General features: G+C 29.0%; 43 protein-coding genes, 4 pseudogenes, 3 riboswitches and 1 other annotated feature (1 of these 51 running past the window's edge). Of the genes and pseudogenes, 3 read left to right on the plus strand and 44 right to left on the minus strand.

Annotation, left to right across the window (positions count from 1 at the left end; all coding sequences use genetic code 11):
- Nucleotides 1–179 precede the first annotated feature (179 nt).
- Genes NG901_RS05445 through NG901_RS05460 form a run of 4 tightly spaced genes read right to left on the minus strand, consistent with a single transcriptional unit; the run spans nt 180 to nt 3,599 of the window.
- Nucleotides 180–830 carry a Dph6-related ATP pyrophosphatase gene (locus tag NG901_RS05445; protein WP_252212739.1) on the minus strand — a complete coding sequence of 217 codons (651 nt, stop codon included), beginning with the start codon at nt 828–830 and terminating at the stop codon, nt 180–182.
- A gap of 56 nt (nt 831–886) precedes the next feature.
- A complete protein-coding gene (locus NG901_RS05450; RefSeq protein ID WP_252212740.1) occupies nt 887–1,648 on the minus strand; it encodes an ABC transporter ATP-binding protein in 762 nt (253 codons plus the stop codon).
- A gap of 15 nt (nt 1,649–1,663) precedes the next feature.
- Nucleotides 1,664–2,689: a FecCD family ABC transporter permease gene (locus tag NG901_RS05455; RefSeq protein ID WP_252212741.1), complete on the minus strand. Its 1,026-nt coding sequence runs from the start codon at nt 2,687–2,689 to the stop codon at nt 1,664–1,666.
- Nucleotides 2,670–3,599 (minus strand): ABC transporter substrate-binding protein, encoded by a 930-nt coding sequence (locus tag NG901_RS05460; RefSeq protein WP_252212742.1) that lies wholly within the window; start codon nt 3,597–3,599, stop codon nt 2,670–2,672. Before NG901_RS05460 ends, NG901_RS05455 begins: the two co-directional genes overlap by 20 nt.
- Before the next feature lie 198 nt (nt 3,600–3,797).
- A riboswitch (cobalamin riboswitch) is annotated at nt 3,798–3,975 on the minus strand.
- Between the two features lie 205 nt (nt 3,976–4,180).
- Here NG901_RS05460 and NG901_RS05465 point away from each other — a divergent pair.
- Complete coding sequence (locus NG901_RS05465; RefSeq protein ID WP_252212743.1) at nt 4,181–5,023, plus strand: choline kinase family protein; 843 nt, start codon at nt 4,181–4,183, stop codon at nt 5,021–5,023.
- Nucleotides 5,024–5,069: 46 nt separating this feature from the next.
- Here the strand turns inward: NG901_RS05465 and NG901_RS05470 are convergent, their stop codons facing one another.
- The 3 genes from NG901_RS05470 to NG901_RS05480 form a co-directional block, all read right to left on the minus strand.
- A complete protein-coding gene (locus NG901_RS05470; RefSeq protein WP_252212744.1) occupies nt 5,070–6,452 on the minus strand; it encodes an amino acid permease in 1,383 nt (460 codons plus the stop codon).
- Between the two features lie 141 nt (nt 6,453–6,593).
- Nucleotides 6,594–6,848, minus strand: coding sequence for an alanine:cation symporter family protein (locus tag NG901_RS05475; protein ID WP_252212745.1), 255 nt, complete (start codon nt 6,846–6,848; stop codon nt 6,594–6,596).
- A gap of 141 nt (nt 6,849–6,989) precedes the next feature.
- Nucleotides 6,990–7,077: riboswitch (glycine riboswitch) on the minus strand.
- A gap of 475 nt (nt 7,078–7,552) precedes the next feature.
- Complete coding sequence (locus NG901_RS05480; protein WP_252212746.1) at nt 7,553–8,818, minus strand: cation:dicarboxylate symporter family transporter; 1,266 nt, start codon at nt 8,816–8,818, stop codon at nt 7,553–7,555.
- Between the two features lie 370 nt (nt 8,819–9,188).
- Nucleotides 9,189–9,448, plus strand: a binding site (T-box leader).
- A gap of 96 nt (nt 9,449–9,544) precedes the next feature.
- Between NG901_RS05480 and asnB the strand changes: the two genes are divergently transcribed.
- Complete coding sequence (asnB, locus tag NG901_RS05485) at nt 9,545–11,134, plus strand: asparagine synthase B (protein ID WP_252212747.1); 1,590 nt, start codon at nt 9,545–9,547, stop codon at nt 11,132–11,134.
- A 253-nt stretch (nt 11,135–11,387) separates the two neighbouring features.
- Here the strand turns inward: asnB and ade are convergent, their stop codons facing one another.
- The 11 genes from ade to NG901_RS05540 all read right to left on the minus strand — a co-directional run bounded on the left by ade (nt 11,388) and on the right by NG901_RS05540 (nt 25,645).
- Entirely contained in the window at nt 11,388–13,133 is a 1,746-nt protein-coding gene (ade, locus tag NG901_RS05490) for an adenine deaminase (RefSeq protein WP_252212748.1), read from the minus strand.
- A 67-nt stretch (nt 13,134–13,200) separates the two neighbouring features.
- A riboswitch (purine riboswitch) is annotated at nt 13,201–13,300 on the minus strand.
- A gap of 87 nt (nt 13,301–13,387) precedes the next feature.
- Nucleotides 13,388–15,349 carry a YeeR family protein gene (locus tag NG901_RS05495; RefSeq protein WP_252212749.1) on the minus strand — a complete coding sequence of 654 codons (1,962 nt, stop codon included), beginning with the start codon at nt 15,347–15,349 and terminating at the stop codon, nt 13,388–13,390.
- A 30-nt stretch (nt 15,350–15,379) separates the two neighbouring features.
- The gene (locus NG901_RS05500; protein WP_252212750.1) at nt 15,380–16,408 is read right to left on the minus strand and encodes a helix-turn-helix transcriptional regulator; all 1,029 of its coding nucleotides are present in this window, start codon (nt 16,406–16,408) and stop codon (nt 15,380–15,382) included.
- Nucleotides 16,409–16,555: 147 nt separating this feature from the next.
- The gene (locus NG901_RS05505) at nt 16,556–16,798 is read right to left on the minus strand and encodes a hypothetical protein (RefSeq protein ID WP_252212751.1); all 243 of its coding nucleotides are present in this window, start codon (nt 16,796–16,798) and stop codon (nt 16,556–16,558) included.
- A gap of 310 nt (nt 16,799–17,108) precedes the next feature.
- Nucleotides 17,109–20,468, minus strand: coding sequence for a HEAT repeat domain-containing protein (locus NG901_RS05510; protein ID WP_252212752.1), 3,360 nt, complete (start codon nt 20,466–20,468; stop codon nt 17,109–17,111).
- 150 nt (nt 20,469–20,618) lie between these two features.
- The gene (locus tag NG901_RS05515; protein ID WP_252212753.1) at nt 20,619–20,993 is read right to left on the minus strand and encodes a DUF956 family protein; all 375 of its coding nucleotides are present in this window, start codon (nt 20,991–20,993) and stop codon (nt 20,619–20,621) included.
- Between the two features lie 212 nt (nt 20,994–21,205).
- Nucleotides 21,206–22,117: a PTS system mannose/fructose/sorbose family transporter subunit IID gene (locus NG901_RS05520; RefSeq protein ID WP_252212754.1), complete on the minus strand. Its 912-nt coding sequence runs from the start codon at nt 22,115–22,117 to the stop codon at nt 21,206–21,208.
- Nucleotides 22,118–22,136: 19 nt separating this feature from the next.
- A complete protein-coding gene (locus tag NG901_RS05525; RefSeq protein ID WP_252212755.1) occupies nt 22,137–22,946 on the minus strand; it encodes a PTS mannose/fructose/sorbose transporter subunit IIC in 810 nt (269 codons plus the stop codon).
- A 32-nt stretch (nt 22,947–22,978) separates the two neighbouring features.
- Nucleotides 22,979–23,956 (minus strand): mannose/fructose/sorbose PTS transporter subunit IIA, encoded by a 978-nt coding sequence (locus NG901_RS05530; protein ID WP_252212756.1) that lies wholly within the window; start codon nt 23,954–23,956, stop codon nt 22,979–22,981.
- 676 nt (nt 23,957–24,632) lie between these two features.
- Nucleotides 24,633–25,421: a hypothetical protein gene (locus NG901_RS05535; RefSeq protein ID WP_252212757.1), complete on the minus strand. Its 789-nt coding sequence runs from the start codon at nt 25,419–25,421 to the stop codon at nt 24,633–24,635.
- A gap of 11 nt (nt 25,422–25,432) precedes the next feature.
- Nucleotides 25,433–25,645, minus strand: coding sequence for an F-box protein (locus NG901_RS05540; RefSeq protein WP_252212758.1), 213 nt, complete (start codon nt 25,643–25,645; stop codon nt 25,433–25,435).
- A gap of 235 nt (nt 25,646–25,880) precedes the next feature.
- Here NG901_RS05540 and NG901_RS05545 point away from each other — a divergent pair, with 235 nt between their 5' ends.
- Complete coding sequence (locus tag NG901_RS05545; RefSeq protein ID WP_252212759.1) at nt 25,881–27,629, plus strand: ABC-F family ATP-binding cassette domain-containing protein; 1,749 nt, start codon at nt 25,881–25,883, stop codon at nt 27,627–27,629.
- Between the two features lie 601 nt (nt 27,630–28,230).
- Here NG901_RS05545 and NG901_RS05550 read toward each other — a convergent pair.
- The 26 genes and pseudogenes from NG901_RS05550 to NG901_RS05675 form a co-directional block, all read right to left on the minus strand.
- Nucleotides 28,231–28,809 (minus strand): annotated as a pseudogene (locus NG901_RS05550) (DUF4351 domain-containing protein); the annotation flags it as partial.
- 24 nt (nt 28,810–28,833) lie between these two features.
- Nucleotides 28,834–30,159 (minus strand): MATE family efflux transporter, encoded by a 1,326-nt coding sequence (locus tag NG901_RS05555; RefSeq protein WP_252212760.1) that lies wholly within the window; start codon nt 30,157–30,159, stop codon nt 28,834–28,836.
- A 147-nt stretch (nt 30,160–30,306) separates the two neighbouring features.
- Complete coding sequence (locus NG901_RS05560) at nt 30,307–30,882, minus strand: TetR/AcrR family transcriptional regulator (protein ID WP_252212761.1); 576 nt, start codon at nt 30,880–30,882, stop codon at nt 30,307–30,309.
- 104 nt (nt 30,883–30,986) lie between these two features.
- Nucleotides 30,987–31,388 (minus strand): annotated as a pseudogene (locus tag NG901_RS05565) (DUF6064 family protein); the annotation flags it as partial.
- A gap of 36 nt (nt 31,389–31,424) precedes the next feature.
- A complete protein-coding gene (locus tag NG901_RS05570) occupies nt 31,425–32,591 on the minus strand; it encodes an alpha/beta fold hydrolase (RefSeq protein ID WP_252212763.1) in 1,167 nt (388 codons plus the stop codon).
- A 72-nt stretch (nt 32,592–32,663) separates the two neighbouring features.
- Nucleotides 32,664–33,245, minus strand: coding sequence for a TetR/AcrR family transcriptional regulator (locus tag NG901_RS05575; RefSeq protein ID WP_252212764.1), 582 nt, complete (start codon nt 33,243–33,245; stop codon nt 32,664–32,666).
- A 547-nt stretch (nt 33,246–33,792) separates the two neighbouring features.
- The gene (locus NG901_RS05580) at nt 33,793–35,790 is read right to left on the minus strand and encodes an oxidoreductase (RefSeq protein ID WP_252213055.1); all 1,998 of its coding nucleotides are present in this window, start codon (nt 35,788–35,790) and stop codon (nt 33,793–33,795) included.
- 121 nt (nt 35,791–35,911) lie between these two features.
- On the minus strand, nt 35,912–36,709 hold the full coding sequence (locus NG901_RS05585) for a MerR family transcriptional regulator (RefSeq protein ID WP_252212765.1): 798 nt from the start codon (nt 36,707–36,709) through the stop codon (nt 35,912–35,914).
- Between the two features lie 262 nt (nt 36,710–36,971).
- A pseudogene (locus tag NG901_RS05590) lies at nt 36,972–37,115 on the minus strand (catalase-peroxidase 2); the annotation flags it as partial.
- Between the two features lie 13 nt (nt 37,116–37,128).
- Nucleotides 37,129–37,236, minus strand: a pseudogene (locus NG901_RS05595) (DbpA RNA binding domain-containing protein); the annotation flags it as partial.
- A gap of 157 nt (nt 37,237–37,393) precedes the next feature.
- Nucleotides 37,394–38,533, minus strand: a complete 1,140-nt coding sequence (locus NG901_RS05600) for an acyl-CoA dehydrogenase (RefSeq protein ID WP_252212766.1) — start codon at nt 38,531–38,533, stop codon at nt 37,394–37,396.
- A 172-nt stretch (nt 38,534–38,705) separates the two neighbouring features.
- A complete protein-coding gene (locus tag NG901_RS05605; protein WP_252212767.1) occupies nt 38,706–40,142 on the minus strand; it encodes a D-lactate dehydrogenase in 1,437 nt (478 codons plus the stop codon).
- Between the two features lie 147 nt (nt 40,143–40,289).
- Nucleotides 40,290–41,834, minus strand: a complete 1,545-nt coding sequence (locus tag NG901_RS05610) for an L-lactate permease (protein WP_252212768.1) — start codon at nt 41,832–41,834, stop codon at nt 40,290–40,292.
- 287 nt (nt 41,835–42,121) lie between these two features.
- Nucleotides 42,122–43,060 (minus strand): electron transfer flavoprotein subunit alpha/FixB family protein, encoded by a 939-nt coding sequence (locus NG901_RS05615; protein ID WP_252212769.1) that lies wholly within the window; start codon nt 43,058–43,060, stop codon nt 42,122–42,124.
- 21 nt (nt 43,061–43,081) lie between these two features.
- Complete coding sequence (locus NG901_RS05620; protein WP_012423182.1) at nt 43,082–43,867, minus strand: electron transfer flavoprotein subunit beta/FixA family protein; 786 nt, start codon at nt 43,865–43,867, stop codon at nt 43,082–43,084.
- 689 nt (nt 43,868–44,556) lie between these two features.
- Nucleotides 44,557–44,694 carry a hypothetical protein gene (locus NG901_RS05625; protein WP_003374230.1) on the minus strand — a complete coding sequence of 46 codons (138 nt, stop codon included), beginning with the start codon at nt 44,692–44,694 and terminating at the stop codon, nt 44,557–44,559.
- A complete protein-coding gene (locus tag NG901_RS05630) occupies nt 44,691–45,086 on the minus strand; it encodes a hypothetical protein (RefSeq protein ID WP_252212770.1) in 396 nt (131 codons plus the stop codon). Before NG901_RS05630 ends, NG901_RS05625 begins: the two co-directional genes overlap by 4 nt.
- A gap of 138 nt (nt 45,087–45,224) precedes the next feature.
- Entirely contained in the window at nt 45,225–45,533 is a 309-nt protein-coding gene (locus NG901_RS05635) for a pepsin/retropepsin-like aspartic protease family protein (RefSeq protein WP_252212771.1), read from the minus strand.
- Complete coding sequence (locus tag NG901_RS05640) at nt 45,526–45,786, minus strand: hypothetical protein (RefSeq protein WP_252212772.1); 261 nt, start codon at nt 45,784–45,786, stop codon at nt 45,526–45,528. Before NG901_RS05640 ends, NG901_RS05635 begins: the two co-directional genes overlap by 8 nt.
- Before the next feature lie 347 nt (nt 45,787–46,133).
- Entirely contained in the window at nt 46,134–48,182 is a 2,049-nt protein-coding gene (locus tag NG901_RS05645; protein ID WP_252212773.1) for a trypsin-like peptidase domain-containing protein, read from the minus strand.
- A gap of 2 nt (nt 48,183–48,184) precedes the next feature.
- The gene (locus NG901_RS05650) at nt 48,185–49,279 is read right to left on the minus strand and encodes a phosphomethylpyrimidine synthase ThiC (RefSeq protein WP_252212774.1); all 1,095 of its coding nucleotides are present in this window, start codon (nt 49,277–49,279) and stop codon (nt 48,185–48,187) included.
- A 10-nt stretch (nt 49,280–49,289) separates the two neighbouring features.
- Entirely contained in the window at nt 49,290–49,904 is a 615-nt protein-coding gene (locus NG901_RS05655) for a hypothetical protein (protein WP_252212775.1), read from the minus strand.
- 472 nt (nt 49,905–50,376) lie between these two features.
- Complete coding sequence (locus NG901_RS05660; RefSeq protein WP_252212776.1) at nt 50,377–54,930, minus strand: hypothetical protein; 4,554 nt, start codon at nt 54,928–54,930, stop codon at nt 50,377–50,379.
- 319 nt (nt 54,931–55,249) lie between these two features.
- Nucleotides 55,250–55,387: a hypothetical protein gene (locus tag NG901_RS05665; protein WP_003374026.1), complete on the minus strand. Its 138-nt coding sequence runs from the start codon at nt 55,385–55,387 to the stop codon at nt 55,250–55,252.
- A 282-nt stretch (nt 55,388–55,669) separates the two neighbouring features.
- Nucleotides 55,670–56,539 carry a methionyl aminopeptidase gene (locus NG901_RS05670; RefSeq protein ID WP_252212777.1) on the minus strand — a complete coding sequence of 290 codons (870 nt, stop codon included), beginning with the start codon at nt 56,537–56,539 and terminating at the stop codon, nt 55,670–55,672.
- A 257-nt stretch (nt 56,540–56,796) separates the two neighbouring features.
- Nucleotides 56,797–57,671, minus strand: the 3' portion of a protein-coding gene (locus NG901_RS05675; protein WP_252212778.1) for a DEAD/DEAH box helicase. It continues 568 nt past the right edge of the window; the window shows 875 of its 1,443 coding nt (coding positions 569–1,443); its start codon lies off the right edge, out of view; its stop codon occupies nt 56,797–56,799.

The following is a 57,671-nucleotide window of genomic DNA, read 5'->3' on the forward strand; positions in this document are numbered from 1 at the left end:
CACATTTACTGCTTGTCTCAATTTTATATTGGGAGCAAGCTAAAATGGGACTATACTCATTTTAGCATTCCTAAGTTCAATTACTCAGCCCACTTTGCTTATGCATATATCAACACTCTGCTAAAACATAGCCTAAAATTATTTTATCAATATTATGTATTTTTCTTTTATTCTTTATTCTAAATATCTAAATATCCATACTCTTGAGTTTTTATTATTCCTTTTTTAGAAAAATTTATTGGATACTTAAATAATGGACCATCATATACAAATGTATGATATTCCCCATTTTCACCACAAGCATCAGAACCTGTAGCTTTTATTTGTTCTACAACATCTGTAGTTAATACTTTTCCTAAAAAGTCTTCAGACATACACTTAAGCTTTACATTCTTGATTACTGTTTTAAATCCTGAATCAATAAATTCATAAACTAAATCTTCCCTATTTTCTTGCCAAAGAGGAAATACAGCTTCAATGCTTGCTTCATTACATCTATCCGTGCACCATGCTCTATGTGGTTCTAAATCAATATCCCCAAATACACAAGAATCTATCCCATATTTTTCTCTAGCACAAATTAATGCTTTTGTAAAAGTCGCTTCATAATCATTTCCACCCTCTGAATCAACTAATAATAAAGATATATTCAGAGAATCTGCCATTTCTCTAATTAAATTTTCAGGCACCCCATGAAACCAAGATCTACAATTTTTTCTATCAACAGTAACAAGTAAAACTTCTGGCTTATGCCCTGCTTTTATCATTCTATATAAAGCTAAAGTACTATCTTTGCCACAACTATAAGACATAATAAACTTTTTAACCATAATTAACTTCCTTTCATACTTATGTATTAAAAATAGATATAATATATGTGTATAATTTAATTATCCTTCCACTTTTCCAGTGCATTAATCATAAATTCTTTAATATCTATTCCATAAACCTCTTTCAACTCTTCGCCACTAAAGACTTCCTTTGGTGTACCTTCCTTGATGATTTGCCCTTCATTTAATAACAGCACTTTTTCACCAAAGGTTTGAACTAGGTTTAAATCATGTAATACCGCTATTACTATTCTATTATTTTCTTTTGTCCAGCTTTTTAAATATTTTAGTATTTGAATCTGACATCTTAAATCCAGATGATTTGTTGGTTCATCTAAAAGTATTACTTCTGGATCTTGTGCAAACGCTCTTGCCAAGTAAACTCTTTGAAGCTGTCCTCCTGACAATTCAGTTATTAGCTTATCCTTTAAATTCGATATCCCAACATTATCTAGACACCTTAAGACCATGTCCTTATCTTCATTACTTGGCTTTCCAAATACTCCATTTATATGAGCATATCTACCCAATAATACTGTTTCAAAAACAGTATAAGGAAAATATATATTACTTGATTGACTCATAAGAGCTATCTTTGTTGCTAACTTTTTTCTATTCAACTTACGTATTTCTTTTGAATCAAGAGTAATATTGCCTTTATAATCTATCAAATTTGCTATAGATTTTAATAATGTACTTTTCCCACAACCATTAGGTCCAACTATACAAAAGTTATTTCCTCTTTCAATATTAAAGGTTATATTTTTAACTACGTCTAAATTATCATATCCACAACTTAGCCCCTCTATCTTTAACATGCTTTTCACCTACTTTTATTTTTTAAAGTATATATAAGCAAAAAATGGTGCTCCAATTAATGCAGTTATGGCGCCAACTGGCAACTCTGATGGTACAATTATTGTTCTTGAAACTAAATCTGTTATTACCATCAAACATCCTCCAAATACTGCTGACATTGATATTACATATGAATGGTTTGATCCAAATATCTTTCTAACAACATGAGGTGCTATTAAATCAACAAAACCAATTACTCCACTTAATGCAACTGCACTACCCGTAAGAAACGCTACAAATAAAAATAAATTTCTTTTAACCTTATTTGTCTCAACACCTAATGCCTTTGCCTCATCTTCTCCAAATGTTAATACATCCATTTCCCTACAATAAATCATTACGCCAACTAATCCAATAATATAAAAAGGTATTGAAGCCTTAACGTAACTCCATCCTCTCATTGCGAATGAACCCATTTGCCACATTACAATACTTTGCATTTTATCACTAAACAATGCTGAAATTGTAGTTAATATTGCATTACAAAATAGTGAAAATACCATACCAACAAGAATTATTCTACTACTCGATATAGCGCTATCTGCTTTTTCACAAAGTTTAAGAACTACAATCATTGTAACCAAACTACAAACAAATCCAACTATTGGCATTGTTAAGTTGCCTAAAAATGGAATATAAGCACCACTTACAATTAATATTCCTACACCTAAAGAGGCTCCAGAAGACAGACCTAAAGTATATGGTGATGCTAATGTATTTTTAAGAACTGACTGAGTTACAGCACCACTTACACCTAATGATCCCCCAACAATAAAGGCTAATAATACCCGTGGTAATCTTACATTCCAAATTATTACTACCTGGCTTGAATCAATTCCATCACTTAATGGAACACTAAAAATTTTATGGCCTAGAATTGAAATAATATCTAAAATACCAATATTGGAACTCCCAATGGAAGTTCCAATGCATAAAATTAAAAATACTAGCGGAATTGATAGCATTAATAATATTCTATTTTTATAAGTCTTTGTATTCATCTGGATAAATAACCTTTGCCATTTTCTTTAATGCTTTAATTATATTTTGTGATGGTCTTGAAGAAGCATTATTATCAATCATATATACATCACCATTCTTAACAGCTGTGATTGTGTTCCATCCTTCACGGCTAGTTATATCCTCTATTGCAGTTTTTTCATTTCCGCTAAGCCCTAAATTATTTGTTAAAATAACATCGGGATTTGCTGCAATTACTGACTCTTCTGAAGTTGTTATCCAAGAATTTTGGTCTCCAAAAATATTTTTAGCTCCAACTACTTCTATCATTTCATTTAAAAAAGTATCTTTACCAAAAGTAAATAAACCTGAACCTGAGCCTATTTCAAAATAAACACTTTTCTTTTCTGTAATAGTATCAGAAATAGTTTTTATTGCATTAACTTCTTTTTTCATATTTTCTACTATTTCTTTACCTTTCAATTCAGTATCTGTTATTTGTGCCATAAACTCTATATCGCCATAAATACCATCAATACTGTAACTGCTTGGTATATATACAACTGCTATTCCTGCTTGTTTTATTAAAGCAAATGGATCTTCATCCCCTACTTTATTATGCCCAGAGGCTATTATCATGTCTGGCTTTAACGAAATGATAGCTTCAACATCTGGATTTCTAAAATCTAATTGTGGCAATTCAGGATTAACACCTTCGATATCTGTTGAGTAATTATCTATTGCAATTAATTTATCACCTAAGCCTAATCCCATTAATACCTCTGTATTTGATGGTGCCGTTGAAATTATTTTATTAATTTCCTTAGGTGCTACAAATTCATTACCTTCTCTATCACGCATCGCAGTTATTTTTTCAGTACAACCTACTAAAACTGACATAAACATTGCTAAAATCATTAATAATGATATGAGTTTTCTTTTGTGTTTCATTTCCATTCCTCCTAAAAAATATTATCAGTGCAACTTAATAATTATCAGTTAAAAATCATATTAACTCAAAAAAGAGCCACTCTTTTTGAGAGTAGCTCTAAAAATACATACTAAGAATTTTATATTAGTTATAGTTTATATCTTTATTAAGCATAACAATAAATTAATAAATATTTATTATCTCACCCTCAGAAGATAATATGAATTCTATATATGGCAGGTCTCCCGACTTCACTTCATCCTACTTTTCTCACCTTCCCGAATTTTACAGTGGTGTATTTAAGAATTTCGTCAGTTTCACGGTTACTGGGATAGTTTGGGGTTTTCACCCAATTCCCTATTAAGTCAATAAAACACCTTATACAGTTTAATTTTCATACTGATTATATCCTTCAATATATTACTTGTCAAACAAAATCTTTTCTTCATGAAACCATCTTAGTTTAAACAATTACATTAATTACTAATTAACTATAATCAATTCTTTATTAAACTTTGTATAAATTTTTTATTCCCTTTTCTAATGTTTTTTGTTATAATTCTTTATTATTTTATATAAATGAATTAGGAGAATATTTAAAATGAATGAAGAGTTATTGTTTTTATTAAAACAAAATACTAATTGGAATACTAACCTTGTTACCTCTGTAGAAAGAATAGGTGGACTTAATAATAATAACTATAAAGTTTCATATAATGGTGATGATTTTTTTATTAGAATTTGCACCAATCTATATTTAGATAATGATAGAAAAACTGAATTTCAAATCATAAATAAAGCTTCTAATATTGATTTAACTCCTAAACCTTATTATTTTTCTAGCAAAAGTGGTAATATGATTCTTCCTTGGATAAATGGTAAAATGCCTACTGAAGATGAATTCTCCTCTATTAATTTTATTATCAGATTAACTAAAAGATTAAAAGAACTTCATAATTTAAATTGTGAAAAGCTCTTTAAACCTTTTAATCATATAAAAACTAGAATTGATTTATGTAAAAAATTAAATATCTCTTTACCTAATTATATTGATAAACTCTTTAAAAAATTAAATTATCTAGAATTTATTCTAAATAATAATCCAACTATAGGCTTATGTCACAATGATCTTAATTGTTCAAATATACTTCTTTCAAAGAACAACTTATATTTTATTGATTATGAATATTCAGCCATGGGCGATGTTTTTTGGGATCTTGCTACAATATCATGGTTCCTTAATGATAATTGTAGAAAGAATTTATTAATACAATATTTTGGTTATTATAAAGAAGAAGATTATAAAAAACTATTAGATTTTTTATATGTAGTTAAATTTTATAATGCAACATGGTCATTATTAAAAACTAAAGATCCAAACAATGATTATGATTATCTTAACGGGGCTAATATTATTTTTGAAGATTTAAGACAAAACTCTTAAATAATTAATCTATTGTCGTACAAATGTCTAACGTAAGTGAGTTAACCTATACTAAATTTCTTTTTGCATTTTCTTCATTTTTCTTTTTTGATTTAAGTATCTTGTAAATCATACCAAGCATTATAAACCATACAGGTGTTACAAATAGGGCTACACGAGTTTCATTATTAAGTGCCAATACGACTATAACAAAAGCAAAAAATGCTAGAATTATATAGTTTACCATTGGATAAAATGGCATTTTGAATTTACTCTTAGTAGCAAGCTCAGGATTAGTTTTGCGATATCTTAGATGGCAGATAACTATAATTGCCCAAATGAAGATAAAGCAGAATGTTGATATACTTGTAATAAGTACAAACACTCCTTCTGGTATAATATAGTTCAGAATAACTGAAATCAATATGACAGTTGCAGAAAACATTGTAGCATTAGAAGGTACTTGATGAGAAGTTAATTTTTTCATTGACTCAGGTGCATTATTTTCTTTAGCAAGAGAGTAAACCATACGACTTGTGCTGAAGATACCGCTGTTACAAGCAGATGCAGCTGATGTTAGTACAACGAAATTTACAATACTTGCTGCTGCTGCGATTCCCACTGCAGCAAATACCTGTACAAATGGGCTTTTATCTGGATTAATTGAATTCCATGGGTATATACTCATAATAACAGTAAGTGCTCCGATATAGAAAATAATAATTCTAATTGGAATATTATTAATAGCCTTTGGAATAACATGTTCTGGATTTTCAGTTTCACCAGCTGTTAAACCAACTAATTCGATTCCAGTAAAAGCAAATACAACCATTTGGAAAGAAAGGATAAAACCTCTTAACCCATTTGGAAACCAGCCACCATGACTCCAAAGGTTTGTAAAGCTAGATATACCAGCATCTGTAGAAAATCCTTTAATAATCATAAATGTACCAATTATAATTAGTGATAAAATTGCAACAACTTTAATTAAGGCAAACCAGAATTCCATTTCACCAAATAACTTTACTGTGGTAAGATTCATAATTAGTAAAATTACAAGAACTATAAGGCTTGGAACCCATTGAGCTATATTCGGGAACCAATATTGTATGTAAAGTCCAGCAGCAGTTAAGTCAGCCATAGCAAGTGAAATCCAACAAAACCAGTAGGTCCATCCAGTAATAAATGCTGCTCTATCTCCTAGATAATCATATACAAAGTCTACAAAAGAATGGTAGTTCAAATTAGAAAGCAATAATTCCCCAAGGGCACGCATAATAAAAAAACAAATTATCCCTGTTATCATATACGCAAATAAAATAGATGGACCTGCCAAGTGAATTGACCTGCCTGCACCAAGGAATAATCCCGTACCAATTGCACCTCCAATTGCAAGTAATTGAACATGACGATTTTTTAGTCCTCTCGATAAATTTTGATTTTCTGACATATGTATTCCGCCTTTCTAAATGTTACTGTTTTTAAATCTGTGTTACTGAGATCACAATTTTCTAGAATTATTATTGGGCCATTGAAATATAGCTTTCTATTTCTATAATGCCCCAAAAAAGTATTATTGATGTTAGTACTGTTATAAAGCATAACTACAAGATATAGTAGCTGCTAATACAGTACATAATGTTGCAAAACTAGTAACATCACCTTCTACATTGTGCTCTTTTTCACTTTTCTCAAAAAGAAATTTTAGAGAAAGAGACAATTTGAGTAATTGAATTAATCCTAGACGTACAGTAAGACAGATTCTAGTTTCCATTAGTAAGACTAAAAGTGGAACCCCCAATACTATAAAATCGATTTGAGTAAGTACTTTTGTTAATTGATCCATTTTATCCCTCCATGTTAGTCAAAAAGCATGTACTAAAAAATACTTTTTCCTAATATAAGTATTTTGTTATTGGAGATACAAATGGGAATAGATAAAATCTAAATGAAGTAATATATAATGTATTACTTTTATAAGATATGCTACCTTTCCCCTGTCCTTTTACCTGAGAGTTTCGTCTTACGACTTTCTCCTTCGGTGCTCTATTTCGAGTCTCTCCAAGGGTTCATCCAATAGCGGTCATCTCTAATTAAATAGGTACCTGAAAGATTTACTTCTTCGGTGCATGACCATAGTCACAACTCTCCCACTATCTTCGTCTGAACTGTTAAAATATATACTAGTCTATTTTTAATAAAGTTGCAACAATTTCTTCATTTTTTTATTAAAATAAAAATGTTATTTCATAATAATTGCTAAAAACATCTATTATAAGATAATAACATGTTCCATTTATAGTAAATAATTTAAATAATAAAACTACTTCTATAAATGTGATATTTTAATATCAAAAAAACTAAATGTTCTATGGTTGAGAAATTTAAAAAGATCTGACTCCAATTAAATATCGAAGTCAGATCTTAACTTTATAATTTTTGTGCTAATTCTTTTGCGCTGATTTTTGTATAATTATTGTTAAAAGACTTGTATTCAATATTTTCTTAATTATACGTATCAATCCAGTTTAATTTATTAATTTTATTTAATTATGCTGCATTTTTAATGGATTCAAAATATTTTTTTCCTTCTTCATCATTATATTTTCCTTCCCATTTAGATATAACAACAACAGCCAATGAGTTTCCAATTACATTAACAGTAGTTCTTGCCATATCAACAATACGATCGATTCCAGCAATAAAAGCTACTCCCTCTACAGGAATACCTACAGAACCTACAGTAGCTAATAAAACAACAAAAGATGCACCAGGCACTCCTGCCATACCTTTTGAAGTAATCATTAATACAAATACTAAATTAATTTGAGTAGCAAGTGGTAAATGAATTCCATATATTTGTGCAATAAAAAGTGCTCCAATAGCTTGATATAATGTAGATCCATCTAAGTTAAATGAGTATCCTGTTGGAATAACAAATGATGTAATTGACTTTGGACATCCGAACTTCTCCATTTTTTCCATAAGTTTTGGTAAAACTGCTTCAGAGCTTGCTGTAGTATATGCAAGAATAATTTCATCTTTTAAAATTTTTATAAGTGCCATAATACTTATTCCAAATATTTTTCCCACAAAGCCAAGCACTACAAGTACAAAGAAAATCATAGCACCATAAACAGTAATAACTAATTTTCCTAATGGAATTAAGGAAGCTAGTCCAAATTTAGAAACTGTTACACCTATTAAACCAAATACCCCTAGCGGAGCAAGTTTCATAATTTGATTCGTTACCCAAAACATTGCATCAGCCACGCCTTGACAAACAGCAAGAACTGGTTTCCCTTTATCACCAATTGCAGCAACACCTAAACCAAACATAACTGAAAAGAATATAACAGCAAGTAAATCACCTTTAGCAAATGATTCAAAAATATTAGTTGGAACAATATTTATAAATGTGTCCATAAAACCATGATTAGATGCTGCTTCTACGGTACTCATATATTTATCAATACTAACTGCTGAAAGCTCCTGAATATTTACACCAGTTCCTGGATGAACTAAATTTGCTACTAATAAACCTAATATAATAGCACCTGTAGTTACTACTTCAAAATAAAGTATTGTTTTTCCACCAATTTTACCTACTTGTTTAATATCACCTACACCGGCAACACCAACAACAAGTGATGTAAATACAATAGGAACAACTATCATTTTGATTAATCGGATAAAAATATCCCCAAACGGTTGTAGATATGACTCGACAACTGGATTACCATAGAAAACTGCTCCTATTATAATACCTAGTGTAAGTCCAATAAGAATTTGAATTGCTAGTCCTAATTTTTTCATTTAAAGTCCCTCTCAATTGTCTATAATTTTTATCATTAGATTTATTATACTGGAATATATTCAACAAAATTCCATATAAAATTCCAATTCACAGCATATAGTATAACATAAATAAAAATATTTATCCCTATGTTTTAAAATTCCAAATGTACAACCATTATAATTGCATATTTTTTTAATTCTCTTTAAAACTTGATATGCAAAACATGATCATTGAAACCCACTATTTTTAAATTTCAATAAGGATTTATACTTGTCCAATATCTTAGAAACTTAATTTTATTTAAAAAATATTTTATAAATCTCTTGACTGATTATAAAATTCCAAGTAAAATGAAATAAATTTAAATTTACATTTCAAACAATCAATATAAAAGCCTTGATGGGAAGAGTAGTTATTATGAGGTAGTCAAAGCGAATCAGTAATGGTGAGAGACTGATACGAAACTAATAATGAAGAACATCCCGGAGCTTCCAAACGAAATTTATTAAGAGTAGTCTTGGACGGAACCAAACCGTTATAGCTTGGACAGTATCGAATTTATTTAGTTAATTCCGTACTGATTAAAGTGAGCTTTTTTTAAGCTAATTTAGGTGGTACCACGGAAGTTTAAGTCTTTCGTCCTATGTTTATAGGATGAAGGGCTTTTTTTATTACAAAAAAGTTTAATAGAGATAAATATTTGAACAATTACATTTTTTATTTAACTGAGGAGGAATATTAATATGTGTACAATTATGTGTTATACAGGAACAGACATGAAACATGAAAAATTTGCTGGGGCATTACAAAGAACTGAGTCTAGAGGACCAGATATGACTGAAATTCTAACTTTACCATCTGGTATTTTAGGTTTTCAAAGACTTGCTATTATGGATTTAAGTTTTGGTGGAATGCAACCATTCACAAGAAAAAAAGATGCATCTATCTGTAATGGTGAAATTTATGGATTCCGTAAATTAAAAGAGGAACTAATGGCAAAAGGGCATAAATTTATTTCTGACAGTGATTGCGAAATATTACTTCCAATGTACTTAGAGTACGGGCTAGATATGTTCTCAAAATTAGATGCAGAATTCGCAGCCGTTATCTATGATGGAGAAAAGGATACTTTCATTGCAGCAAGAGATCCAATTGGAATTCGTCCTCTATTCTATGGCTATTCTGAATGTGGTAAAATCATGTTTGCCAGTGAAGCTAAAAATTTAGTTGGTCTTACAGAAAAGATTATGTCATTTCCACCAGGACATTATTATGCTGATGGTAAATTTACATGCTACTGTGATATCGCATCAGTAAAGGGCGATTACTGCAAAGATGACTTAGACGTTATTTGTAGTAACATTCATGACAAATTAGTAACTGCTATAGAAAAACGTATGGATGCTGATGCTTCAGTAGGATTCTTATTAAGTGGTGGCTTAGACAGCTCATTAGTATGTTCAATTGCTCAAAAAATGTATCCTGACAAACCAATAAAAACTTTTGCTATAGGTATGACAGAAGATGCAATTGACTTAAAATACGCAAAAGAAGTTGCAGATTACATTCATAGTGATCATACTGTTGTTTACATGACCAAAGAAGAAGTTCTTGACTCACTAGAAGAGGTTATTAAACTTCTTGGAACATTTGATATTACAACAATAAGAGCTAGTATTGGTATGTATTTAATTTGTAAAAAAATACATGAGATTTCTGATGTGAGAGTACTTCTAACTGGTGAAATTTCTGATGAATTATTTGGATATAAATATACTGATTTTGCTCCAAATGCAGAAGAATTCCAAAAAGAATCACAAAAGAGAATTAAAGAACTCTTTATGTATGATGTACTTAGAGCGGACCGTTGTATCGCATCTAATTCTTTAGAAGCAAGAGTGCCATTTGGTGATTTAGATTTTGTAAAATATGTTATGTCTATTGACCCTGAAAAGAAATTAAACAAATACAATATGGGGAAATACCTTTTAAGGCATTCTTTTGAAGGTGATTATCTTCCACATAATATTTTATATCGTGAAAAAGCAGCCTTTAGCGATGCTGTAGGACATTCTATGGTAGATTATTTAAAGGAGTATGCAGAAACAGTCTATAGTGGTGAAGATTTTGATAAAACAAGTGAAAAGTATAACTACCATGCTCAACCATTTACAAAAGAATCATTGCTATATAGAGAAATTTTTGAAAAATACTATCCAGGCCAAGCAAAAATGATAGTTGATTTTTGGATGCCAAACAAAGAGTGGGAAGGCTGTGCTGTAGACGATCCTAGTGCCCGAGTATTATCAAATTATGGTGATAGCGGACTATAATTAAAAAATAAATTTAATTTATTTTTTATGGTTATTTTTTAGCTTCATTATTATTTAAAGCAACTTCATCATATGTGATGAAGTTGCTTATATACTTTGTTATTTCCCAAGAAATAACATCAATAAAAAATCATAACTATTTCACATGTTCTAATTTTAAGTTTAAAAATCAGTTGCTAAAATCTGTTTTCTTCTCTAACTTCAAAATAATAAACATTTTCATTAAAATGTACTTTTTTCAAACATAAATTTTTTAAGCTTGAACTTTTATATGAGAAAATGTTTTAAATTCAAACAATCCCATATCTGTTAACTTAATTTCTGGAATAACTGGAAGAGTTAAGAACGATAAAGTTAAAAAAGGATTAAAATCTGCATTAACTCCTATTATACTTAAAGCTTGATTTAAAATTTTAAGTTGTTGTTGAACCTCTAAATAGCCATTCTCAGATATTAATCCTCCTATAGCAAGAGGTAATGATGCTATAATTTCTTTACCTGAAGCAATTGCAATTCCTCCATTCATCTTTTTAAGATGATTAACTGCTAAAAACATTTCTTCATCAGAAGTTCCAACAACTACAATGTTATGGGAATCATGAGCGACCGTTGTTGCAATTGCTCCATTTTTTATACCAAATCCTTTAACAATTCCCAATCCAATATTTCCTGTTGCGTGATGTCTTTCTATTACAGCCATCTTTAATTGGTCATTAGAGATTGATGTACTAAAATTGCCTTTATCTATATCAACTTTTTCAACTCTATGATGTGTTATTAAACTATTAGGAACTATTTCTATTACATTGCATAAATCAGAAGATAAAGGTATTTCAAAAGCATTTTTTTCTAACTCTTTCATATTTATCTTAGGTAACTTCAGAGCTAATTCTTTACTGTTATCATTTGTTTTAAATTCTTCTTTCTTTATTTTCCCATTATCTACAACACATATCCCCTTCTTTAAAACTTTATCTATTGAAATATTCTGTAATTCATCTAATATTAATAAATCAGCTTGATACCCTGGTGCTATTGCTCCAAAACTACGAAGACCAAAAAATTCTGCTGCATTAATTGTTACCATTTGAATCGCTGTAACTGGATCTAGTCCTTCTTTTATTGCAAGCCTAACATTATGATCTACGCTACCTTCAACAATTAAATCATCAGGTAACTTATCATCTGTAACCAACATACATCTTCTTGAATTTGTTGGAGTTACAACTTTTATTAGTTTTTTTAATTCTTTAGCTGCTGTACCTTCCCTAATCATTAAGTACATACCTAATTCTAAACGTTCCTTTGCTTCCTTAACATTAGCACATTCATGATCTGCATAAATCCCTGTAGATATATATACGTTTAGCTCTTCTTTGCTAAGTCCCGGAGCATGTCCATCTACAATACCTCCATTTAAATGAGCATTAATAATTTTCTGTAACATCTCTTCATTTAAATTCACTATAGACGAAAAATCCATAAATTCTGCGAGTCCTAAAACCCTTGTGTGTGTGTAAAAAGGTTGTAAATCTTCTGCATCAAGTTTTGCTCCACTATTTTCAAATGAAGTTGCTGGAACGCATGAAGGAAGCATAATAAATACATCTATCGGCAATTCTTCTGATGCATTTAACATAAAGCTGAGCCCATCTATACCTGCAACATTTGCAATTTCATGGGGATCAGCCATTACTGTAGTAACCCCATGTTGAATGAGAACTTTTGATAATTCATGTGGTGTCAACATTGTACTTTCTATATGCATATGGCCATCAATAAATCCAGGGACTATAACTTTATCCTGTACATCTATAATTTTTTCGCCTTCATACTGACCAATGCCTGCTATAATTCCATCTGCAATAGCTATATCGCCTTTCATAATATCTCCAGTAAAAACATTTAGTATTTTTCCATTTTTCACAACTGTATCTGCCTTTACCTCCTTATTAGCTACTTTAATTCTTCTCTTCAATAAATTCATATCAATTTTCATAAGACACTACCTTCCTAAAATTACTAATTAAATTTTTTAAAATAAAAAATCCTGATTACAAAGAAAAAAGACGTATCCTTTTCTTTGTAATCAGGATTTTACGGTTCCTGGTAGATACCCTCAAACCATATTCTTGAGGTTATACAAATAATTTTTTCGTTAATTTTTAAATTATTATAACTTATAATAAATACATTGTCAATTAATAGAAATATATTCTGATGTGATTAACATTATACCTATAATCAAAGCACTTAACTAGCTTGGTCTGATAATTCTTCTAGTACAACACGTAATCCATTTAACATATCAGCATCTGAAGGAATTTTTATCACCTCTCTCTTTTTAACTTCTTCTTCAACTAATGGCTCTAATACATTTTTAGCAAATAACTCTCTATTTGAACTTGCAAACATATCTTTAAGGAATTTTCCAGTTAATTTATCTTTTAATCTATCAATTATATTTTCAGCTTCTTTTTTATTAATCAAGTAGTCTTCAGCTAACTGTGTAAATACTTTTTCTACTATCTTCACCATTTTATTAGCATCATCTTCAATAAACTCATCTAATACAGCTCCTGATACTTTTCCGGCTGCGGCTCCACCTGCAAAAGAACCAAGTATTCCACCAACAAATCCACCAATAGCAGTTCCAACTATAGGTATTGCTGACCCAATTGCTGCACCTGCTGTAGCACCGCCTACCCATCCAGCAGTTCCACCTGCAACAGTAGATGCTGTATTAGCAACATTTTTAAATAGCTGACTTCCTGAAATTCTTCCTCTAAAAATATTTGCTACATCCAAACTAGATAATACGACAACTGAAACTGCACCAGTTATTGCATTTCCTCTTAGCATTTTAGCAGCACTCTTCATTGCAGCTGCACCATATATATTTCCTCCACTTCTAAATGCATTAACTAACATTGCTGATGCTTTGGGTCCCATTATACTTACAATCGCTTCCGAACTTCCTACTAATGCACTATTTAAACCAGCTTTTGATAATTGACTTGCTAATACTGCAGTTGCAAATGTAGTTCCACCAACTTTTAAACCAGAATAAGCCGCATTTTTTATAGCGACATCAAAGTCTTCTCCATTCCAAATAGAAGTTGCAAATGTTAACACTGAACTTATTCCCATTGCACCTGTTGCTATAATTGCACCATTAACAGCATCAAATGTAATAGATTCAACAGTTCCAAATTTTGCTATATTTTTAGCTTGTTCATATGTAAAATGTCCTCTTCTAACTATATCTTTAGCTTTTGATGGATCACTCACTCCTGAAACTTCACCATTTTTTATTCTATTTTCCATAGCTTTTACTGCTGAATCATACTTATCTGACGGAACTTCTATTTGCATTGGCGTTCCATCTGTATTTATATATCTTAGTTTGCCATTTTCAAAGCATTCAGAAATACACTTTGATCCACTTGCACAATATTTTGTCTGTATATTAACACCATTAACTACTCTGTCAGCTCCATCTTTAATTATACGCCCTGTATTAGGATCAATATCATCTCCTACTAAATTAACTTTTCCTTTTCCAAAAAAATCACCATTATTAATCTTATCATATAAATGATTAGCTTGTTCTGCTGCGAATCCATGACCTCTAGGTGTATTAAACTTATCCATCCCATAGATCGTACTTGCATTACTAACATTTCCATAAGTTATTCCTGCTACCACTCCCCCTATGTTATCTTTCATTTCTAGTTCTATATGTTCTATTCTTTCTCTATCCTCATCATCTAAATCCATAATTCCAGATGCTATTTCAAGAAAAATTTTTATATTTCTTTTACTCCATATCGTCGTAGTAACATAATATGTATAACGGTCAGTGGTAGTAATGCTAAGTTCTACAGACTGTGGGTTATATTTTAACTCACATATATCTTCATACTTTACACTAAATTTTTTGGTTGAATTTTTAGGTGAATTTATATACATAGCTTTATCAGTAAAATAAATCCCTTCTGCAACATCACTCCAATCACCTAATATACAAATTACATCACTTCTTTTTTCACTAATAATACCAGATTTCATTAAAACATCCATAGCTTTTGTGTTTCTAGACTTGTCATATGAAAAACCATATATAGGTGCAGACCATTTTGGGGCACATAAAAAGAATTGATTTTTTTTATTAATTTCATAAATTACTTTTTCTAAATATTCTTTATTTTCCATTATTACTCCTCCAAATATAAAAATAATTAATTAGTTATTTTTATATAACTCATACATTTTTTGTATTGTTCCTTTTATTTCATCAACATAGTCTTTAGGCCATGTGACCTTTAGAAATTCTTTTTGTGAAAGAATCCATCTCTTTACGCCTTCACCATAAATCTCTGCTTTAACTTTATATCCTTTATCAGTTTTTCCAATAATCTTTGCTGTTGGTAATCTATCGAGTACTGCTTCTATGGAATCTCCAAAAAACTCAAATTCAATAGTCTTAAATTCACCAGTATACATAAACTGAACTTTCTTTCTATATTTATCCTCTTCAAACCTACCATAAGGATAAGTGGAGTTAATCTCTGTTTCTTTATAATTTTCAATTCTATCAACTCTAAATGGTATTTCAAATTTACTGCTTTCTTTATCAATTTCAGACACAAGATAGAAATAATATTCATTAAAAACTATTGCAATTGGATTTACTATATGATGCTTTTCTATTCCATCAGCTCGCTTATAATCAAACTCAACCTTTTTGCCTTTTTCAATACTTTTACGCATACTCCAAAGTTGATCAATTATATCTTTCTTATGATGAGGCTCAACATAATAAAGTTCTTCTTTTGCAATTATATTTTTCATAACTGATATATCTTCAATTTGAAATTCTAGTATATTTAACATTCTTCTTATTTCTTTTTTTGTAAATGCTCTTGATTGTATAATAACCCTAACAAAAGCATAAATATCGCTTTCACTAAAATCAATATCACTTTTTATATTTACCTTATGTATATTATCTTTTGGACAATATTCTATTTTTCTGCATTCCCCAACACTGCCCTTCTTTTCATACTCATTCTCAAAATAGCCATTCAAACATTCAATATCTCTTCTGATAGTTCTTTCATTAACCTCAGAATCCCTTGCAAATTTCAACTTGTTAAATTGTTTTTCTTTATTAATTAAATTGTAAAGATTAAGAATTCTATATATAGTTCTTCTCTCTTTTATGGACTCTTCTTTTTCTTTAATATCTATTTTTTCTTCCATAACTTCCATTTTTATTATTCCTCCAACAATATTTTACTTAAAGTAATGTTTTTTGTATACTATTTTAAGTTAATTTATGATAATGCTTAGTAATATTTTCATGTTATTATCTTCTTTAAACTTTGTTTTTTCATTATTATTCGCCTCCATTTATTTTTATGCTTTTTTCTCTTTTCCTTCAAATATCTTAACTAATATCCATATAATTACACCTATTATAACTAACCATTTTGCTGCCATTCCTAAAAGCAACATCGCTATGTATCCAGCACTCCAACAACCTACAAATGTTGAAGTAACACCTGTGCATCCGAAATAGTAAACATTAAACATCTCATTTAGTAATAGAAATAATATTATTCCTATTACTAATCCAATAATCATTGCTATTACTTGCATAACCTACATCCTTTCTTTATTGATTAACTTTATTATAAATCGAGTGGTTGGACACATACTGACCATTTATTAATATTCTTCTGCAAAAATCATTGTACTGTAATAAACACTATCAATTACATATATATCTTTCAAATAATCACACATCTTAATAATTACTGCTTATAACTTCAATTGCTCCTTTTCTATTTTTGAGCAAAGAAAAAAACACATTGAATGTAACTTCAATGTGGTCTTTAAACACTACTACTTCTTTTAATCAAATAGCCTTCTTCTCATCAACTTTTTCTTGATTTCTTTCTTAAATAAATTATTCAATGGAAGTCCAAATATGTAATGCCTTTGAACAAATTTCAATATTTTTGTGATTTCTAAAAGTTCTTAATTTTTCGCAGCAATCTTCTCTCCACAATAAATCATTTCCTGCTGTTTCTAAAAGTGAAAGTGATATATACATCGCTTCAGTTATATCTTGTAAAATTATCTCATCTATTGATTTCATTAAATTTTCTGGATTATAATATCCCTTTAAGTTTTGTAATACTTTCGAAATTTCATTATATGAAAACTCCATAATATATGGTCTTTCTTTAAGTATTTGTGCAATATTATTTATATATTTTATAGTTTTTATTGAATTATCAAAATCTATACATGCTGTATAAAGTTTAATACTCATCTTTTTCAATGTTTCATCAGATTTTATAACTTCAATTATTTCTTCAAATAAAGGTATTAGCTTTTGTCTTGTCATTTTATTTAAAGATACAATTTTATTTACAAGAAAATTTAATCTTTGTATATGAGGCATATCTCTTTGAGATTTCCCATTAATGTCTTCTGTTATCCTTACATTAACCATAAATCTAACAGTATCTATTATATACTTATTTATATTGCCATCTACAACTACGCATATTAATAAATCCAAGGCCGACTTCCACTTGCCTGAATCATTTAAATCAGTTATCACTTTATAAGCAGAATTAGCAATGCTGTTCTCATCTATATTTATCCAATTTTTCATTGTAATAATAGCTTCTTTAGAAACTTCATTGTCATCTAAATCTACAATTTTTAGTATTAATTTTAAATACCTATTTCTATATTTCTTTTGAAGATGATTTGAATATTGACTTAATAAGCTTTTAATAACATCCCCTTCCTTACATTCAATAAGTCTATCTAAAATTTCCCATGCAAATTCATAATCTAAATACTTTCTAGCAACATGTCCTATTGCTATCTGTACATCTTTGTGTACATTTTCTTTTTTAGCTTCATTTAATAACAATTTAATGTTTTCTTCACTTCTATACTCTCCCAACAATCTTATAACTTCTTTTCTCACAGTTATTTTTAAATGTTCTCTTTGGAAAAGTTCATCAATAACTTTAGTAAAAGATTCATGATTCATATTTCTTATACATCTTGGTATAGAATACATGGCTGTTCTTGCTTTATCTCCATCTAAATTATCTAATAAAACTTTAATAGCTTTTTCAGGTTCTTCTGTAGTTGATAATGCATGTAAAGCTGATTCTGAAATAAGAACTTCACTGCTTTTTACAAGACCATCAAAACATCTTAAATCAATATCTGACATTTTAGCTAATGCATGTATAGCCTGATGACGTTCATAATAACTATATTGTGATCCATTAGCTATTATTTTAAGTAATTTGCTGAAAGTCTGCTGCTGGCGTGGAAGATATTTATTAAATTTATCTACTGCTGGTAAAAGATAAATTGTCTCTCCACTTAAGAACTTACCCTTAATCACATTGCCTTCAATATATGGATCTAACCATTCTTGTCGTCTTGTATGAAGATGCAAAAAAACTTCGTTTATACATATAAATGATTTATCCATCTCTAACAATTCTTTAACTCTTTTATCTCTTGTCTTTTTATATGCTAGGTAATTTTTTGCAGCCTCTTTAGAATAGTTCTCATATTTTGACATTACTACTTCCTTTAATAATTCCTGAAGCTTTTCTATCTTATATCCTCGTTTTCCTAATAAATTAGCCATTTTAATTATGCAACTGTAATTTTCTCTTTTATTTAAGTCCTTCAATAAAGGATAAAATTCTTCAAAGATTATTTTTTCCAGTCCCTTTTCTATATCATCTAATTTAAATAAAAAAAGTATTGAGTTTCTTTTAGATAAACTAGTTAATGTATTTAATGCAAACTTGAATATTTTACTATTATTTTTATCTGTATTATGTTTTAAAATCTTAAAGGCTAATTTTCCCAAATAATTCAAAGTATCATAAGACGTATCTCTAGCTTCAATAACACTATTAAAAATAACTTCTAGAAGTTTTACATCTTTATCGTCATACAATGATGTCTGACAGTTAGAAAGCTCTTCCAAAACAGCTTTTCTTACTGGGTCTTGATCATTTTTAATACGAGATAAATAAGTCAAAGTTTCAGAAACTTCTCTCCTGCTCAATGCAGTGCTTTTTATGATTAATTTAAGTGCCAAACTACGTTCTTCTGCATTTGAAGCTTTAGCTTCTTTTTCCAAAATGCCCCTACTAAACTCAATATCACAATAAGCTAAAGTATTGATATATCTGTTTTTATTATTAAGAACTTCTTTAATATTTAGCATATTTTTAGCTATTTTATCACGGAGTTTACTAGGCAGTTCTTTTAATATTGCTCTATGAAAAACTTTCTTATTAACTTCATCCTCATCATATACACCATAAAAAAAATCTTCACGATTTGAAGGTGGAAGACTGTGAAGTATCTTTATAATATGATTAACTTTATTTTTAAGAATCTTACCTATTTCTATCCACTGATTTATAGTAAAGTTAACTTTTCTGCTAAAAATACATCTTGGAACACCATACAAGAGAAGCTCTTTTCTACATTCTTCTGATAAAAGTATACTGTGTACTTTAGAAGGATTTTTTCTAACAAGAATTCCAAACTGCTTAGATAAAATAGAATAAATTTTATCTCTTGGTGGAAAATTCATTGCACAATCTAATATAAATTCCCCATTAGACAAAACTAAGACTTCTACTGCATCAAAAAATGTATTCCAAACATACACCCTTTCCCTATCTTTTGCATCTTCTAAAGATTTCTTGAAATACTTTATAAATACTTTTTCATGGTAAACTGCTATTCTATTCCAATGATCAATTGCATACCCAATTTCATCAATATATTTTTCAACAGTTTCATCAGAGCATATTGCAAATATCCTCTTTGCCTCTCCTGCCCCATATTTTGAATACACAATAGGAAATAATCTTTCAGCTACATCCCTGCGATTTACATAGTAAATAGTGTTTAATAACTTCTTACGGCATTCGTAAGATAAATTTCTCATTTCTTTTTCAATTTCATCTACTGATCCATGTTTAGCTAAAAGTTTAGCTGCTTTTATTCTTATGCTATTTTTGTGGTGACTTAAAGCTTTTTTAATAATTTCACAATTCCTGACAACATCTGCACCAACTAGAGCCAAGTTAGCTTCATATTCCCCACCTTCTAATAAAGAATACAATAACTTTATACATTTATCTTTATCCATATCACGTGCTAATAATGCAACTTTTTGTACTCTCTCAGAATATCCTAATGAGTCTAATTCTTTAATCAAACTCTTTTTCTTATTTATAATGTTACTAAAAAACATATATAACTCCTTAACTTTTATTCATATATTTACATTATCGCTTATATATGGATAAACTTAAGTTCGTGACTCTTATAGCATAGTTATTAACCTTTTAACCCTTCTACTGTATCACAACTAACTCTTACAGATTATAACTTCTTTAGTTGATCAACTCTTCTTAAACATGGATTTGGCTGCTCGTTTCACAACATCAAAAAAACTTAAAGAATTAACCATATGATCTGGATCAACATAATTTCGAACAGTACGAAGCACTCTTTTTGCTTCTTTAGAAGCAAAGGTATAAGTACCATTTTTTTTCGTTTGGATTGCATATCGCGGAATCCATTTTCCTTTAAACAATACAGATGCAATGACATAGTCAACTTCTTCCCAAGGAATTTGAATATATTTGTGAGGATCACGAGAATTATAGAACTCAAAGCCTTTGTCGCCTATCATTATTTTTCCATAATCTGCAAGCCCAGTAAAAGCTGTTGCATCAATCGCTAGATCCACTTTTGTATTCAGTGATTGAACCATCTAATCTACCTCTTTTCTACTTAATACATACATTTATTTTTATTATATATTTTTTATATGTTTCTATCAATTGTTGAAAAATTTATTAAAAATAATACTTATTTAACCAATTTATTTCATTAGTATTATAAAAATTATTTTTTTGAATGTGCCTCAACTACTTTATATGTTAACAAAAGCCCAGGCTAAAAGCCTAGGCTAAGCAAAAAATATTACATTAAACCAATCAAATGGAATACAACACCAATTACGAATAATCCAAGAATTATAACAATTGGAGATACTTTCTTCTTAAGCAACCACATACAAATAAATGTAATTATTAATCCTGCAAGCCCAGGAATTAATGAATCTAAGTTATTTTGTAATGTTGTAACTTTTTCAGGTGTTAATGACATACCTGCGCCTTGTTGCATTAAAGCTGTTTTTATACCTTCTGCTCCTTGTGGAAGAGCACTCCAATCAATAAATGCACCCTCACTTAACTTAACTGATGATACTACTGGTGCAAATTTAACAGATACCCATCTATTAACTAATGATCCCAAAATGAACATACCTAGTATAGATGCCCCTTTTGTAACATCTTGTAACAAACTACCTGATAAATCATCACTAATACGAGATCCTGCTTTATAACCAAATTCTTGTGTATACCACATGAATGCCATACGAATGATATTCCAAGCAACGAAGAATATTATTGGTCCAAGTATATTACCACTCATAGCAAGAGTAGCACCTAATGCTCCTAAAATTGGTCTAACAGTAAACCAAAAAACTGGGTCTCCGATACCTGCTAAAGGTCCCATCATACCAACTTTAACACCTTGAATAGTTGCATCATCTACAGGTGCACCATTTGCACGTTCTTCTTCTAAAGCTAATGTTACTCCAAGAACTGGTGAAGCTACATATGGGTGAGTGTTGAAGAATTCCAAATGACGTTTTAATGCCTCTGATTGTTCCTCTTTAGTCTTATATAATCTCTTGATTGCTGGAATCATTGCATATGCCCAACCACCGTTTTGCATTCTTTCATAGTTCCAAGAACCTTGAAGGAAAAATGAACGGAACCAAACAGAAATACGATCTCTTTTTGTTAATTTTAATTGTTTTGACATTTTCGTTTCCTCTCCCTTCTTAGTATCTATCAATGATATCCCCTAAAGGATCACCAGTATTTGAACTTCCACCATTACCTGCTCCACCTTGTTTGCTAAGTGCTAAGTAAATAAGAGCTAAAGCTACACCTATTGCTCCAAGTCCGATAAGTGTAATTTCTGAAATAGTTGCTAATACAAAACCAATTGCAAAGAATGGCCAAACTTCTTTTGTAGCCATCATATTAATTACCATTGCGTAACCAACAGCTACAACCATTCCACCACCAATTGCTAAACCATCTGTTAACCAAGCTGGCATAGCTGCAAGTAACCCTGATATTGGACCAGCACCAATTATTAAAATTAATGCTGCTGGAATTGCAATACGTACACCCTGCATACAAATAGCAACAATTTGCCACATTTCAATAGCCCTTATATTTCCTTCCTTAGCTGCTGCATCCATAAAATGTACAAACGCTGTAGCAATTGTACGACAAATAATTGTTAATAATAGTCCTGCAACTGCTAAAGGAACAGCAATAGCGATTGCCGCAGTAATTCCTTCTTTACCAGTTTGACCTCCAAGAACTAAAATAATTGCTGATGCAACAGATGCTAATGCTGCATCTGGTGCTACTGCAGCACCTATATTTGCCCAACCTAAAGCCATCATTTGAAGAGTACCACCTAAGATTAAGCATGGTAACAAATTACCTGTAACCAATCCAATTAATGTACATGCAACTAATGGTTGATGGAACTGGAATTCATCCAATATACCTTCTACACCAGCTAGAAATGCTATAATAATGACTAATACAATTTGAAGTATATTTAAAGTCATGATTACTAATCCTCCTTTTATTAATAATTAAATTATTTTTGTTTTTTTAATTCTTCTTGTGCTCTTTTAAGTATTTCATCCATATTTCCTTTTGAATCATTTGGTACTTTACGAACATCAAAATTAAGTCCAGCTTGTTTTAACTTATTGAATGTATCAATATCTTTTTGATTAAAAGCAAGTACTTTATTTGGTTGAACCTTACCTATAGAATGAGCCATAGAACCAACATTTATTGTCTTTAATGGCACTCCACCTTCTACCACTCTAAGTACATCTTCTGGATTTTCAAAAAGAAGTAATGCGCGTTGACCACCAAAATGTTGATCATCTTTTGCAAGTTTAATCATATGATCAACTGGAACAACATGTGCTTTAACTCCTGGTGGAGCAGCTTGTTGTATTAATTTCTTACGAAGTTCATCTTTAGCTACTGCATCTGAAACTACAATAATTCTTGTAGGTTGAACAGTTTTTGTCCAAGCAGTCGCTACTTGACCATGAAGTAAACGAGAATCAATACGAGCTAAAACATATTCGAATGATCCTGGTTTACCTGCATTAGATTGTTTTGCTGAATCTTCAATAGCCTTACCAGTATCTTCTGGTTCTAATTCTTCTGGCTTAACCTTAATACCTTCTTTAGCTGATGTTAAGATATAAGATGCAATTTCTTGTGCAGATTCCATAGAAAGACGTGCACCATAAGCTTCAATAAGCATTGGTAAATTTAAACCAGCTACTATTGCCCATTTATCTTTGTGTTCTTCAAATAAACCATTTGCTTGATTAAATGGTGTACCACCCCAAAGATCAACTAAGAATAAGACTTCATCTTGATTGTCAAAGGATGTAATTGCATCTTTCATTTTTGCTTTAAGATCATCAGGTCCTTCACTAGGCATCAACGTAACAGCTTTTACATTTTCTTGTTCTCCAAAAATCATTTTACCAGATTGCATGATGCCTTTAGCAAATTCTCCGTGACTAGCAAGAATAATTCCTACCATTTTTATACCTCCTATTTTTTATTTGTTACAAAACAAAAAAGACATAAGCATTTGGAAATAAAATAAAGAAATATATGTTCAGATTTGGTCACATTATTTGTACACTAAATTAAATCATAAAAAAAATCATAATACCTAAAAAAACTGTACAAAACATATGATACAACAAACAATATTACATTTACTCTATTGCATTTTTTATTTCCCTACGCTTATGCCTGATCGAATCAGTAACACGCTAAATATTTATATTTTATTGTAATCTACTTAAGAACTCTTACTAAATATTCTTTTTGACTACGTTTACATGATAGCACTTTTTTTCTTATTGTGCAATATATTATTAAAATTTTTTTAAATTTATCTTAATAATAATTACTTTAATTACAAAATAGACATTTTATAAAAGCTTTAAATACGAATAAAAATCCACATCTTATCCGTAAGTATCTATTTAATCCTTTTTTAATGTATTATTGGCTTACAATAGAATATTTTATTAAAAATAAGCTAGAGCAATTTCATCTTCTACTTTTACTACTGCATAAATTAATGCTTTTATAGCTTTTATTTTTAAGTTCTGACGCTTTCAATTTTATCATCTCGTTTTTGCAATAAAAAAACTACTATTTAACAATTCCAATTAATTACTATTATATAATGATAATATTTAAGTTCAAAAATAACCAAATGGAGCATTTCTTTTAAACCCAGTTACTATAACAATTCTCTCATCTCTCAATGAGTACTCAACAAATTCCCATATAAACTGTGGATTTATTGCACTTATCACTTTTTTGCACCCTTCATACCATTCGCTTGAATTATCAATATTCCTATAATTATTAAAATATGATTTTTTAAAATCATTAAAAAATGGAATATTTTTCGATTTGTTGACTTGTCTATTATTATCTAATATACCATCTGGATAAGACATAAATGGCACATTTGTATTAACAAACCAAACATTATTCATATATTGGACATAAGAATCTTTTTTTGTATTTTTTAAATATGTGTCATTGTATCCCAAAAAATCTTGTACCCAATAATAAGTTCTATGTTTTTCATTATATGAAATATCGCATAAAATAATACTATTTGCGCACTTCATAAAATTGAAATAGTAATTGCCAATAACTACTGTAAATATTTCAGTTATTGTTTCCTTATGTTCAACCTTTAATTTACTATCTCTCAATTCAGGTGGTATATGGTAAAAATATACATACTTAACAAATTCAATTAATACACTTCCAAAAACCTCTCTCACTTGAAAGTTTCTGAAGATTTGTGTAAATTCTTCATTCTCCCATTTTTTAAAGTACGAAAAATCTTGATAATCGTTAAATTTATTAAGATTTTTTGTTGCCCATGACCAAATTTTTAAATAAACGGGATAAGTACTGTTAAATTTTAATTCTACTTCATCTTTAACCCTAGGCGTTCCTTGAAATAACATAAACTCCTCCATTAAACAATAATAAATGATATATTTATACCCCTTGCACACCTTATTATATCAATAATTTGAGTATAATGGAATATTTTATAATTATATATATTTTCCTTAGGTTCATCTGGAACTGTATTAAACCAACCATTAACTATTATAGCATCAACATCTTCTACATCCTCATCTCCAATAAATCTATAGTTTTCATATAATATATATTGGATTTTCATTAGTTATAAGTGCAAAAAATAGACTAATATACTTAATGTATTAAAATGCTAAGACAGTTTTTGTTTATTATATGAAATGATTGAACTTAGTCGAAAAAAATGTTATGCTGTCAATGTTAAACTTAGTAAAATGTCTTTACTACATAAAAATCAAGTGTAAAATTTCAATTGCTAAGAATATATTAAAGCGCTTATTTTTATAAGCTCTTTTTAAGTTATAAAGAGAGGTAATAATATGATAAAAGTTGATAACTTATCCTACTCATTTCCCCAAAAGGATTTATATAATAACATTTCATTTACATTAGAAGATGGTGAGCATTGTGCTTTTATAGGAACAAATGGCAGTGGAAAAAGTACACTTATAGATATACTTATGGATCCAGAAGAATATATGTTTGATGGTACATTAGAAATATCTCCAAATTGTAGAATTGGGTATGTAAGTCAATTCTCACAACTAGATAAAATAAAAGAAATTACAGTTTTCGAATATATAGCAGAAGAGTTTATTAAACTACAAAATGAAATAACATCTATTTGTACTGAAATGGAGACATCTTCAGATATTGATACTTTACTAGAAAAGTATCAACAAGCTTTAGATGCATTTGATGCAATTAATGGTGATGATTTCGAAAACATTATTAATAAGAAACTTAATCTTACAAACTTAATCAAGTATAAAGATTTAATGATATCTGAACTTAGTGGTGGAGAATTCAAGCTTATCCAAGTAATTAAAGCAATGCTAAATAGTCCAGACTTAATGATTATGGATGAACCAGATGTGTTTTTAGATTTTGGAAACCTTAATTCTCTTAAAAATCTAATTAATTCACATAAAGGAACAATGTTAATTATTACACACAATAGATATCTATTAAATAATTGTTTCAACAAAATTCTTCATCTTGAAAACATGGAGATACAAGAGTTTGATGGAAGCTATATTGATTATAACTTCTCATTACTTCAAACTAAAATTGAATTACAAGAACTGGCTGCTGAAGATACTGCTGAAATTGAAAGAAATGATATATTAATAGAAAGACTCCGAGAGCTTGCAACTGAAAATGCTGAACAATTCAGAGGAAAAACCCTAAGGGCTAGAGTTAAAATTCAAGAAAGATTAGAAGAACGTAGAATTAAAGCTCCATTTATAGCTATTAAAGAACCAGATATTAATTTAAATACCTCTAATAAACTTGAAGAAACTATTGCTTTAAAAATTAATAATTACAATGTTGTCTTTGATGAGATACTGTTAGAAAATGTTAACTTTGAGATTAAATCTACTGATAAAGTAGCTATTGTGGGTTCAAATGGTACTGGAAAAACCACTTTACTTAAAGAAATATTTAAAAATAATAATGATTCTATTGTGGTAAATGAACAAGCTAAAATGGCTTATTTATCTCAGCTTCAAGGCAAAACACTAAATGATTCTAATACCATACTTGAAGAGTTCTTAGATGCTGGTTTTGAAACTTATGAAGACATTAAATCACATATTTTTGAATATGGTTTTGAAAATGAAGAAATACTTAATCAAAAGATAGAGTCTTTATCTGGTGGAGAAAAAAATATGCTTCAATTAGCTAAAATTTCTGCTAGTAATGCAAACTTGTTGCTTCTTGATGAGCCTACAAGTCATTTAGATACATATTCACAAATAGCATTAGAAAAAGCCATAAAAAACTATAATGGCTCTATTCTAATGGTTTCTCACGATTTCTATTCTATAGTAAACTGTATGGATTATATTTTAATTGTTGAAGATAAGAAAATAAGAAGAATGAATATGAAGACTTTCAAAAAAATGGTTTATGCCAATTACTTTGAAAAAGATTATTTAGAAATTGAACAAAATAAAAAATTAGTTGAAACAAAAATAGAATTAGCTTTAAAAGATAATGATTTTACCACTGCAAAAGATTTATCTGAAGAGTTAGAAAAGCTGATTAAGTTACTCCAAATTTAGTTAATAGCACAGGGTGACAATGTCATCAAGCTAAGAATACATTAAATTGGTAAAATAAAAACTTAATATTTTTAAAAATCATCCTAATAATCATTCTGAATACCTTTTGTAGGTATATCTAGAGGTTGGGGTGATTTTTTAAAATTTAAAAAACTCTTCATATTTTATATTGTACTTTACATTTATAGAATGCTCTATATCTATTGTTTATTTTACGCTTCCTTAAGCTTTAATCTGTTAAGTTATGTAAACATTGCTCTTATAAACTTAATCTATATATTTATTTTTCACTATAATTTTATAAGACCTCATGATTCATTGAATAATTTGACTCCAGCTGAAGTTGCCTTTTGTGGTTTTCTTATCGTAGATGCATATCAATCTATCACCTCCCTGTCTAAGTAATTTTGCGTAAAAAAATAGCCTACTCTAAATATCGCAAGCTATTTTCTACTATTTCTTTCCCTATTATTTTTTCTTGTTCTTCTTTAGCTTTCACCTTTTTAAATAATTCCTTTAAATCATAATATCAATACTTTAAAAATTGTTGATATAAATTATTTTGTTTACACATTACATTTTCCAATATCTTCAATACTCTTTAGAAATATTGTTCTAACTCTTCTATTGAATTCAACTCAAATATATCTGTTGCAATTAACTCTATTGTTTCTTTTGGAAGTGATTTTATTTTTTCCTTATATTCATTAGGTAATTTTTTAAACTTTTTCATTAGCTGTTTAATCAGAAGCTCAGCTTTTCCTTCATCTTTCCCTTTTTCAATTCCTTCTTGTATTAGACTTTTACCAAGTTCAGTCATTCTCAATTCCTCCTTTACTTTCTCCAAATCTTTTCCGCTTAAAAATTTATTTGCAAAAGCATATAGTATTGATTCTATATCATTCTTATAGTCATTATTTATGTCTTTTACTACGTGTATAGCGTTTATTATTTTATCAGATATTCCTATCTTCCCTCCCATAATAGGAGTGAATGTTAGAGCCATTATATCTTGTTTTGTAATCTCTATTCCGGATTTTATTTTTTCTACAATATCATTATATATCTTATCTCCATCTCTATTCGACATAGATATTGAATTAACTTTGTATTCATTTATTCCTGTTTCTAAAATACTCCCTGGATCTTTTATATTGCCTGAATAAACAACATAATTAATAAACTTTTCTATGTGTAGTTCCACCTAAACTTGTGCATTTTTTAGTAGTACTTTAAAATAATAAATTCCTGCTATAGTTGCTACAATATGACTTATCAAAACAGCTACCCATATTCCATTTAATCCTAAATCACCTGTAGATAATACCTTTGCTAGTGGCATACGAATAATAATATAGTAGAAAATCATTAAAAACATAGCTGACATTGGTTTTCCAAAACCATTTACTGCTCCAAGAACAGAATTAGTAATAACATTGCAGATATATCCAACTGAAATAATTGAAAAATAAACTTTAACTAAATCTTTAGCACTTTCATTTGCCCCAAACATTTGTGCTAAATTTTCTGAAAAAAATACTACTATAATTGTTAATACAATTAAAAATCCACTACCTAATAATACTCCTGATTTAAGATATTCTTTTGCTTTTTTTATATTTTTAGCACCAAAGCACTGACCAGTGCATGTAGTAATTGTCATGTTAAGCGCCATAGCAGGATAAAATAAAATTGTTTCTAATTTTCCTAAAATACCAAATGCAGCTATAGGCAATACTCCAAATGTACTAACTAAGCAAGTAATAAAACTTGTACTTATTGCAGGAATGCTTTGTTGAATAATAGATGGTATTGCTTTTAGTGTAAGATTCTTTAAAGTATTTTTGTCAAAGAACTTAAAATTAATTACAATTAATTTTTTTTTAATAATATATACAATCATAATAATCATCATTATTCCCTGAGACAATAAAGTTGCAATTGCTGCACCTTTAAGTCCCATTTTATTAATAAAAATAGGATCCAAAATTATATTAAGTATTGTACAGAAAATAATAGATACCATTTGCATAGTTGTATTACCAAAACTGCGTAATACAGCTGTAAAATATAAGTACATAAATACAAAAACATATCCAATCATATATAAAATAAGATACTCTTTTGACATAGCATATATCTCATTTGGTGTGTTTAAAAGATTTAAAATAGTTTTTGCACTAAGTTCACAAATAACAGTTATAATTATGCTGAAAATAAATGCTACTATAAAAGAAGTTGATATTACTTTATTTTGATTTTCTTTATCCTTTGCCCCAACATATTTTGATAACAAAATTGCAACCCCATTAGTAGCACCCATTGCAATAGAAATTGTTAACAGTATAGGTGGCATTGATACAGTAAGTGCTGCCATTGCTTTTTCACCAAGTAGATTTCCAACCCAAAGACTGTCAACTATGTTGTATGCCATGCTAAATATAAATGCTATGAGCACTGGGATAGTAGCTCCTATTAGTTTTCTAGTTGTGTTACCTGTTGTAAAATCTTTTTCTAATACATTTTTCATTTAAATCCTCTTCTTTCTTTGATTACTGTTTAGTGAATTGTAGTCAATGAATAAAATTCACTCACTAAGTATTTTTTTACCCTAACAAAATATCACTTTACAGAAATACTTTATTAGGGATGTTTATCTAATAACCAATCATTATATCTATTGTCTTATTCCTAATATTGAATTTATAAATCCACGAATTTGTTTAATTTTTTCTTCCATAGAAATGTCTTTGCATGACAAAACACCTATTTGTCCATACATAATAAAATTAGTCATTATTTCAACATTTTCAATATGAATTTCTCTTTTTTCACATAACTTTTTAAACTCTTTACATAAACTTGGAATTAAATATTTTGCAATTTTTATAATAAGCTGCTCATGCAATATTTCATTACCAGTCTTATGATAAAAATAATGATATTTGCTGTTATTTTCTTGAATTAGCATTAATTTAGCCATATCGTCCATACGTTCTATTAATGTTTTTTTATCATCACAAATAACCTTTAAAAATTTTTCTCCACATTCTTCAACATACTTATCCATTGCGGTTTCGAAAAGTTCTTGTTTTGATTTAAAGTAACGATAACATAACCCTGGTACCACATTCATTTCCTTTGCTATGTCAGCCATAGAAGTTGATTCATATCCTTTTTTATAAAATAATCTCATTGCTGTATCTAATATTTCCTGTTTGCGAACTTCAGGCTCCTTTGAAATTCGTACCATATTTAAAAGCCTCCTTTCATCATTCTAAACATAATATATCACTTGAATGAATAAAAGTCAATGAATTGTATTCATTTACTTTTATAACTCTTGCTATAGTTATTTTAATTTTTTCTCTCTTTAATAATTAAAACCCAAACAAAAATAGCCAAAATTCCAGAAAGAAAGAGTATAAAATCTTCTGATACACCAAACATAAAAATTTTAGGCAATCCTGTTAACGCCCAAAATATTAATAGTATTAATATTTTATAATCTACTTTGGTAGAAAAAGAAACTAATAATGTAATTGAATATACTACAAGCGGGCAAGGCATAAGCCATGTCGTTATTGCAGGATACGCATGTCCCAATATAATACTAATTAATGGATAGGATAAAAATAGAATATATAAAATGAATACTAATATATTAAACCTTTTATTTCTTTCAAAAATTATATTGTCTTTAAATATGTCAATAAAAAACAATAATGCAATACTGCCAAATAAAGTAGCTGTTAAATATTTGTTTAACTCATTAGACCCATCACACCTCCAAACTTAATTTATTTTAGATATATTGTCTATCCAATTTACTATACTCTCTAGAACCAATTTAGTGTTACCAACATTACAATGTCTTTCTGCAAATTGCTTTTCATTAAATAATTTAAAAGTTAATGATTTTACATTTGTTAAAGCATCTATTTCTTTTTTATAAAATTCTTTAGGAATAAAATGATCTTTAGAAGCACCAATCAATAGAAAATCTTGTTTAATCAAAGGAGCTATATTATATATTTGAAAATTCATTGATTTAGCAAAATAATCATAAGGTGTATTAACTCCAAAATTATATATACCATGCTTAATTCCCCATTCGGCCATAGGGTCTTTTTTCATTTGTTTTTCCATCAATTTATTAATCATAAATTTTTGTTTTAATTTGAACAATACCCTTACAATTCTTTGAACTGTTTTAGTACGGGTTGAGATTAATATATCAAAAAAACTAGGAAATATACTCCATGCTACAACTTTTGTAATTCTTTTTTCAAATGCAGCAGCCCTGGGAGCTAATATTCCACCTAAAGAAATACCTATCACTGTAACATCATTTAAGTTGTAATAATCTAGAACACATTTCACAGGTTCCTCCCATTTGTGGGTAAATGGAATATTATATTTTCTTAACACTTCTCCTTGTCCTGGTCCTTCAAAAGCATAAACCGCATGCCCTTTTCCTCTTAAATATAATACTGTAGATTTAAATTCTTCAATATAAGAATCATTTCCACCAAATATAACAATTGCACCCTTTGATTCTTTTTCAGGTAACGATACCCATACTGGTAAATATCCATTGTCATATTTAATTTTTTCTCTTTTAATTATTCCTTCCTTTATAAAAATATTTGAATTCAAATCATAAAATAACTTTTTTGCTTTCTCATAAACTTTAATTTTATCTGAATTTTCGTGGAACATGAAAAACTCTGCCATACGATAATATGCTATTGCCTGTTCTATACGCTTTTCATTTAAAGCTTTATCTCCAAGCTTTAACATTTCTCTTTCCCAATCTTTAGGTGTTTTTATTAAATAGCTTATAGACTTAATTTCTTCAGCATCTCCATTACTCCACAATATTGTTCTATTTAACTGATAGTTAAAATTAGGTTCACTATTCAAATTATATGTACCTACTTTAAAATTGTTATTATACATAAACTCAATCACTTCCCATATCTTGTTTAATAAAGAACATATGGTCATTATTACTTTATTTAAAAATGTTGACTATTTATTAATCAACATTTCTGAACCTTTTATATGATATTTAATTAATTTATTAAAATTATCATAAATCTCTCTATTATCCTTTTTATTTCTTAGTATCTCTAATATACCTTCTATTAAATTAAAAGCAATTACATGAGCTATAAAGCATTCTTTAGCAATATTTTCGGAAAATCCTTCTGCAAAATGCCTTTCTAACATATTAATAATTTTTGATTTTATATCTTCATACTTTGTACCTTTTGAGCAATCCATAATAAGAAGTAATTCTTCTCTGTGTTCCGATGAAATTTTAAATAGTTTCTGAACCATCATTTCAATAAATTCATTGCTACCAAATTTCTCATAGAATTTATGATTTACAAAAAATTCAGTCATATTTATCAAATCATTTGCCATAGCATCAGTAATATAATAAAAAATCTCCTCTTTTGTGGCAAAATAATTATAAACATTGCTTTTACTTACATTTGCTTCCTTTGCAATCATATTCATTGAAGTTTTCTCAAATCCATATTCACTAAAAAGTTTTTTAGCCCCATAAGTTATATTGTTTTTAACCTCTTCTTTTAATATTTGCATAAACGACCACCTATTCTTTTATAATAATATTATATTATTATATTCGTCAAGTTACAATACCTCTTCCACAACAATTCCACTCTTATAAACATCCTTTAGAACAGGATCTATTGTTACATATCCATCTACCTTTTTTATAGAAACTTCATAAACAGTACCTCTTTTCCTCAATTTTAAAATCTAACATTTCTAATATATTTTTATTTTATCCTATTCATTCAATCTAAACATCCTATTATAAATGTTTTCTCACAGAATCCTTGCTACTAAAAGGTGCACGTCCTCAAAATAAAAATGCCCCCTAATAAAATTTCACTAATGGTGTGCACAAATACTTAAAATTCAAAACAAGTGGCTAAAATTACCCATTTATTTTGAAAATTTTCTTAGTTTTTCTAAGTTGATTTTTATTGTACTCAATTATAATTTTTATAATACAAGAAATTTACGAGAAAAATTAAAAAGTATGACTTCAATAAAATATGGAAGTCATACTTTTACTTTACACTATTAAATTTAAGAATCTCTATTAAAATTAAATTATTCCTTAAATGTTTCTTGCTACTTCATATGCATCCCATATAGCATACATTATATTTTGAACTTTGTTTGCATCACCAATCATTCTAACATTACTGTGTAAGAATTTAATTTTATTATATAGTGAATTTTCTGAATTATATCCTATTGCAACAATTGCTGAATCAGCTTTAACTATTTCTTGAGATTCTTTGTTTTCAATTATAAATCCTTCCTCTGTTGCTTTTATTATTTTAGAGCCACATCTTACATTAATCTTATTAAATGATACTAACTCTTTTAACATATCATGATTTGCGTGGCATAAAGGTCCACCAACTTGTAATATATCATCCATCATTTCAACAATAGTTACATCTTTCCCCATTTCCTTTAACCATAAAGCTGTTTCACAACCTACTAGTCCACCACCAATTACTATAGTCGAGTTTCCAACATCTTTTTTCTTAAGTAATACTTCTTCTGCAGTATAAACATTTTCTGTTCCTTCAATACTTAATCTTCTAGGAGTAGAGCCTGTAGCTAGTATAATTGTATCTACATCAGTTTCTTTAATCATTTCTTCTGTAACAGTTGTATTATATCTTATCTTAACTCCAAGTTTTTTCAATTGTAATTCATACCATTGAATAAGTGCTATATCGTCTTCTTTAAAACTTGGAGCTCCTGCTGCTACTAGATTTCCACCTAATCTATCACACTTTTCAAATATTTCTACCTCATGCCCTCTTATTGCAGCTACCCTTGCAGCTTCACATCCTGCAACTCCGCCTCCAATAACAAGTACTTTTTTCTTTTCATCAGCTTTTCTAAGTTCTAGTTCTTTTTCTCTACAGCATGCTGGATTAACTGCACATGTTATATTAGCAAAATTCTGTAATCTTCCCATACAACCTTCTTGACAAGATAAACATGGACGAACATTCTTATAATCACCTGCTAATATTTTATTAGGAATTTCAGCATCTGCAAGTAATGGTCTTGCAAGTCCAATCATATCTGTCTTTCCTGATAATATAGCATCACTTGCTAATTCTGGATCTTCCATTCTTCCTGCTGTAATTATTGGAACATCTACTGCATTTTTAAGAATTTCATTATATGGTAAGTATAATCCCTTTTTTTGATACATTGGGGGATGACTCCAATACCATGAATCATATGATCCAACATCTCCATTTAAAGCATCATATCCTGCATCTACTAATATTTTAGCGGCTTCTATTCCTTCTGGAACATCTCTTCCCATTTCTTCGAATTCTTCACCTGGTAAACCACCTTTACACCAGTCTTTTATGAAACTCTTAATACTATATCTTAAAGATACTGGATAATCCTCTCCACATCTTTTCTTTATTTCTTGAACTATTTCACAAGCAAAACGTAATCTATTTTCTAAGCTTCCACCATATTCGTCAGTTCTATTATTAAAGAATGAAATTGCAAACTGATCAAGTAAATATCCTTCATGAACAGCATGTATTTCTATACCATCAAAACCTGCTTTTTTAGCTATTTCTGCTGATTCTCCAAACTTTCTAACATATTCCTTTACTTCTTCAGTTGTAAGTTCACGGCATACTACATCTTTTAAAAATCTATGTGGAATTGCAGATGGTCCAACTGCTGTTTTTCCAACAATTGAAGGAATACTTACACGTCCAAATCCAGCTGATAACTGCAAAAATATTTTTGATCCATAAGCATGAACACGTTCAGTCATACTCTTTCCTGTTGTTATAAAGTTAAGAGGATTTAAAGTTGGACATGGCATAGATGGTAATGCACATTTTTCAATGTCATTTTCAACCATAGTAACACCTGTCATTATTAAACCTGTACCACCTTTAGCACGTTCAACATAAAACTCTTCACCTTTTTCATTAAAGCTTCCATCAGCATTACATAATCCACCTGGTCCCATTGGTGCTAAAACAAATCTATTTTTTATTTCTAAACCACCTATTTTTATTGGTTCAAATAAAACTTTGTGTTTTTCTTTTATCATAAGACATCCCTCTTTCTCTAAAATAATTTTATAGTTGGTAATACCTACCTCTAAAAATCATTATAGAGCATAAAGGAACTTTAACTTCAATAGTTATTGTGACAAATTTATCAAATATTTATTTTATAGGTATCCATATTTCTATATATGTGCGTAATTTAGCTGGTTTCTCAACATCCACAAGAAGAATTTTTCCAACTGTATCTCCTATGATTTCAAATCCTCTAGACTTAGCATACTCTTCTGCTCTTTTAAAAGTTACTTCAGGATTTTTTGTTAATTCATCATCAACAATTTGAATTGTATGAAGACATGAAGTAGCTTTTAAACTTTTTTTATGCAAATCCAAAGAAATATTAAACTTTTCTATATGATTATCTAAAATCATATATCCAAAATTGCATGTATTATTATCTCTATGCTTAATCACACCTAGCTGAACTATGGGCATTGCTTTAACACACTGTTGAACTATCTTTTGAGCTTGTCTATTTCTAGATATCCACCCGCATTCATCATCATACAACATTAATATTTCTGGAGATTTAACAAATTCATATTTATCAAGAAGTTCATTAATAAGACGTATGCTTTTCAAATTTTCTTCTATTGAATCTGCAAGTTCTTTATAATACCTACTTTTTTCTTCAGCTTTTCTTTTATATTCTTCAATTCTATTCTTAGTAGATAAATAGCTGCTCTCTTCCCCACTAAACTGCTTAACAATAGCCTTCATAGGCATTTCCATATTTTTATACTTTGTATACGATAACAAGCGAAATACATCAACTACATTATAATATCTCCATCCATTTTTCTCTTTATTTGCCTTAATTAAATTTTCTTTTTCAAAAAAATGAATTGCACTTGTTGTTATTCCTAATATATTTGATAAATCTTTAACACTATATTTCATTTCCATCCTCCAAAACCTAAAGTCTCTTTAGCCTTTATTTGAAATTAATATATATGTTTTATGAATTAACTAAATACATTCTTTACTTTTTGTATTTAAAATTCTGAATATTTTCCAAACATTCTATATCATTTAAAAAATAGCATATTTCTTAAACTATTTCTAGTCTTCACCATTTTTTATCTTTGTTATTGTAGATTTTGTAATCTAAAATAGCCTTAATTAAGTTTAAAATTAACTTAGTTAAAGCTATTTAAATAATTTATTTAATTTCAAAACGATCTGCATTCATTATCTTATTCCATGCAAATATGAAATCCTGTATAAATTTTTCTTTATTATCATCACATGCATATACTTCTGCAATGGCACGAAGCTGAGAATTTGAACCAAAAATAAGTTGAATGAAAATTAACATATATATTGATGATTCCTATATCTTCTTTTGTCATGCCCTCAATATTGCAAAGTGTGCCTACAATATCTACCGCCCTCATCTTTGTTTTCTTACCTTCATTAATATGTAATGTATTATAAATTCTTAAAGAATAAAAAAGCACTCCATCCAATTAAAGACATAAAAAATAACAAGTTCCCTATAATATATAGTTGAACTTGTTATTTTCATAGTTTATTTAAATGTGTTTAACTAAAGAGCAAATTTATTAGTTCTTAAAATGTGGCTTATCTAAGCATCCATCCTGAAATTACCATCATTTGAACTTCTGATGTTCCTTCATAGATTTCTGTTATCTTAGCATCACGCATCATTCTTTCAATTGGATAATCACTTGAATATCCATAGCCACCAAATAATTGCAGGCAACGATTTGTTACATTAGTAGCATTTCTAGAAGCAACCAATTTTGCCATAGCAGCTAAATGTGTATATTTTACATGATCATCTTTTGCACATGCTGCTTGATATACTAAAAGTTTTGCAGCTTCTGTACTTGCACGCATTTGTGCAAGTTCAAATTGAGTATTTTGGAATTGTGAAATTGATTTTCCAAATTGAACACGCTCTTTAACATATTTTACTGTTTCTTCTATTGCACCTTCTGCAATACCAAGAGCTTGTGCTGCAATACCAATACGTCCTCCATCAAGAGTCGCCATTGCAATTCCGAATCCTTTACCTTCTTCTCCTAAAAGATTTTCCTTTGGAACTATGCAGTTATCAAAGAATAATTCACATGTAGAAGATGCACGAATTCCCATCTTTAATTCATGAGTTCCAACAGAAAAACCTGGGAAATCTTTTTCAACGATAAATGCTGAAATACCCTTTGTTCCCTTGCTCTTATCTGTCATAGCAAAAACAATATATATATCTGCATATCCTGCATTTGTAATGAAAATCTTGCTTCCATTTAATACATAATGGTCTCCTTCAAGTACTGCTGTTGTCTTTTGCATAGAGGCATCAGTTCCAGCAACAGGTTCTGTTAATCCAAATGCACCTAATTTTTCACCTGAAGCAAGTGGTTTTAAATATTTTACTTTTTGCTCTTCTGTACCAAAAGTATGAATTGGAGTTGCGCAAAGACTTGTATGTGCTGAAACAATAACACCTGTTGTCGCGCAACATTTAGATAATTCTTCTACACATTGTATATAACTTAATGTGTCCATTCCAGCTCCGCCGTATTCTTCAGAAAATGGAATTCCAAGTAAGCCCATTTCAGCCATTTTTGCTACATTCTCTTCTGGAAAACGCATGCTTTCATCAATTTCTTTTGCGATTGGTTTTACCTCATTTTCTGCAAACTCGCGATACATTTCTTGTAATTGTTCATGGGTTTCATCTTGTCTAAAATTCATATTAATCTCCTGCCTTCCTTTTTTCCTTTTTATAATTTGTTGGATATCAATTGTTTTTTCTTAATTCCTTTTCTTGTTTTGTGGAACATCTTTTCCTTTTTACTTTTTGTAGGATACGCTTATTTTTCTTTTTTTTACTTTTATGAGATATTTATATATATAAACTTTTTTATTATGAACTTAAACCTTCTATTTGGCTACATACTTTACCTGGATTCATAATGGAATTTGGATCAAAGACTTTTTTAATGCCTTTCATTAATTCCATATTTACTTCTCCAATGCTATCTCTTAAATAGCTAACCTTTCCACTACCAATTCCATGTTCTCCTGAAACAAGGCCTCCACATTTTATTGCTTCCTCGTAAATAATCTTAAAGAATTTATCAACTCTTGTTTTAAACTCTCCTTCTTCTAAATCATTACTGCATTGGTATATGTGAAGATTTCCATCTCCTGCATGTCCAAAGCTTTTAATAGTTATTCCACACTCTTCACCAGTTTTATTTACAAATGCAAGATAAGAAGCAATTTTATTTACTGGAACTACAACATCACATTCATCTAATAATTTTGTTTCTGCCATAATAGCTTCAAGGAAACTAGAACGTGCAGCCCACGCATCCTTAATTTTTGCTGGTGTATCAGCTACAAGCACATCAATTGCTCCTGCTTCTAATACTATTTCACTAGCTTGTTCTATAAGATTATTTAACTCATCTTCATTACCGGCATCAACAGTTACAAGTAAATAAGCATTTGCAGTTACTCCATCAATTACTTGTGGGAATACGCTTTTTCCAATATATCTTTCACTAGATAAAACGATTTCTCTTTCCATAAATTCTATAGCTTGCGGATTCATGTGTTCCATTTTAAATTTAGGAACAGTAGCAATACAATCATCTAAATTTTCAAAAGGTATAATTAAACTTGCAACTACCTTTGGTGCTGGCATGATTTTAAGTGTAAGTTCAGTAATAACTCCAAGAGTACCTTCTGAACCAATCATTAAATTCAAAAGACTATAACCTGAACTTGTTTTCGATACTGTAGCTCCAAAGTCTGTTACTTCACCGGTTGGAAGTACAACCTTCATGGCACGTACATAATCACGTGTTGCACCGTATTTTACAGCTCTCATTCCCCCAGCATTAGTTGCAACATTTCCACCTAGGCAAGCGAATTTTTCACCTGGGTCTGGAGCATATAATAATCCTTTTTTTAAACAATCCTCTGCAAGATCGTTTAATAAAACACCAGCCTCTACACGTACAATAAAATTCTCTAAGTCATAAGAAAGTATTTTATTCATCTTTGTAATATCAATTAAAACTCCTCCGAGTAATGGAACTGCTCCACCTACAAGCCCAGTTCCTGCCCCTCTTGGAGTTACTGGTATTTTATTTTCATTACATATTTTTACTACCTTTGAAACTTCTTCAGTAGAATGTGCCATAAATACAACTTGTGGAGCTGCTTTTCCATAGATAGGCATTTCATCGTGACTATAATCTTCATTTATATCTTCACCTGTTAAAATATGCCCTGGAGCTGCCTCCTGTAATTTCATGATTAATTCTTCTGTTAATTGATTATACTCAGCCATAATAATCATTTCCTTTCTAATTTATTTAGTGCCAAATTTAAATTATTTCCTAAAATTTTACCTGAGATCTTTCATCCCTTATATTTTTATACTACTTATTTCTTATCTTTTATCTCTAAATACTACTTATATCTTACTTATTATCTCTTAACTAAATAAACGTGTACCTATAAAACATAGGATTCCACTAATAGTTATATAGCATATATAATATTTAAATACACTTCTTAAAATTTTACTTTCCGAACCAGATTTGCCTATTGCACTTGCGCCAATTGCAATACTTTGAGGACAAATCATCTTTCCTATACCTGCTCCAAGTGTATTGGCTGCACCCATCCATGCTGCTGAAAGTCCGAGTTTTTGTGCTGTTTGTACTTGTAATCCTCCAAATAAAACACTTGTAGATGTACCTGAGCCTGTGACAAAGCCTCCAATAGATCCTATTAATGGTGAAATTAATGGATATGCTCCTCCTGTAACTACAACTAAAAAACTTGCAATATCTGAAATCATTCCACTATAGCTCATTACTTTTGCGGTTGACATAACTGCACAAATTGTTACAATCGTTTTCCAGTTTGCTTTTAATGTACCTTTTAATACCTCAAACATCATTGGCACTTTTGCACCTTGTGTAAACCCTCCAATAATGGCCGCAATAAAGATAATTACACCCGGTGTATTAATCCAACTAAAGGTTAAAGTGTTTCCTCCTTTACCTGCATATACAATTACACTAGTTTTAAATCCTGCAATTGCATCATAAATTGGTGGGCATAATGTTGAAGTAAACATTAACATTAAAAATATTAGAATAAATGGGCACCAAGCTTTTACTGCATTACTAAATGATAAAGTTGTTTCTTCTTGTTTTTCATTAACTTGAATACAATATTCTTCTTGAGGATTTTTATTAAATATTTTTGCTGAAGCAACTGTACATATCATGCAACAAATAGATCCTACTATATTTGGTAATTCTGGTCCAAGTACTGTTGCTGTAATATAAGCAGGTATTGTAAATGATAATGAAGCAACCAAGGTAACAACAAATACCCCTTTAAGTGCCTTTATTCCCTCACCTACAATGCATACCATAATAAATGGACTTATAAAAAGGATAAACGCTTCAATTATCGCTGTGTTTGCTGCTAGTGAGTTAGCTCCAACTTTCGTTATTTCAGAAAGTGTTACTAAAGGTATTCCAACTGATCCAAAAGCAGTTGGCGCTGTATTGGCAACTAAACATGCTAGAACTGCTGAAATTGGATTTAATCCAAGACCAGCGAGCATTGATGCTGGAATAGCAACTGCTGTACCGAATCCCGCCATTCCTTCCATGAAAATACCAAAGCCCCATCCAATAATTAATATTAATACTCTTTTATCTCTAGAAACTCCAGCTAACATTTTTTTAATGGAATCCATTGCGCCTGTACGTAGAACCAAATTATACGTAAACAAAGCTGCAACAATAACTAGACAAATTGGCCACAATGCGTTTAGTATTCCTTCTAATACTCCTGTCATAGTATAAATGACATTCAAATTCCAGAAGAAAATAGCTAAAATCATTGTAAGAACAAGTGTAATTAAACAGGCTTTAAAACCTGGCATTTTTAATCCGCTAAGTGCAATTATAAGCCAAATAATTGGTGCTATGGCCATTAAGAATTTTAAAAACAGCATTTCATATCCTCCTTATTTAATTCTTAAGTGGTATAATCTTTCACAAATTGGTATCACCATGGTATTATAATTATCCATCTCTCCACTTGCTAATTAATACTGTTTTAAAAATATACGAATATAATTATTTTTTATATGCTACGTTTATTATTAATTTATTTTTAATAATTCTCTAAGTGTACAAGTGTAAAATTTTATATTTAATTTCATATTCTTGTGAATTGAGATTTATTTTTAAGTTATTGCAATAGCTTTTAGTGAAATAACCCTTTATCTTAGAAAAAATTTTACTGTGCTTTTGCTTTTTTCATTTCTTCAATCATAACTGGAAGAATTTCTGCAACATTACCAACAATACTCAAGTTAGAAACTTCAAATATTGGAGCCTCTTCATCTTTATTAATTGCAACGATATAACCTGAACCTGTCATTCCAGATGTATGTTGTGTTGCTCCAGAAATACCACATGCAATATATAGTTTTGGTGCTACAATTTTTCCTGATTGTCCAACTTGATGTGCACGAGAAATCCATCCTTCCTCAATTGCGGGTCTTGTTGCACCAACTACACCACCAAGTACACGTGCTAATTCTTCAACAAGTTTAAAATTTTCTGCATTTCCCATTCCACGTCCACCAGAAACAATAACTTCAGCTTCTTCTAAATTAACAGATTCAGAAATTTCTTTTACTACATCAACAATTTTTGTCTTAATAACATTAGATGAAATTTCAAACTTCTTTTCTGTAACACTTGCATTTGAAGCAGATTCTGGCTTTGGAAAGCTTCCATTTCTAACTGTAACTATAGCAGTGCCTTCTACTTCAATATGTTCCAAAATTGTGCCGCCATAAGCTGGTCTGGTATATATAACTTTCTCATGGCTTTTACTAATTCCTGTTACATCACTTACACAGCCTAAACTCATTCGTCCAGCAATACGTGGTGCAATGTTTTTAGCGAGTGCTGTATTAGCTAATAGAATAATATCTGGATTTTGTTCCTTAACAGTTTCTGCTAATACTTCTGTCAAAGTATCACAGTCATCCGCATTATCTGCAAAAATAACTGGAATTCCAAACTCTGCTACTGTATCTGCTAAAGCCCTGTTACCTACTACAAGAGCTGTTCCTTCTGCCTCTAATGCTTTTACTGCACTAATAAGTTCTAGGCTTCCTCCCAATACTTTTTCTCCATCTGTTTCAATAAACAATAATGCTTTCATACTTTCCTTTTCCCCCTTAATTTAGATTGCCTTATCCTTTTTCATTTGTTCCATAACAGCACTTACTGCAAGCACAGCATCTTTCTCTTTAATCTTGATACCAGCTTCTTTCTTAGGAGGTTCAACATATTGAATGCAACATACTTTTGCTTGTTTTACCTCTCCAATTTCTGCTGCTGAGTAAGTTGGAATTACTGCCTTACGACTTGCCATCTTAGTTTTAATCGTAGGGTAACGTGGATCATAATTTGGTTTACTTACTGTTACTACTGCTGGTGATTTTAAAGAAACTAAATTATATCCTTCATCAGTTTCTTGATGAACTTCCAAATCATTATCTTTTAGACCTATTTCAATTGCACTACTTACAAAACCCATTTTAAGCTTTTCAGCAAGCATTGCTCCAACTTCACCAGTAATTTCATCTGTAGATTCCTTTCCACAAAGAATTAAATCAAATTTTTTACCCTTGTCCTTTTCAATTTTATTAATAGCATCTGCCAAAACATGAGCTGTTCCAAGGGAGTCTAAATCTGCATATAAATCATCTTTTACAAAAAATGCTTCTTTAGCTCCTACAGAAAGACAATTTTTCAAGGTGTTTAAAGAATCTTCTGCTCCAACTGTTAATACACTTACTTTCCCTCCATGTGCTTCAGTCAAGCGGACTCCTAGCTCTAATGCATATGTATCAAATGCATTTGCTACCAAACTCACTCCACTTAACTTGGGTTTTTTAGCTTCCTTATCCAAATGAATTTCAACAGAGTCATCTGGAACTTGTTTTACACATAACATAATTTCCATGTTTTTTCTCCCCTTTACCATTTACATTAATTTAATGATATTAACAAGTTTATTAATATTCTTTTCCTAGATTTAATATATTCCTATAATCAAAGATAATTTTCCTCCTATAAATTCATACGTACTTGTCATACCAATCATAAATAGGTAGGACCAATTTATAATTTCATTATATCTCCTCAAATACTGCTTGTAAACAATTGTTAATAATTTAACAGTAAATGTTTACATTGGTAATTTTCTCTATTATAAAAAGTTATATATATATAAGTCCTTAAATCAATTTTTACATCATTGATTTAAAGTAATTTTTTCCTTAATACCCTTATTTTTATATTTATTGTTAAATTAATAACATAATCATATCAAAAAAATATTTAGATTATTAAGATGACATAACTTGCATTAATAATCTAAATTTAAGAATGCTAAAATAAGCCCTGTAAGTTACTTAAGTATGGCAAATTACAGGGCTTTAAAATTTCATATATCTGAAATAGATTTTTTATTTATTTTTCAACTATAAGATTATTAGCTTTTGCCGTTTCAATTATACTATAAAGAAGCGCACTGGCTTTTGCACATTTAAGTGTATTTAAAAATAGCCAATTTTTACGTCCAATAACAAAAGGTTTTATTGCTAGCCATTACAACCACCTACCTTGTGATATCTGTAATTCTAGCAAATATTAATTAGCATATATAGGCAGTAATTCTTTCCAATATATTTGTACTTCTCCTTGATATGTTGAAAAAAATCTGTGCCAGCACATATCTTTTGTATCACCAGATACTGGTGAAAAAGATTCTATATAATATTTAATCATCTCCACATTTCTATTGCTAAATAGACTATTTTTTGTAATTCTCCTATCAGCCCCTTAACTTCATACCTTGAAATATTATCAATTATTTTCTTTCCTTTATCGTTATTACATAACCTTTTAAAATTGTCTTGCAAATATATAATCTCATCAGCATTTAAATTGTTAATACATTCTGCTTCATAACAGTTTACTAATACTTCTTTAACATCATATTCTGTTAAATCTGACTGTGGAATAATACTCTTATATTTATATTGAATGTATAATATTAAATCACATATATCTTTCGGCTTTATTCTGCTCTTAACTAAACATCTATTCTTCTTATTTGTACTTTCTTTACTATACTTTATCTCATATACATAAGTAACTTCTCGATTTAACATGTCCATTTTATCAATTCCTCCAAATTTCTATGTTTAAAATATACTCCAACAATACGGACATCTAATGTCCATCTTGAGTAAAAATTTATACAAATGGAGGAGCTTTAATAACAAATGTATTGGATTCTATTAAAGGGAATATATTTATTTTTCATTGTCACTTCTGCTATACACTTTCATTTTCTCAAAATAAATAATTGCACCAATTTGTCTTAAAAAATCTATTCCAATTATTCCATCAATATTAAACCCATAATCCATAATTCCTATTTCCACATTAACATCTCTACTATGTAAATCATTAAGCCTAATTTCATCAATAGTTTTCTTATACACAAATTCACTTCCACCTACACCATGTATAGTTTCAATGGAATCATTCATATCTATAGTTATATCAATTTCTTCTACCCTACAAAATGGTAATCCGTATCTAAATTTTAAATCAACCATTTATCCTTACTTCTATCCAAGCTCTTTCCTCTATATCTAAAGTCTCGTGAGTTGTATTATAAACATAATATTCCTTTTGTTTATCAGCTTTATGATAATTTGCATAATCCTTTAATGCGTCATTACCCTTATCATAACTTTTTAGAACAACTAAATCAGTTACAATTCTTTTGCCACCCTCTGAATAAGCAGAAATAGCTTGAAATAATATCCACTTGTTTTTGTATACTTCTCTTGCCTCACTATACTTCATTGTTAATCACTCCTATTCGCAATACTATCTTAATTATATTCTATTCATTAAATCTAAACATCATATTACAAATATTTTCTCACAAATTCCTTTTTGCCAAAAGATGCACACTCCCACTAAAAAAATGCACCCACCTTACTAAAATACATAAGATGGGTACATTTTTTCAATTATATTTCCAATTTTTATCTTCAGCTCTTACTTTTCAAGTACTTGATTTTTTCCAAAGAAACACGAAAAGCCCCTAAAATCAAAGGCTTTCTATTGTATCAATATTATAGTTCTTATATGGTGGAGGCGAAGCGTGACTCTTAAAATCTACCATAAAATCAACTTATTCTTGATAATTACCTACTTAAATTCAACTCATCTTTATTAATTTTTATACCACAATCATCTAAAAAATTCTTAATGCACTTAATACTTATCCCTTCGTTTCTATACAATAAATCGTTACTCTTGGGCTCTATTTCGCCACCTTTACTATGAATTCCAATAACCTTCCATTCCGAATTAAAAATTGGAGCACCACTCGATCCTGGTAACGTACTCGTTACATACTGTAAAATTTCATCATCTGCATATTTTAAACTATTATATCCTATGCATATCTGCTTAGGCATACCATCTGCATGTTGAATTATTGGAATACAATCATTTTCTTTAGGATCTCCTATCTCAAATTTAGGTAAATCCAAAAAGTATTCACTATTTTCTGTTTTTAATATTTTAGTAATTGCAATATCATATTGTTCAGAAATATAAGTATTTTTATGGTCTAAGTTGCACTTAAACTTTTTAGAGCTTGCAGACTCTTCATAATCAAACAACGCTGAAGAATTTATTACACTCTCTGGATATGGAATAACATGTTTATTAGTAATAATATATTCATCATTAATTAAAAAACCTGTGGCTTTATATTGTGGTTCATCCTCACAATTAATTTCTAGTAAACAAACTCTTTTCTTCATTTGTAAACCCATTTCAATAAAATTTATAGAATGAAATTTGTAACTTCTATTTACTATTTCTCTATATTCTCCTATTGTATATTTTTTACCTTTTTCATCACTTGCTTTCCAATCTGTAATTGAATTTTTTAAAAATAAATCTTCTGTATATAGGTTAAAATTTATATTTTTCTTCATACACGCAGATAATAATTTATCTATTGTATTTTTTCTTTTACAATCTGAACATAATTCTCTCGCTAGCTCGCTTATAGTACTATGAGGGAATAGTTCATAATTTCCACATACTTCATTTGCTATATCTTTTAGTTCACTTAAACTAAATTTATTTATACATTCATTTGTTAAATCTGAAATATTTACATCTTTCATATTATCTTCAGCTCCATTTATTAAATTAAAATGTAGATTATAATAAAAAATTATTTTCTCATTCAAAATATCTTTTTCAAAATAAATTTCTTGTGTAGTGTCTTTTAATCTTTTTAAATAATAATTATCTGTACATAGTTTATTAATAACCTCTGTCATTATTTTTAATATTTTAACATTATTTATTATCTTGGTACTATCCAAATAATCGTTTAATATATATTTTCTAAACTTATTTAATAGTCTACTTTTTTCTAATATATATAAAGCATCATATGATATACTATTTATCTTATTAATGTTTAATCCTATTGAATTAAATAAATTTATAACGTTATATTGCAAATTTCTGTTTAAATCATATAAAATTATTTTCTTCTTAGTTTCAGGATATATTAATAAACATTCATTAGATACTGCATTTGCTATGTAATATTCTCTATTACTCTCCATTATAAATTTTTCTTTAGCCTCATTGCTATAAGGTGAAGTAATTATATTATGAGCTATTGTTGCTCTTGATATATCATTTTTTAAAATATCTTCGTTTACTTTACTAGCAATTATTCTATTATTCTTGAAATATGCTTGTATATTTTTTGCTAAAACTTTTGTTACATTACCACCAATACGCATAAAAGGTTTTGCAATATTGTCTAATTGTTCTGCTACTAAATATGTTTGTGGAATTTGATAATCCAACAATTGTAAATTTCCTGGAAGAGTTATATAATGTTCCTTTTCATAAAGCCTTTGATTGAAATATTCAGAAAATACATTAGTAACTTTATCAAGATTCCTTGTAGATAACTTAATTGACCCTAAACATTTTTCTTCCTTTAAGTCGAATAATATTCTAGCACGATTAAAAAGTTCGATTGATAATTTACTTTGCCATAAATTTGCACCTGTTATATATATGGGATTTCCTATAAAAAAGCATAATTTTAATAGATACTCAAGCTCATTAATGTTATAATTATATTTCACTTGTATAAACGGATCAGTAAATGGAAAAAATATAGAATTATCAAAAGTATTTTCTATCATTTTTAATTATTTAACCATTTTAAAATTAGTTCTTTGTTCTCTTGAACAAATTTAGTAGGACAAGATTGCTCACATCTATTACATCCTTTATAATTTTCATCTATTATTGTACACATACTCTTTCCACTTCTTGATGACTTAACATTCATATATTCATTACACATATCCGCGCAACTTCTTGCAACATTATATCCTCTAATTATACTATCAATATTAGGTATTCCCCCACTATGCTCTTCTGGAGTAATTGAATTAATAATTTTAAAGTTAGCTCCTTTTATTATACTTAAATAGAAACCTACAGCATTAGATATATCATCATCACTATTAAATAAATTTCTAAATAATGGCCCTAATGGCATTATTGGTACATCTGTCTTATTAGTTATATCTATAAATTTATCTATATTTTTAATATCACAATGACCTATCCCTTCTGTAAATACATTTATTCCTTCATTTTTAAATATTTTAAGTATATTTCTATATTCCATCAATTCATCACAATGAACCTCATCTAATGCTTCATCGATTATTGCTGCTCTAAATGCAGAGCCTAGCGATATATTCACTTTATATTGCTTACATATTCTAATTACATCATCAAGTACATCCCAATATATACTCCTATCTCTGTTTTTCTTTATCATATCTTTAATTATTATTGTTGCACTTCGAGATGAAAAAGGAATCCTTCTACTAGTTATTGCCTTTAAAATACGTTCTTTGGTAGGAGTAAGATGAATAACAAACCATGATACCCCACTAAACGCTGCTCTTTCCATTTCATATATCAATCTTTTATTATCTATCTCATTTGTTTCATTTATGCAATAGTAATGTGGTATTATACCGACAGGACATCCAATTTTTTCCTCTATATATTCGTACAAATAACCATTAGCATTAGTTAAACTTAAATCCATCATCAAATCCGGTAAATTATCCAACTCTAGAATTTTATTTATCTTTTGTTTTTCAATATCCATATATTCTTTTATATCAGAAGATACACCCACATTTACATTTACTGCTATAGGCCTATCTTGCCCTATTAATGTATTCTTATTTTTACCTTTAAACTCTACATCTCTCATTAGATATCTCCTAATATTTTATCTTTATCTTTTCTTTTAAATAAATAATATCATTTTCAATTGAAATACAATTAATTTTACATAAATCATCAAGAATATTGCTATATTGGATTGAACTTAAAATTTGATTGTTACTTTTTTTCCTCATTATATTTACTTCTTTATAACATTCTTCACTTGTAAATCCGCTTCTGTTCTTACACTTACGATGTATAACTCTAAGTACAAATGCTTGATCAACTGATATATCAATTTTCATTTTTTGAGTTAAATAACAAATAACCCCCAATAAACCCATTACCTTTTTTGTAATATCTTTATTACTTATTGCAGTAGTAAAAGAAATTGAAACAGGAATAATTGTATTTAAAAAATCTTCAATATTTAATATAATATTTCCCGGTTTCCTTGAGCTCCCACCTTTTAATACGTTATTCTCCAAAGTAATATATTGATAATTTTGATCTTCAATTTCGTCTATAATTGGTGGTATTATTATAATAAAATCTTTTTCGATTAACGTTTCCAAAAACCCCTTTAAATCTAGTGATTCAACGTTATAAATACTTAAATCTTCTTCTATCTCTTTTAACTTCTCTAACTTTTCCTCATTTAATACTTTCATATGCCCCTCCATTTTTCTAATTTAACTTATTATAACATAATTTTATTTTAATGTTGCTTATATAAATAGTACCGAACACATCTATAATCACAGCCATCTACAAAATGTATTGTTTATATTGTATCTATAGGTTGTGCTACTTGAATGTTGGCCTCCCCCTTCTGCAAAGAATCAATTAGAACCATTAAACCAGTTCTTTTAGTTTGATTTTTTATTTTTCGAATTCTGCTTTTTCAACTCATCGCTAAAATCTATTTATAACTACGAAAATAATACTTGGTATTTTTTTCTATGAAAATAAACCCACAAAAATCCAAATTATGATTTTCGTGGGTTTTATGGTGGAGGTGAAGCATAACCTTTGAAATCCACCAAATCTTCTTTATACGGAATTTTTATCGCAAATTACTTTTACTACATATTTTAAGCCCCTTTATAAAACATTTTTTAATGATCATTTGTAATCTGCTCATCATCTCTCAAATATTTTTTGACTTAGCATTCTAATTGAACCAATTTGTTTCTCAAACATTAAATCCCAGATATCAAGACATTTTTTAGATACCTCAATTAATTCAGGTTCTAAAGATGTTGAAGTCTCATCATATAATCCTATAATTAACTTTGAAATTTCATCATCTATTCCCCAATACCCTATTAATTTTTCACTCTCATTAATAAGTAAATGATAACTCATTGATAAGATTATATCTTTATAATATACTATAGATTTTGAATTATTTTCAAGATAATGTACAAAAGCACTTACTATTCTATTACTTAGATTTGATTGCATAATCTCTATTAAAAATTCATTATCCCTTTCTAAATTAATCTTGTTTTGATAGAATAAATTTGATATAGGAAAATCTAAATCAAATTCACTTGTTTTAAATTTTAGTATTATCTTTTTACAAATATCGTTATATTCATCTTTATCAAAATAGATAGCTACCATTTCTAATATTGATTTCACCTGCTTTTCTGTAATACTATCTATATTATCTATTTCATGTAAAAACTCATTTTTTACTATAAACATCTCTGCTAAACTATACGAACCGATTTTAATTAATTGTTCATCTGATGATAAAAAACATTTGTTAATTATTTTTAAAACACGCTCTCTATACTTATTGTATAACAAGAAAAACATATTTTTTGAATCATGAAATCCTGCTAAACGATAATCTTGTTCATATAGAGTCAATATTTTTTCAGAAGCCCAATCTCTTTCTATATTATAAGTAGGCCATAACGCTGATAAACTTGCTAACCTTACAGCTGGATTTTCATCTTTAGTTAGTTGGTTAATTGTTTCTTTAAATTGAACATACAATCGTTTATCTTCCCAAAGTAATTTGCCAATTGCAAATGCAGCTGAACCTCTTACACAATTCAATGAGTTATCTTGTAACATTTCAAATGTTCGCATTTCCTTATCATCTTTATTAGTAACATTTGGCTTTTCCAACTCAGGGTTTATATGATTTATGGCAATATCTTTTAAAATATCTAATACTTTTTGAGACCACTTTGAATCATTTTTCATTTCAAGTATTCTACATATACTACTAGCTCTCCAAGATTTATTATCACATGGATATCTTTCTATTAACGCTTCCAATAATTCTGTTGATATATCTTTAGGTTCATTATTACTTGCTATTCCACTAAATAATGAATCTATATATTCATCCAAAATTTCTTCTTCACATCCAAGTACTAATTTAATCATTCGTTCAGGTTCTAAGATTACTGTACTACGAAAATCACTTGAGAATTCTTCGATAGAACTTTCAATAAACCCCCCAGGTACATCTTTCCAATTATGATTTTCCCTACGCTCAATTTCTTTGTTAGTTAATAGTTTAATCCAATTCTTATTACTTAATTTCTTTCCACTAATTGGTGATTTTACAAAACCACTGTGTCCAGATGAATTATCATATCTGTTGTATTTACCTTCAAATCTTCTCTTTAATACAGTCAATAATCTTTTTCCTTCTTCAGACATTCGATTGATTTGCAAACATGGTAATAGCTCTGCCTGCAAATCCCCCCAGAAGCTCCAATATACTCTTTCTCCAGTATTATTTTTATTATACTCTACTCTTCGAAAATATCTTTCTTTAGCATCTGGTGAAATATAATGTATTATTTTATTTTCCAACAATAAATAAACTTCATTACTACAACTAACTGAGTGTTTTTTTATTACATCTTTAGCTAATAATAATTTATTATCTCCACTAGTCATGTCAAAGATATTTTTATCAAAATCTTCACATAAATAATTAATTACATAATCACTATACTCTTCTGGTAAATTTAGTAATGCTGATAACATTATTTCATTAAAAATAGCAAATCCCTTTCCCATAAAGTGACTATATATCTCGAAAAATTCTTTAGGATTATTTGAAATAATCCCAGCATTAGCTTTCTTTATAATTTGTACACAAGTACGTTCCAAATTATTTTTATGTCCATATCTATTACACCATTCACTAAAACTAATCGCTTCATATGATTCACGTGGTAAATTAGGTAGCAACATTTTCACTATTTCTTTTCCATTATTCACCCAAATATCAGCTATTTCATATGCTAATTCTTCTTCATATTTATATATGTTTTTTTCTTGGCTTTTTATTTTATATTTTAATAAAAACGTAAAAAATTTAATTGTACGCATTTCACATTTTTTGAACATCTTTTTAAAGTTAAAGTACACATTCGCCATTTCAGGATATTTTTCGTATAATTGCATTCGTAAATCAAACATTTCATCCGTATCATCATTTATATTATTATTAAAACATTTAATCAATTTTTCATCATCGGATTTCGATTTTAAAATATACTTCTTAATGAATACAATGTCTTTAGAATCAAACTTTGGACTAATGCTTTTCAATAAATTAAACACTATATATTTTGTATCTTCATCTTTTATCCACTTATCAAGAATGCCATTATCTCTTAACATACTAATATAATTGCTATGACTCATAACAACATTATTTAATATATATTTACTGTATTCTTTAACTTCACAATTTTTTAAAACAAATATTCTTATTGGCTCATCTATATTTGATACCTGTCCTAATACTTCATAAAACACATGTTTCATGTAATATCTAATACTATCACTTTTTAACATCTGTTCACCAACATTAATAAAATCACGGCTATCCATTTCAACTAGATTCTGTAACAGCATCTGTACTTGATATCTTCTACTAGGTGTCTGCTTTTCCTTATCGCCTATAATATTAACTATATTTTCTCCATCATAAAATTTATCAATCATTGTTTCTGCTAAAAAATAATCTAGTATGCTTTGATGGATAAATGAGATACTCTCACCTTGTACTATTAAAAAACCATTTGATGACAAATAAAACAATGCATTCTCATTAGTTCTTAAAATTCTTTTAGATATACTTATTCTTCCCATCTTATCTAGTAATTGAACTAAATTTTCTTTAACATTAATAACATCATTTTCATTCACTCCAACAGCCATAGAATTACTTTTTAACTGCGTCCACCATTCTAAAATTAAATTGCTTGTAGTTGAACACTCATTGTAGTCCTTATCTGATGATAATTGACTCCAAATATATAAGTTACTTGGTGTCTTTAAAATGCATTTTAACTTATTGGATAATCCTAGGTACTGCTCTCCTACTACTTCTTTTACTGTATTGTCATCAAACTCATCTACAGTTATATTATTCCAAGACATTTTTAAGTTACTTTTTTCATCTGATTTAAGTAATGCTTTTATATTATTATCATTTTCAAGATCATATGTTCTACATACAAAAACTAGGGATATTTTTTTCTTTCTCTCAATATTTATTTTTATTATCTCATTAATAACTTCAGCACAAACCAATAAAGAATCTCTTGAATGTGCTTGAGTCCATCTTAATGCATCCAATTGATCAAGAATAATTACTGCTTGTTCATCTTTTGAAATACTATGTAAACAGTGAGCAGGTGACGCTGGTAATCCTAAATCTTGTCCCCATTTTTCAGCACTTCCCATAGGAATCCTTTTGTCTAGCTTAATCGCAATAACAGGTATGGTATTTTTATTACAATAATTTAATATTGCTTCAGTACAACCGCTTTTACCATTACCTGCTTTTCCATGAATAATCATTGATTCCCCCGAATCAATAATCTTTCTACATGAATCAAATTCTTTACGCTCTATTAATCTATCTTTAATTGGGAGAAAAAACTTTCTAAATTCATCATTAAGTTCGTCTATTCTTGGAGCTATTCTTTTATCTAAAGCAAGATTTTTTAATTCAATATCTTTACTTCTTAATAGTTCACATAAAAAAGTGTTTGTAATTTGTTTACCTAGAATATCTTCATCAATAATTATAGACACAAGGGTATCATAAACTCTGTCTTCATCTCCAATTAATAAATATCGAATTTTATCTAATATAAATTCTTTTAATTGAAAATCTGGTTCCTGTCTGTAAAAAGTTCTTTTTAAATAATCAATACTTTTTATAATATCCTTTTTATCCTCAATATTTAATTCCATTGCTTCAGCATAATCTGTATAAGCTTTTTTTATTTTTTGAGATTTACATATTTGATTATTATAGAAATGTTCATAATCTCCATCAGTATTATTAGCTCTATTTATCAAATCAATGATTAGGGAACATGATAATGGTGAAACCAGCGCAACTTTATTCTTCTCATTTCTATCTAGTTGCATTTTCCAGTTTACAAATATATCATGTGCTTTCATTGAACTAATTGTCCAACTTTCACTACTTCCATTTCTCCCCTTACATTGCTGCCCTTCTCGACTTCCATCTAAGTAATCTATCCATATATCTACTCCTTGTTCATCTTCTCCAAGTGCCTCTAGCGTTACTGAATATATTTTTTCTTCTAGAAGTTTTAGCATTTGATATATAACACATTTTATTTCATATCTGTTTCCACTCTTATCTGCTCTTCCACCCATTTCATATGGCACATGACTCACCTCCATTATTTCGTTATATTAATTATAGTTTATATTAGCGATTTATTGAATTATTTTACAGTAAAAATTATACTTAAATAAATTATAAAATCTAATATTTAAAACTTTATTCTCATAAGTTTCATTATTTTTTCTTCAAAAACTAGAATAACGCACTAAAATCCAAATTGTAAATTTTAATATTTTCGTGGTTTTGATTTTGGTGCTACCCGTGACAATAAAAAACACGACCATCTGTAAGTAGCTATTCAAGCCATATACAAATGGTCGTGGGTTTCATGGTGGAGGCGACCCTCCACCAATCCCCATCTTACTTATCTAATTCTTTTTCTAATGTTTTTATAAACCTAGCTACATATTTAGCTGTATGTTCTTCATCTTTCCCCTCAGGAAACATCTTATTGTTTATTAAAGCTACTATAATATCCTTGATTTGTTCATCTTCCATAAAAAAACTCCTTAATATTAATAAAGCTTTACCAAAATAAGTTCTCATATAATATATTTATACCAATGTTAAATAAATGTTCTAAGATTATTCTTATCAAAAACAAACTCTTACATAAAAAAGTGGCTACGCCACCCTTCAATGAACAATTTAAACATATATTCATAACCTTAGATTTCATCAGCCTTTCAAGCTTCAAAAATTCTATAATTTCCTATACATTAAAAAAATACCACCCTATGTTTCATAAAACACAGGATGGTATCACTAAGCATCACAAAATTATTTAGCTAATATTTCAACTCCAGTTTCAGTTATTAAAACAGTATGTTCCCATTGAGCTGATAATGAATCATCTTCTGTATATATAGTCCATTCGTTTTCTGCATCTACATATACATCATATCCACCAGCATTAACCATTGGTTCTACTGTTAATACCATTCCTGGTACTAAGACCATATCTGTACCCTTTTTACCGATATGAGGTACAAAAGGTTCTTCATGGAATTGATTCCCTACTCCATGACCACCTAAAGCTCTAACAATTGTGTAACCATTCTTATGTGCTACTTCTTGACAAGCAGCTCCAATATCACCTAAGTGACCCCATGGTTTTATTACTTTTATTCCAGCTTCCATACATTCTTTAGCTACTTCAACTAATTTCTTAGCATCTTCACTAACTTCACCTATCATAAACATTCTTGATGCATCTGAATAATATCCATTAAGAATAGTTGATACATCTACATTTACGATATCTCCATCTTTAAGTATTATCTTTTCATCTGGTATACCATGACATACTTCATTGTTGATAGAAGTACATACACTCTTAGGGAATCCTTCAAAGTTTAAAGGTGCAGGTATAGCACCGTGTTCTACTGTATAGTCATAAACTAATTTATCTATATCTAAAGTAGACATTCCTGCCTTTATCTTACTTGCAACTAAATCTAAAACTCCATTGTTAACTTCTGAGCTCTTTTTTATTCCTTCTATGTCTTCTGAACTCTTTATTACTTCTCTTGGTGGAACTATTTCACCTTTTAATCTTAAACTTTCTAACTTTTCATCAAATTCTAAATGGCATCTCTTATATTTTAATCCGCTACCACACCAGCATTTTGCATTTCTATTTGAAAACATAATTTTAAATACACCTCTTTACTAAATTAACTTTTAAAATTCCTATAATTTACTTACTAGATTATGCTACAATCACAACTTCTAAAAATAGCACACTATTATTATATATAAAAAATTTGAAAAGTGATTTTTTAACTATTTATTATTCTTTATTCAGTATAACTAAATTATACTATTTAATCAAATTATTATAATATTCCTAAGTTCAATTACTCCGTCCAACTTTGCTTATTCATAGATAAACACTTTACTTAAAGTTAACCTCTTGCTCTATCACATTTAAGCTTTTTACCTTTAATAGTAGCTGTCTTTAGTCCATTTATTACAGTCTTACCTTTTCCATTTAATATATCTACATATGAAGCTAAATCTTGAACATCTATTATTCCAATGTCTTCACCAGTTACTCCTGGTATTTTAGTTACAGCTCCAACTATATCCCCTGGACGAATTTTCTTTTTCTTACCACCATTTAGATATATCTTCATTATATCTTTATTTACAGCATTACTCTTTTCCTTTTTCTTTTTTGGTTTGCTCTTTAATACTTCCATTGCTTTTTCTGTGCAATTAATTATCTCTTCTTTGCTTGGAAGATTTTTAACTTCTAGTTTAAAACCTATGTATTCTTCAATTTCATTTAAATATCTATCTCCAGAATCTTTGCAAAAAGTTAAGGCTACTCCTTTAGCTCCTGCACGTCCTGTTCTTCCTATTCTATGTACATATGCTTCTTTTTCAACTGGAATATCATAGTTTATAACATGTGTAATTCCCTCTATATCTATACCTCTTGAAGCTATATCTGTTGCTACTAAAATTCTAAAGTCACCTCTTCTAAATTGCTCCATAGTATCAAGTCTGTCTTTTTGCATCATTCCACCATGTATCTTATTAGTTGAATAACCCTTTTTATTTAAATATTCATGTACTGTATCAACATTTTCTTTTGTTCTACAAAATACAACTGAAGTTTCTGGCATTTCAGATATAAGTATATTATTTAATAAATCTAGTTTTTCGTTATATCCCACATGATAAGCATAGTGACTTACATTATCGCTTGTTAAATTTTGAGATTTAATTGCTATATCAATTGGTCTATTCATATGTTTGTCACATAAGTTTTTTA

Origin of the sequence: Clostridium sp. CMCC3677 (assembly GCF_023845585.1) — a bacterium.
Taxonomy (GTDB): domain Bacteria; phylum Bacillota; class Clostridia; order Clostridiales; family Clostridiaceae; genus Clostridium; species Clostridium aquiflavi.

What these genes read in the sequence shown, in the direction of transcription:
- NG901_RS05445 (WP_252212739.1), bottom strand. Translation starts at nt 830, where the DNA reads ATGGTTAAAAAGTTTATTATGTCTTATAGTTGTGGCAAAGATAGTACT.
- NG901_RS05450 (WP_252212740.1), bottom strand. Translation starts at nt 1,648, where the DNA reads ATGTTAAAGATAGAGGGGCTAAGTTGTGGATATGATAATTTAGACGTA.
- NG901_RS05455 (WP_252212741.1), bottom strand. Translation starts at nt 2,689, where the DNA reads ATGAATACAAAGACTTATAAAAATAGAATATTATTAATGCTATCAATT.
- NG901_RS05460 (WP_252212742.1), bottom strand. Translation starts at nt 3,599, where the DNA reads ATGAAACACAAAAGAAAACTCATATCATTATTAATGATTTTAGCAATG.
- NG901_RS05465 (WP_252212743.1), top strand. Translation starts at nt 4,181, where the DNA reads ATGAATGAAGAGTTATTGTTTTTATTAAAACAAAATACTAATTGGAAT.
- NG901_RS05470 (WP_252212744.1), bottom strand. Translation starts at nt 6,452, where the DNA reads ATGTCAGAAAATCAAAATTTATCGAGAGGACTAAAAAATCGTCATGTT.
- NG901_RS05475 (WP_252212745.1), bottom strand. Translation starts at nt 6,848, where the DNA reads ATGGATCAATTAACAAAAGTACTTACTCAAATCGATTTTATAGTATTG.
- NG901_RS05480 (WP_252212746.1), bottom strand. Translation starts at nt 8,818, where the DNA reads ATGAAAAAATTAGGACTAGCAATTCAAATTCTTATTGGACTTACACTA.
- asnB (WP_252212747.1), top strand. Translation starts at nt 9,545, where the DNA reads ATGTGTACAATTATGTGTTATACAGGAACAGACATGAAACATGAAAAA.
- ade (WP_252212748.1), bottom strand. Translation starts at nt 13,133, where the DNA reads ATGAAAATTGATATGAATTTATTGAAGAGAAGAATTAAAGTAGCTAAT.
- NG901_RS05495 (WP_252212749.1), bottom strand. Translation starts at nt 15,349, where the DNA reads ATGGAAAATAAAGAATATTTAGAAAAAGTAATTTATGAAATTAATAAA.
- NG901_RS05500 (WP_252212750.1), bottom strand. Translation starts at nt 16,408, where the DNA reads ATGGAAGTTATGGAAGAAAAAATAGATATTAAAGAAAAAGAAGAGTCC.
- NG901_RS05505 (WP_252212751.1), bottom strand. Translation starts at nt 16,798, where the DNA reads ATGCAAGTAATAGCAATGATTATTGGATTAGTAATAGGAATAATATTA.
- NG901_RS05510 (WP_252212752.1), bottom strand. Translation starts at nt 20,468, where the DNA reads ATGTTTTTTAGTAACATTATAAATAAGAAAAAGAGTTTGATTAAAGAA.
- NG901_RS05515 (WP_252212753.1), bottom strand. Translation starts at nt 20,993, where the DNA reads ATGGTTCAATCACTGAATACAAAAGTGGATCTAGCGATTGATGCAACA.
- NG901_RS05520 (WP_252212754.1), bottom strand. Translation starts at nt 22,117, where the DNA reads ATGTCAAAACAATTAAAATTAACAAAAAGAGATCGTATTTCTGTTTGG.
- NG901_RS05525 (WP_252212755.1), bottom strand. Translation starts at nt 22,946, where the DNA reads ATGACTTTAAATATACTTCAAATTGTATTAGTCATTATTATAGCATTT.
- NG901_RS05530 (WP_252212756.1), bottom strand. Translation starts at nt 23,956, where the DNA reads ATGGTAGGAATTATTCTTGCTAGTCACGGAGAATTTGCTAAAGGCATC.
- NG901_RS05535 (WP_252212757.1), bottom strand. Translation starts at nt 25,421, where the DNA reads ATGTTATTTCAAGGAACGCCTAGGGTTAAAGATGAAGTAGAATTAAAA.
- NG901_RS05540 (WP_252212758.1), bottom strand. Translation starts at nt 25,645, where the DNA reads ATGAAAATCCAATATATATTATATGAAAACTATAGATTTATTGGAGAT.
- NG901_RS05545 (WP_252212759.1), top strand. Translation starts at nt 25,881, where the DNA reads ATGATAAAAGTTGATAACTTATCCTACTCATTTCCCCAAAAGGATTTA.
- NG901_RS05555 (WP_252212760.1), bottom strand. Translation starts at nt 30,159, where the DNA reads ATGAAAAATGTATTAGAAAAAGATTTTACAACAGGTAACACAACTAGA.
- NG901_RS05560 (WP_252212761.1), bottom strand. Translation starts at nt 30,882, where the DNA reads ATGGTACGAATTTCAAAGGAGCCTGAAGTTCGCAAACAGGAAATATTA.
- NG901_RS05570 (WP_252212763.1), bottom strand. Translation starts at nt 32,591, where the DNA reads ATGTATAATAACAATTTTAAAGTAGGTACATATAATTTGAATAGTGAA.
- NG901_RS05575 (WP_252212764.1), bottom strand. Translation starts at nt 33,245, where the DNA reads ATGCAAATATTAAAAGAAGAGGTTAAAAACAATATAACTTATGGGGCT.
- NG901_RS05585 (WP_252212765.1), bottom strand. Translation starts at nt 36,709, where the DNA reads ATGAAATATAGTGTTAAAGATTTATCAAATATATTAGGAATAACAACA.
- NG901_RS05600 (WP_252212766.1), bottom strand. Translation starts at nt 38,533, where the DNA reads ATGAATTTTAGACAAGATGAAACCCATGAACAATTACAAGAAATGTAT.
- NG901_RS05605 (WP_252212767.1), bottom strand. Translation starts at nt 40,142, where the DNA reads ATGGCTGAGTATAATCAATTAACAGAAGAATTAATCATGAAATTACAG.
- NG901_RS05610 (WP_252212768.1), bottom strand. Translation starts at nt 41,834, where the DNA reads ATGCTGTTTTTAAAATTCTTAATGGCCATAGCACCAATTATTTGGCTT.
- NG901_RS05615 (WP_252212769.1), bottom strand. Translation starts at nt 43,060, where the DNA reads ATGAAAGCATTATTGTTTATTGAAACAGATGGAGAAAAAGTATTGGGA.
- NG901_RS05620 (WP_012423182.1), bottom strand. Translation starts at nt 43,867, where the DNA reads ATGGAAATTATGTTATGTGTAAAACAAGTTCCAGATGACTCTGTTGAA.
- NG901_RS05625 (WP_003374230.1), bottom strand. Translation starts at nt 44,694, where the DNA reads ATGATTAAATATTATATAGAATCTTTTTCACCAGTATCTGGTGATACA.
- NG901_RS05630 (WP_252212770.1), bottom strand. Translation starts at nt 45,086, where the DNA reads ATGGACATGTTAAATCGAGAAGTTACTTATGTATATGAGATAAAGTAT.
- NG901_RS05635 (WP_252212771.1), bottom strand. Translation starts at nt 45,533, where the DNA reads ATGGTTGATTTAAAATTTAGATACGGATTACCATTTTGTAGGGTAGAA.
- NG901_RS05640 (WP_252212772.1), bottom strand. Translation starts at nt 45,786, where the DNA reads ATGAAGTATAGTGAGGCAAGAGAAGTATACAAAAACAAGTGGATATTA.
- NG901_RS05645 (WP_252212773.1), bottom strand. Translation starts at nt 48,182, where the DNA reads ATGATAGAAAATACTTTTGATAATTCTATATTTTTTCCATTTACTGAT.
- NG901_RS05650 (WP_252212774.1), bottom strand. Translation starts at nt 49,279, where the DNA reads ATGAGAGATGTAGAGTTTAAAGGTAAAAATAAGAATACATTAATAGGG.
- NG901_RS05655 (WP_252212775.1), bottom strand. Translation starts at nt 49,904, where the DNA reads ATGAAAGTATTAAATGAGGAAAAGTTAGAGAAGTTAAAAGAGATAGAA.
- NG901_RS05665 (WP_003374026.1), bottom strand. Translation starts at nt 55,387, where the DNA reads ATGGAAGATGAACAAATCAAGGATATTATAGTAGCTTTAATAAACAAT.
- NG901_RS05670 (WP_252212777.1), bottom strand. Translation starts at nt 56,539, where the DNA reads ATGTTTTCAAATAGAAATGCAAAATGCTGGTGTGGTAGCGGATTAAAA.